Below are 57671 nucleotides of genomic sequence, written 5' to 3' on the forward strand. Positions count from 1 at the left end.
AGAGCTTCCTTTTTTAACTACTCATGCAGGGTCACTGCATGAGCACTTGGTTTTTAACTATGAATTAGTTTGGGCTTATAGTAATCGAAAGATTACTCGTCGTCACCTTTTTTACCGCCAGACTGGAATTTAGAAATGATGCCTTCAGCCACGTTACGTGGAGTTTCAGCATATTTAGCAAATTCCATAGAGTATGTCGCACGACCTTGAGACATAGAACGCATTTGAGTCGCGTAACCAAACATCTCAGCAAGTGGAACTTCAGCACGAATTGCTTTAGTACCGCCAGGTAAGTCATCCATACCCTGAACCATACCACGACGACGGTTTAAGTCACCCATGATATCGCCCATGTAGTCTTCTGGAGTTTCTACTTCAACTTTCATGATCGGTTCAAGCAAGATCGGATCTGCTTTCATGAAACCGTCACGGAATGCGTAAGAACCTGCCATTTTGAACGATAATTCGTCAGAGTCGACATCGTGGTAAGAACCGTCAAATAATGTCGCTTTGATACCCACAACAGGGTAACCAGCCAATACACCATTCTTCATACGTTCTTGAATACCTTTGTCAACTGCACCGAAGAATTCTTTAGGTACAACACCACCAACAACTTCTTCAGCGAATTCGTATTCTTTACCAGCTTCAGGATCAAGCGGCTCTAAACGTACGTATACGTGACCGAATTTACCTTTACCACCAGTTTGACGAACGAATTTACCTTCTTGTTCAACAGACTTTTTGATTGTCTCACGGTAAGCAACCATTGGTTTACCAATGTTCGCTTCAACACCGAATTCACGTTTCATACGGTCAACGATGATGTCAAGGTGAAGCTCACCCATACCCGCAATAATTGTTTGACCAGATTCTTCGTCTGTGCGAACACGGAACGATGGATCTTCTTTCGCCAAACGACCTAAAGCAATTGACATTTTTTCTTGGTCAGCTTTAGTTTTTGGCTCAACTGCAAGTGCAATTACTGGCTCAGGGAATTCCATACGCTCAAGTGTGATGACATTTTTCTCATCACAAAGTGTATCACCTGTAGTTACGTCTTTAAGACCTACACACGCAGCGATATCACCCGCACGGATTTCTTCAACGTCTTGACGATCGTTTGCGTGCATTTGCACGATACGACCAATACGCTCACGTTTAGATTTAACTGGGTTATAAACAGAATCACCTTGTTTAAGAACACCAGAATAAACACGTACGAATGTCAAGTTACCTACGAACTTGTCGTTCATGATTTTGAACGCCAATGCAGAGAATGGAGCTTCGTCAGATGCTTCACGAACAGCTTTAGTTTCAGCTTTATCGTCAAGTACACCTTCAATCGCTTTCACTTCTGTAGGTGATGGCAAGAATTCAATTACAGCATCCAACATACGTTGAACACCTTTGTTTTTGAACGCTGTACCACAAAGCATTGGTTGAATTTGACAAGCTAATGTTTGAACACGTAGACCTTTAACGATGTCTTCTTTGTCAAGATCACCATTTTCAAGGTATTTGTCCATTAACTCTTCAGAAGCTTCAGCAGCAGCTTCAACCATGTTTGTACGCCATTCTTCAGCAGTCGCTTGAAGATCAGCTGGAATATCGCCGTATTCGAACTTCATACCTTGAGAAGCTTCGTCCCAAATGATCGCTTTCATTTCGATCAGGTCGATAACACCTTGGAAGTTTTCTTCAGCACCGATTGGAACAACGATAGGTACAGGATGTGCACCAAGACGTGTTTTCATTTGTTCAACAACACGGAAGAAGTTTGCACCTGTACGGTCCATCTTGTTCACGAATGCTAAACGAGGTACTTGGTATTTGTTCGCTTGACGCCATACAGTTTCAGACTGAGGTTGTACACCACCTACAGCACAGTAAACCATACAAGCACCATCAAGAACACGCATAGAACGTTCAACTTCGATTGTGAAGTCTACGTGTCCCGGTGTATCGATTACGTTGATACGGTGTTCAGGGAACTGTTTACTCATACCTGACCAGAATGTAGTCGTAGCAGCTGAAGTGATTGTAATACCACGTTCTTGCTCTTGTTCCATCCAGTCCATTGTTGCTGCACCATCATGTACTTCACCGATTTTGTGAGATACACCTGTGTAGAACAAAATACGTTCTGTAGTCGTGGTTTTACCAGCATCAATGTGCGCAGAAATACCAATGTTACGATAACGAGAAATTGGGGTTTGACGAGCCATGATTTCTTGCATTCCTAAATTTTGTTGTTTAAAACAGGACGCACCAATGAAGCATTGATGCGTACGGATACTCAATACGTAATGGGCAACTTAAATACCCGCAAATCCCCCACTTTGGTAGAGGGCGATGTTAAATCGAGCTGCAATACGCATGAGTATTCTCCTGATAAGGGACTGTTTTAGCCGCTTAGAAGCGGTAGTGAGAGAAGGCTTTGTTAGCTTCAGCCATACGGTGCACATCTTCACGTTTTTTGATCGCTGCGCCTTTGCCTTCAGCTGCATCAAGCAACTCACCAGCAAGACGTAACGCCATAGTTTTTTCAGAACGCTTAGCAGCAGCATCTACTAACCAACGCATAGCCAAGGCAGTACGACGGGATGGGCGTACTTCCATAGGTACTTGATAAGTAGCACCACCAACACGGCGTGCTTTTACTTCGACCATAGGACGAACTTTTTCAAGAGTAGTCTCAAAAAATTCAACTGGGTCAACTTTGTTTTTTTCTTGAACGCGGTCTAAAGCACCGTAAACGATACTTTCAGCAATAGACTTTTTACCATCTTGCATTACGTGGTTCATGAATTTAGCGATTGTTTGGCTACTGAACTTAGGATCCGGAAGGATTTCACGAGCAGCAACTACGCGACGTCTTGGCATTTTAATCTACCTATAAATATGACACTTCAGGTTTATCCAGCATGAGCACAAAGTGTCATGTGCTATTCGCTGGCCTTACTACACGTCGCTTGAATTTCACAAAATTAATGCAGAAATCAGACAAGCGAGACGATAAAGGATTGCGGTTCTATCTGCTTAAGAAGCTAATCTCGAAAGATTATTTCTTAGGACGTTTAGCACCGTATTTTGAACGAGACTGGTTACGATCTTTAACACCAGCACAGTCCAAAGAACCACGAACGGTATGGTAACGTACACCCGGTAAGTCTTTAACACGACCACCACGGATAAGAACAACACTGTGCTCTTGCAGGTTATGACCTTCACCACCGATATAGCTAGAAACTTCGAAACCTGAAGTTAAGCGAACACGGCAAACTTTACGCATTGCTGAGTTAGGTTTTTTAGGTGTAGTTGTATAAACACGTGTACAAACACCACGACGTTGTGGACAAGCCTTCAACGCAGGAACTTTTGATTTTTCAACCAAAGTTGTACGACCCTTACGGATCAACTGATTTGTTGTTGCCATATGGCAATTCTCCCGTTAATAAAAAGCCTCAAAAAATTACCACTTTTTGAGGGCATGCAATTGTAAGCCAAGATGTAAAAATGGTCAATATTCAACGTACTGTCAAATATTGACCATTTCGAACTTTGCCGATAAAACCCAGCAAACTTAATTCAGCTTATTTTCTGATTTTTTATCAGTAGCTTCTACGTTTTTTTCAGTGCTTTTTACCGTATTTTCAGCACTGACTTTCGATTTCGCAGGTGTACGCTTTTTTGTTACAGTTTTTGCGGCTGTGGTTGTCTTTACCTCAGGCATTGAGGTTGATGTTGCCGGTTTTTTCTGTACATTGCGGCGAGGTTTTGCTTGAATCGATTTTTCATCCGATTGTTCAGATGCGTTCTTTTCAATATGCGTATCAGCTAATTTCTGAATTCCCTGCTCAACTTTTTCGACAGGATTTGAAACAACATCCCTCTCACTGGATTTTTCTTTCACTTCAACTTGAGTAATCGTTTTGTTTTCAATTTGTGCATCTTGTGCATCAGATTTCTGTGGATCAGTCTTTTGCGAGGAGTCCGCTAGAAGCAGTGGATTGGCATGAGACAACAATTGAGCAAACTGCTCATAAGCCTCTAGAGTATCAATTGTTTGATCAGGATGCTGAAGTAAATATTGACGTGCTCCCGAAAAAACAATTTGAGCCTGCTCTGTTGCATCATCTACCAGTTTCCAACTATATACAGCACTGATTCCCATCGTGGCTAAAGGTGTTAAACGCGTCAAAAGATTAAACTGAGGAAGATTATTCATCCAAGATAATTTAAATGAACCATCTTCATTGGCAATCCATTTTTTGAGCAGCTCTGCATCATTTGCTGAACCTAGTAATTGCTGAAGTTGATTGACATTATGAGTTTGCAAAACACCTGCAAATGTTCGAATCGCTGCAATCAATGCCTGCTTTTCAGCGACAGTTCCCAAATCAATCTGTTTAAAAATATATTCGACAACTGTATGATCTTTCGCCTGCAACTCAAAACCATAGGCCCGACCCGTATGATAAACACTGCGTAGTGCCAGAGCCAGGGAAGCAGGAATATCAATAAGCGTACCCACGCCACCAACCGCACCCGTCAATGTACCTTGAATTGCGGCGATAATTTTATTTTGATTGGCTAATGCAGTACTGATCCGTCGTGAACGATCAGTATCTTGACTGAGTTCTGCCAGATTTTTTGCACCAACCTCTTTTAATACAGACTCGACAGAAGTCAACTCAGAGACGAAATCATTGAGTTTGTCAAAAAGAAAGTCGGATAATTTATCGTTCAAGTCCGGTGAGATAAATGAAGCAACATGATTAATTTTTTTTGAATGCTTTCCTAAAAGTTTGCCAGTTACGTTGGGCAAATGCTCACGCATCATTTGCTGAGGGTTTTCATATTTTTTACGCTCAAAAGCGTTTTTTTCTTGTGCTGTACCTTGAACAACTGAGTCTGCTTGAGGGCTATGTGTAAGCTTGCTGACTGTTCCTGGCGCGACATGCTGAAGCACATTTAAACCCGTTTCACTGAGTTTTTTTGCTACACCAAAAGCATTTGAAATAAGTCCGCTTGAATGTTTTTTATTGGAATTTACCATCTGCATCCTCTGTAACTATGTTTATATTAAATACTAAGACATGTATCCTGAGTCTGCTGACGACTCACCTAAGATGAAATCAGCAACAGCCCCATACATTAATGTACCGAATCATTCACCAATACAATCACTATTTCATAAAATTTCAGTACAGATCAGTATACGATACAATTATAAACAATCTGAACGCCACCCAATGGCGATAAAATCAATTTATTTCAGGATAAACCATAAGATTAACAGATAGATGTCACAATTTGTCGCGAACAACAATTGAACGGGTGGTGATCTTGGCTTTTGCCAGTTATGATAGTTTTATTCTTCCAAATATATTTACTCCATGATTATGAAACAGAATTTACAGAATCAAATTAAATACAGTTCAGAACAAAAATATCAAGCAGAACTAGAACGTTTGAAAGAACAGGATCAGCACAGAAAACCAGCAGGCTGGCAACTTTCTGCTTATGCGGTCCGTTCATTTATTTTAGGTGATCACAAACTTGATATTCAGAAGAAGTTTTATGGTGACGATGCGCTTGTTGACCGTGCCCTAGTGACGTTGATGGGAAATCAAGGACTGATGTTGGTCGGTGAACCGGGTACGGCGAAGTCCATGCTTTCAGAACTGTTCAGTGCAGCGATCTCTGGAAACTCTCATCTCACCATACAAGGAACTGCGGGTACAACCGAAGACCACATTAAATACTCATGGAACTATGCCCTGCTGTTGTCAGAAGGTCCTACTGAAAAATCACTGATTCCATCCCCCTTATTCCACGCCATGAAAAATGGTCAAATTGTACGATTTGAAGAAATCACCCGTTGCCCACCTGAAATTCAAGACGTTTTGGTGTCGTTACTTTCAGAAAAACAAATGATGATTCCAGAAATGGGGCAAGATTTTAACCTAGCGGCTACTCAGGGTTTTAATATCATTGCCACAGCCAACTTACGTGACCGTGGTGTGCATGAGATGTCTGCCGCATTGAAACGCCGTTTTAATTTTGAAACAGTCAAAGCGATCCGTGATCGAAAGTTTGAGATTGAATTGGTTGGATTACAATTGAAACAGCAGCTTGCAGAGCTTTACCAAGAGATTCAGATTCGCCCACAAATCATTGAGCTATTGGTCACTATTTTCAATGAATTAAGAACTGGGCAAAGTCTACAAGGGGCAACCTTAAAAACACCTGACGCGGTCATGTCTACAGCCGAAGCAGTAAATATTGCCCATGCTGCTGGACTTCAAGCGATCTATCTGAGTGACGGCATTCTAAAGGCAGAACATATCGCACAACAGTTGGTTGGTGTGGTATTTAAGGATAATCCAGATGATGCCAAACGCCTGCGTTATTATCTAGACACGGTAGTCAAAGAACGTGCACGTAAAGACGATGATTGGAAAAGTTTTTATGAAGCCAGTCGAGAGTTTTAATGATGCAATCACTGGACCTAAACACAGTCATTGATGAAATGCCCTCACGATTAAAACAAGCATTTCACCTAAAACAACAATTAGCACAGCAAAATGTGTTCTTTGCACCTATTCGCCATCATAGTCCAGCCTGCGCTTTTGCTTTGAAACAATACATCAATGAAATTAAACCCACGCATATATTGATTGAAGCACCAGGCAGTTTTGAGTTTTTAATCCAAAGTTTACAAGATCAAGCCACCGAACCACCAATTGCGATCTTTGCGCAAGCACAATTTCACAATATGGTATCCCCATCTCGCTTGAAAGAGGATGAAACAGATCAAGCCAATCAATCTCAGCCTGAGATTTTTTCTGCCTATTTTCCTTTTTGTGAGTATTCACCAGAATGGGTGGCGATTCAAGAGGCGAAACAACAACATGCAGAGGTTAAGTTTATTGACTTGGATTGGGCTGAACAAAGCATTTTAAAAAGTCAGCAAAAGAATGTTGACTGGCAACAAAAAAGTTTGATGTCTGAACGCTATTTTGCACATAGTCAATATATTCAAAAACTTGCTGAAAGCATGCATTGTCGAAACCATGACGAGCTTTGGGATCATTTATTTGAATTACAAAGCGCCAGTCAACTACAACAAGCACAACAGTTTTTTAATGATGTGTTTGTGTGGTGCTCATTGGCACGACTGGATTATGAACGAGAAGTTCTGTTACAAGAAGCCTCTTTACACCGCGAAGACGTCATGTGGAATTGTATCCAAAAGGTGATGAACCCAAAACACAAAGTTTTAGTGGTGACAGGCGGGTTTCATAGTATTGCCTTAATTGAAAATTTGAGTAATAGCGCTCAGGCTGAACGTTTTATTGTTCAAGGTTCAACCCAAAAGTGGCAAGAACAAGCGTGGCTGATTCGCTATAGTTTTGATCGTCTCGATGCGTTAAATGGTTACGCTTCAGGAATGCCCTCACCTGCCTATTATCAGCAATACTGGCAACATTTAAATACGCAGAACACTCCATCACAGACAGACCCACAACAACATTTTTTTCAGTACCTAAATGAGTTGTGCCATTTTTTAAATCAACAGAATGCACTTGATGTCACCCCCTATATCGCACTTAAAAATACTGCGGAAATCGCATGGCAATTGGCGGTACTGCGTGGGCACAATCAACCCAGCCGTTATGATTTACTCGATGCATTACAGTCTGCACTGATCAAAGGTGAAATGGATGACGGACAACAGCATCTATTTACCCATATTTTTCAGTTTTTAGGTGGACAGCGACTTGGCAAAGTTGCGCAGAATCAACATAGCCCAGCTTTACTTCAAAATACCTATCAACAAATTAAGGCTTACCGCTTTAATATCAATGACACCATTTTACGTCATCGAAAACTGGATATTTATCGTAAGCCACTGCATCAAGAAATCAGCCAATATCTGCATTTATTGGCGTTTGTCGACTGTCATTTTGCGCAATGTATTTCAGGACCTGATTTTGTGCAAGGCGCAAGCTTGGATCTTCTATTCGAGGAATGGCGTTATGCTTGGACACCTAGTGTTGAAGCACGCTTGATTGAACTGGCTGAAATGGGCAATCAGCTTGAACAGATTGCATTGATTAAAATGCTCAAGTTGCAGCAAGAAAATGAGCAACAGGGTATGGGGCAATCCGCATTTGAAACTGCCAAATTGCTGGCTCTCGCCTGCCGTTTGGGATTAAAGCAGCATTTGAAACTGTTGAATCAGCAACTCGATGGATATCTTGAAAGCGATCAAAACTTGGCTTCAGTGATTGGTGCAGCACAACAACTCTATTATTTGTGGCATGGTCGCAGTTTGCTCAACCTCCCCGAACAGATGCTATTGAAAAGTTTAAGTTTTGCTGTCTATCAAGCCTGTTTTTTACTTGATCAACTTTATGATACACATGAAGAAAAAATTGAACAAAACCTGAAAAGTCTGAAAACCTTACATCAACTGATTTTAAACATCCGACAACAGAAGATGCAGCTTGAACATCATGCATTTAAGACTCAAACCTTCGATTTATTGAGTTTGATGTATGAACAGATTGATCCAACAAAACTGGATGAATTCCATCTTAACGCGCTGAAAGGTGCGCTGCATACCTTACAATTTTTAGATCATCAGATTGAGCAACAACAGCTGCAGCAGTACTTACAACTGGCTTTTGCTGTAGGCAGTTCTCCAGAAAACTCGGTGCAGTATTTACATGGCATGTTTTTTATTGCACCTGAGATCTTTGTACAATCAAAAGTAGCAATTGATGCATTGCATCAATTGGTCAGTCATTGGACTGAAGAGACCTTTATTCAGATTCTGCCTGATTTACGTTATATCTTTAGTCAGCTCACGCCTAAGCAAAGTACTCAGGTGTCTAGATTTATCGCTCAAACCACAGGGCTTGGCAATGACACCATTCTGGATCAGGTGTTGAGTCATATTAGTGAACAGGATGTTTTACAAGGCGTTCAACTAAACCAACAACTTCAGAAAATATTTACATATGACCATTTAGAGCACTGGGCAACCCACTCAAAACAACACTCGTCTAAACAGCAGGGAGCAAACTCATGAGCCCATTGCCTCCTGAACAAAATCAACATGACAACTCAGACACTCAGCTTACTCTCGATGCAGTGGATCAAGCTCGCCGATGGCGCCTGATGTTGGGTCGATATGCAGATCAAAATTTATCTGCTGCTACGCTGTCTGGTGAGCAATTGAAGCTTGAACGCAATCTCGATTATCTCTATCAAAATGAATATAAACGTCGAGGCATCCAACAGGGGAAAAACCGTCATGGTGGTTTAGAAGCATCCCAATTGAATGCGATTAATTGGCTGAATCAAAGTCGTAAACTTTTTCCAAAATCAACTTTTGAACGCATGCAAAAGCAAGCGATTGAACGTTATGAGCTGACTGAGTTATTTAAGAATCCTGAACATGTACGACAGCTTGAACCTAATCCAGCGGTAGCCAAAGCCTTGCTGAGTATGCGTGGTCGTTTAAGCACAGAGATGAAAGAGGCGATCCGTGAATTAATTCGAAAGGTGGTTGAAGAATTACTTCAAAAAATTCGAGCTCAATTTCTACAAGCCTTACAGGGTCGTCGTAATCGTTTTAAACGTTCACACCTCAAACAAGCACAGAATTTTGACTGGAAACGCACCATTCAGTCCAATCTGAAAAACTATCAACCTGATTTACAGAAACTGATTATTCAAACACCTTATTTTAACGCACGTGTACAGAAGCATTTGCCTTGGGAAATTGTTCTGTGTGTTGACCAAAGTGGCTCGATGATGGACTCCATTATGTATGCAGCCATCTGTGCCAGTATTTTAGCTGCACTGCCTGCGGTAAATATCAGTCTGATTCTGTTTGATACTCAAATCGTTGACCTTAGCCATTTGGCACATGACCCTGTCGAGGTTCTACTCACCATGCAACTTGGTGGCGGAACCAATATTGGCCAGGCCTTACAGTACTGCCAAAAGAAAATTAAACAGTCTCAACGCAGTATTTTAGTTTTGATCAGTGATTTTGAAGAAGGAGCTTCTGTGCAACAGATGCTGAATACCACCAGTCAACTTCACCAACAAGGTTGTAAATTACTGGGACTTGCGGCACTCGATCAGGCTGCCAATCCCGTCTATGACAGCAATATGGCGCAAAAACTTCAAGAACGCGGTATGCAAATTGCCGCAATGACTCCCGAACATTTAGCAACTTGGTTTGCAGAGGTAATGCAATGAGTTGGCAGATATATTCCCAATACGATGAAGACAGCCTGATCATGCACAGTAATGCAGGCTTATTAAGACGAGCACACAAAGCACTCAATGATGTTGAATTACTCCGACAAAGTGCTGATCAACTGTTATTTAAAGTGGAAGAATGCGAAGTTCAGTTGCCTGAGGCAGGCATCACCAAGGCTCAATGTAATTGTTCTGCCCAAGGTTGTTGCAAACATATCTTAACCAGTATTTTATGGGTTCAAGAAAATGTCTCACACTTTTCAACCATTGACAGTTCTCAAGACTGTTCATCAGATTATAAGTTTGAAAATTCGACTGAAAGCCCACCTCAGCAGCATACGCACTCAGCAACTACAGCAGTCGGGCAAAACACTCTATCTGCAAAAGAAAAACTTTTAAACTTTGATCCAAACAAGATTCAAAAGCAGGCAGGCAAAGCCAATATCCGTTTGGCTTATGAATTTATTCAAAACTGGTTGGCACAACCTGAACAGTGTCAGATTGACATTCAGACCAACAAAATTTCTTTTCTTACAGATTTAAGTTCCGATCCCGTTCTCCTCTACCCTGCAACTGGATTTGAAGGCATCTTGTCAGAAATCAATGGTAAACAAAAAATTGCAGCACATTTAGCATGTGTTGCCTACTTCTTTTTACAACATGCACCAGAAAAATGGCAATGGTCGATCGAGTTAAGCGAGCAGCAACACCACTCGAGCCAACACCTTTCTTTAGATGATCGTGAATTCATCGAAGAACTTAAAATAATTTGTCAGCACTTTATTCAACAGGGTTTATCCCATCTTGCAAAAGAAAGCGCCATGTCACTGCATATTTTAAATATGCAGGCACGAGCTCAAAATCTTCCTCGCCTTGGGAGTTTATTACGTGCACTACATGGCACGATGCGACAATTTTTAGAGGACGATGTACAGGTTGATGAGCAACAGATTTATAATCAGTTGGCACATCTATATGCTTATCTGACCGCACTTTCAGAAATTGAGTCTTTAAATCCGGAGTTTCAAACAGAAGCTTTAGCCAAACTGCGTGGTGTTGTAAAACGTGATTATCAAAATGAAACGATTGCACATTTGATTCCACTCGGTTGTGAATGGTGGAGTACCGAAAGTGGTGCACATGGCTTAACCGTCTGCTTTTGGGATGTTTCTGAACAACAGCTCAAAGAAGTCACTCAAGCCAGAGCAAATCATTTAGACCGCACTTTTGATATGCACAGTGCTGCCAATACTGGAATTTGGGGAAGCTCTTTAAGCTTTTTATTACAACATCAGTTGGAGCTGACGCATGCAAAATCAAGTTCAGAGACTCAGCTCAGTGCAAGTACGGATACCCGCTTTTTACAGAAAGGTTCGTTTAATGAGTTGACCATTTCTGATTTGGACCAGATGAATATCGGCATATCTCAATGGGAAACTTTACACAAGATACTTGTCCCCCACTCAAGTCTTGAACAACTCAAATCACGTTATGTCCTGTTGCGTCATCGTCATATCAATGCACCTGAACTTAACGAGCTTGAACAGTATTTTGAATATCGTGTAACCGATCAACAAGACATTGGGTTGAAATTAGTGATCCCGATCGAACCAGAATATCGTGTTCGAATTAAACATCTGACTCATCTTATCCAAAATGAAAAAATTCTTGCGACTTTGGTACGTGTTGAAACAACACAGCAACAGTTGCAATTCATTCCATGTAGCGTGATTTGGCAATCCCCGAAAGGCTTAAAAATTTTTAGTCTCGACTATGACCATCCCATACAAAAGAAAAGTAGTTTGGCTGAACTGATCACAGGACGAATTGAAAAACTTCTGGAACAAAAAAAACAATGGCAAAAACAACAGCATCTGTCTGCTTTAGAGATGTTGGTTTTAGAAACACAGTCATTACTTGAGTTTTATGCCAATACCGGGCGTTCTCAATTTGATCGCGATGACCAGATTAAACTCAATGATCTTGCCCAACAATTTGCAGACTTGGGTTTAAGTTTTATTTACAACACATTACAAATGGATGCCACTGAAGATACTCTTGCAACGCAGCTTTTAAAATGGCGACATGTTTTATTACAACTGCAACGCTTAAATCAAAGGGTCGCTTTAGAAGGACAAGTTACGTCGTGATAAATTAGTCATGATATTTTAAATTGATGATATTCTTCTATAATTTTGCTGAATAACCAAGCGAAGTATTAAAGACTATAGAAAAGCAACTCTCTGTTGCTGAAAAGGAATGTATATGTTGAATCAACTTTTTTCAAAAATAGAGTCTATGTTTTCAAAGCCTGAAGATAAAAGTATTCAAGCGCAACAGGCACCCCCATCTCATGCCGAGGAAATCCAAAAATATAATGAGAACCTCAAAAGTAAAGTAGAAAAGCTTTACCATATTTTTAGTCCTTTGGCTGTTATTGAAGAACAACTTGATCAGCATGTTGTTTTATTTATTTTGGATGGTGAAAACCCTGAAATTCTTATTAAACTACAACAGTACACCGACGAAAAAGCTTTGCTTTTATTGGGCAAGCCAGGTACCTATAGCTGGTATTGGCCTCAAAACAATCAAACCTTAGATAAAAAACAAAATAAGCTTGCTGATGCAGCATTAAAACTGCGCCGTCGCTATTATGGCGAGATTTTTGATGAATTGAACCCTGATCAAATTATCCGTTTTGCCAAAGTGCTTGAAGCCGCTACCAAACAAAAAAATTTCACCAATATTTATGAAAAGGTACCTTCTTGGTTTATCTATCTTACCGTAGATGCGTTTATCACTGCTTTTGATAGTCAGCATTTTAGTGAAACTGATCCAAATAAATTATTAAAGCAAAATTGGACACAACAAAAACTGGTCGATTTACTTGAAAGTGAACAGCAAGGTTTAGGGCAAGAGCTATTAGCTTATTTATTTGAACGTCAAAATATAGACAGTTACCATGCCAACAAATTAGAAAAATTATTACTCTTAAAAGACACCAAAGAATTTATTATTGAACGCCTAGAACAATTAAAAAACATCATTCCCAATCTAAGCATTATCGGACAGGAAAACTTTTTAGATTATATTGTTAAACACCCTTCTCTCATCAAACAAGTACCTGACTTGATTGTAAAACTCGCAATTGGCAAGTCTAAAACAATCCGTACAAAGGCAACCAGTTTGCTGAGCAATCTCAATGCTGAAGATAGTCAAAAATATTTACAGCTCAGTTTACTGGAAGGTTCTGGCCAAGAACGTGGCTTTTCAGCAAATTTATTGGCGCGTTTAGGTGCAGACAATCTTGCTGTTTTAGAACAAGCTTTTGAGCAAGAAAAGCAAAAGTCCGTACAACAAATCCTACAAATGGCAATTCAACGCCTAAGATCTGTTGACAGTGCACAACTTCAAGAAAATATTGAAACCCCTGAATTTAAACCTTTTATCGAACAAAAAATTCCGCAGTGTTTTTCAGAGGTTATTCTAGAAAACTATCAGCAAATTTTAGCAAAAGCTGAACAAAATGCGCTTGATGAGATTGAAGAAAATAAAACTTCCAACTACAAGCGCAATTGGGCACAAGATCATTTGAAACAACTAAAAAAGATCAGCCGAGAGAGTTTATTGGCACTTGTAGATCAATTGAATGGGGATGCACCATTTAAAAATTTTCACAATGCAGAAAATATTATTACCTATAAAAATAAATATAAAAAATACCCAGAATTTTCGATAATCCATGCAGCTCGAATTGTTTCTACACGAAATCGGGACTGGATCTATTGGCCCAATTTATTTGAAATGCTACGTCCAGAGGAATATGCCCAATATGAGTTGCGTCATATTGTCCAAGCCCTAGAAGCCGCTAAGTTTTTCAGCCCGCAACGCAAAGTTGCCAAAGGTATTTTATCGTCTTCATCCTACTATGAAAGTTTACAGGATTATATTTACGAAGCAGATAAAATTTGGCCATTCTTTGCGGAACATCAAGAATACTTAACTGAAGCTTTAGGGCTTTCACCCTCATTGGAAAAAAATGAATATCAAAGTTTTACACCGTCTGACGCTATTTTTGTATTGAAATGCTTTCCATCGCTCCCTACTCAATTTATTCCACGTTTATTGGAATTTGCCTTAGGTGAGAACAAACGACTGCGTTACGAAGCGCAAGAAACCTTACAACACCTTCCTGATATTCATCTTCGCGCAATTGAAGCACTAGACTCAGGGAAACAAGAGATTCGAATTACAGCCATTGAATGGCTCGCACGATTACAGAATCAAGATGCAGTCAAACCCCTCAATACTTTATTGAAGAAAGAGAAAAAAGAAATTGTACGCGCAGCACTATTAACTGCACTGGAAAAATTAGGGCAAGATATTAATGCCTATCTCAAACCAGAAGTATTACTTAAAGAAGCAGAAGACGGACTCAAAGGAAAACTATCAGCGAGCTTTACCTGGTTTGATTTTGAAACACTGCCAAAAGTGAAGTGGAAAAATGGCAAAGTTGTCGATCCCAAGATCATTAAATGGTGGGTGATTTTGGCAGAAAAACTGAAAGAGCCAAAAGCCAATGAATTATTGCAACGTTATACCCATCTATTGGATGAAAAAGATCAAGTTCAACTTGCAAATCATTTACTGCACAGTTTTATCCATCAAGATACTTTACAAACACCGCTTGATGAAGCGACACAATACGCGACCCAAGAAGCACCAAGTCGCTTGAATTCTTATCGCGATGCGTACAAACGCTATGGTGAACAATATCCTGAATATTATGCCAAATACGCAACCATTACTTTAGAAGAAGTGATTGATGAAATTAAGCGTGAACGTTTAGGTCTCTACCTGGGTTCTGCAATCAAGAGCAAGGGCATGCTCTCACTGACCGCCAATGCACAGGGCAGTTTTGCAGTCAAACAACTGCAAAACTATATGAAACAGCACTACCCTCGTCGCTCGCAAATTGAAGCGATGATCAGTGCATTGTCCATCAGCAATGACCCTTTGATTATCCAGCTATTGCTTTCACTTTCTCGCCGTTATCGTACTGCTTCAGTACAGACCCTTGCGAATAATTTAGTGGCTGAAATCGCAGAACGTAATCAATGGACCAGTGATGAGCTCGCTGATCGTACCATTCCAACTGCTGGCTTAGACGAAAATGGTGTATTACAACTGCAATATGGCTCACGTAACTTTACTGCGATTGTAGATGATAAAGACAAATTTATTTTAAAAAATGAAGAAGGAAAAGAAGTCAAAGCCCTACCTGCTGCGCGCCAAAATGATGATGAGAGTTTGATCAAAGAGGCTAAATCACTGTTCAGCACCAGTAAAAAAGAGTTCAAACAAGTGGTGGATATGCAAACCGGGCGTTTGTATGAAGCAATGTGTAGTGAACGTCAGTGGAATGTTGCTGAATGGCAAGAGTACATCTTTGCACATCCAATTATGCGTCGCTTGATTCAACGTCTGACTTGGCTCGAAATTAAAACCACTGGTGAAAAAGTGAGTTTTAGACCAAGTGATGATGGTGCATTATTGAATTTGGACGATGATGAAATTGAACTCAGCCCAGAGAGTAAAATTCAAATTTCACATGCGGTTTTAGTTGGTGAAGATGCAGCACAGGCTTGGATTGCTCACTTTAAAGACTATAAAGTGAAGTTTTTATTTGAACAAATGACACATCATTTACCACTATTTGAAGATGAAAATGCCACAGAGGTCAGTGATCATAAAGGTTGGCTGACTGACACATTTACCTTACGTGGTGTGGTGACCAAGCTGGGATATCAACGTGCCAGCATTGAAGATGGTGGGTCATTTGACCGATATACCAAGCCATATAAACAACTGGGTATTGATGTCGAAATTACATTCAGCGGCAGTTATGTTCCAGAAGAAAATATTCCAGCTGTACTTTATGAATTGGCATTTAGTAAAAAAGGCAGCCGCTCTTGGAACAACAATGAACTTCCAATTAAAGAGATTCCACCTATTTTATTGGCAGAAAGCTATGCTGATTATTTGAAGATTGCCGCTTCAACATCAGGATTTGACCCTGAATGGGAAAAGAAAACACCATGGTAAGGCACATTTCTTTAAAGTTGATTTAAGAAATCATCGCGATAAACCATCTATAATGACTTGTCGTTATGGATGGTTTTGCCTAATTGATGTAAATATCCACGATTCATTAAAATGCTATGGCATGGCATAAAAACCTGGATTTTCAATTAATTAAACAACATTTATTCCTTAAAGTTATCCGTCTAAATGATGCTTAAGAATCAGTATCTTTCGCCATTGAACTGCAAAACTAAACGCGTTTAAATGTGACCATTCATTCTGTATTCTAAAATAAAGGACTTTGCATGAACCGTCGTGTTGTGATCACTGGTATGGGTATTAACTCATGTATCGGTAATACATTGGAAGCTGTTAAGCATTCTTTGGAAAATGGTATTTCAGGAACACGTCATAATTCAACCTACGAAGAACTTAATTTTAAAAGTCATGTCAGTGCTGCTGCTGAACAGGATTTTGATGGTATTGACCGTAAGCTAAAACGCTTTATGGGTGTTTGTGCCATGTATGCATACAATTCAGCGCTTGCAGCTGTTGAACATGCGGGTCTAACAGCAGAGCAAATCGGTGGTAATCCACGTTATGGTATTGCAGGCGGTTCTGGCGGTAACTCAACTGCTTCTGTCGCAGAAATGGTTAAACTTTTAGAAGAAAAAGGCGCGCGTAAAATCGGTCCTTTCTTCGTACCACGTAATATGTCAAACACCATCACTGCCAATGTCGGTGTTGCATTCAAACTGCAAGGTGTTGCTCATTCCATTACCAGCGCTTGTGCAACTTCTGCTGATGCGATTGGTTATGCTTATAACCTGATCCAATTGGGCAAACAAGATTTAATGCTTGCTGGTGGTGGTGAAGAGGATCACTGGTCACAAAGTTTATTGTTTGATGCAATGGGCGCGCTTTGTTCTAAATACAATGAAACACCTGAAACAGCTTCTCGTCCATATTCAGCCGATCGTGATGGCTTTGTCATCGCTGGCGGTGGTGGTTTCGTGGTACTTGAATCACTCGAACATGCCCAAGCGCGTGGCGCAAATATCCTTGCTGAAGTTGTTGCCTATGCGGCGAACTCTGACGGTGCGGATATGGTTGCACCATCAGGTGAAGGGGCAACACGTTGTATCCTTATGGCACTTGAAGAAGCCAAACAACATGGCGTAGACAAAATCGACTATGTGAATACGCATGGTACATCTACCCCTGCTGGTGATGTAACAGAGTTACTGGCTATGGGCCGTGCTTTCGGTGAAGGCAATGTACCTCCGCTCAGCTCAACCAAATCGATGACAGGTCATAGCTTAGGTGCTGCCGGTGTCCAAGAAGCCATTTACTCTGTGTTGATGATGCAAAACGACTTTATCGCACCCAACATCAATGTAACTGAACTTGATGAAGGCGCAAAAGGTTATGACATCGTACTTGAAAAACGTGACGCAAAATTGAATACTGTAATGAGTAACAGTTTCGGTTTTGGCGGTGTAAATGCTTGTCTCATTTTCAAGAAATGGGAAGGCTAATTTAAGCAATTCTGATCATTCATGGTTTATCTATACCATGAATGATCAAGTTTTCGCACACTGCCCTTAAAAGGGTAAATTGATGGATGCTCCTTCTGAAGCTTTCCTTTGGGTTAAAGCTTTACATATCATAGCAGTCGTGTGCTGGTTTGCTGCACTGTTCTATCTCCCCCGCTTATACGTTTATCACGCAATGAGTGAGGATACAGTCAGCCATCAACGTTTCGAAATTATGGAACGTAAGTTGTATCGTGGCATCATGTGGCCATCGATGATTGCAACACTGATTACTGCGCATTTTTTAGTAGATTGGGGTGATGCCACACGTCACTACCATGAAGCATTGTGGTTTTATCTCAAAGTTGGATTGGTGGGTCTGTTGGTGATTTACCACTTTGTTTGTGGTTATTACCGTAAAAAACTGATTGGCAATGCCCATTATAAATCACACAAGTTTTGGCGTTTTTTTAATGAAATGCCGACATTGATTTTATTTGCTGTGATTATATTGGTGGTGGTTAAACCTACTTTTTAGTCTCAAAACTATATTTGCCTCACATTCACTTAACTGATTGGCATGTTTTTATATTTCATGAAGTCAATCTATGAAAGATAATTTTATTGTATAAAAGAATAGCCTCTTCAAATATAAAGGGGCTTTTTTAATTCCAATCTATACGTTTATCTAACCATGCTTAGCTTTTGAACGTTTTACACGATTAATCAATAAATCCATAAAATTTACTTTTTTACCAATCTAATCAACTGGCATAGAAAAATGAAAACGCTTGGTGTATTTCCTCTTTCGATTAATTCCAAACAGCATTCCTCAAATAAACATAAAGTGCTTTATCTAGCTCTCTAAATAAAAACTCAGCATCAACTTTTTCACCTAAAAGCTCAATAATATCATCTTTATAATTAACTCTATGTCCAAAAGGTCTCTTACCATCAGTGTATGGTAAAGGTAAGGGATACCCCTTAAAGAAAAAATCAACAAGACCATCATTGATCTTCATATCGCACCATATAAGTAGTTTAAGCAGTTCTATGTGGTATTCTGTTAAATCAAATACTTCATTTTCCTTATAAACATAGCGATTAGCTAAACACGATGAAGCTGCAAACCATGTTGGAAAAGCACATAAAGCTTCACTCATAATTTTTTTTAGCTCATTAGAATTTTTAGATTTCTTTAAAATCTTAGATATTTCATCAAAACGAGGTAAATATACCGCTAAAGCACCATTTTCAATATTTAACCATGCAACATGTAAATTTTGAATAACAAGTATATGCTCTTGTGTTAAGGGAATATTTTCTTGTTCATAAGCATCTTTAACATTATATTTTCGAGGAATAATAGTTTTTATAAAATCTAAAATAACTTTCATTTTTAATTCCAATCTATTCGCCTATCCAAAAAAGCATATTGACTATTTAACTTAGGCTCGTCTTGTAACTTTGTAAAATATTCAAGCTTTTGGTCATCTTCTATATCAAAACGAGCTAACCAATGATTGGCTAAATAGCCTTTAATCAGTGGAATTTCATCTGTTGAATAATTACCACGATGTAAATCACCTATTTTTTCAACACGTAAAGGTTTTAACACTCTATTTAACAAGACGTAAGGCGCGGGTAAGGGATCACTTTCAACAGAACCCATTGAAGGTAAAGTCCCCGCTTGTATCACAACACCTGTACCATAGTCATAACCAATAAACCAATTCATCGGTAGTTCACTGTTTAATGCTTCTTCTTCCTTGATCGGATTAAACCATTCGTAATTAATTGCAGTCAGCCAACTTACTGTTTTGATACCATCAATTAAGGAACTTGCTTCCAAATAGGGATTACCAACATCCATTGCCCAAGCTTTACGAGCCATAAAAGCCTCGGTCGGTTCATTTTTATCACTTCGGATTTGAGAAATAATACAAGCATACCCAGCGTAGCCATGTTTAGCTTTTAAGCGTTGCGCACACTTAATAAATAGCTCAATAAATGCTTTACTGTTTTCGCCCACCCAGTCGATTGGCATGGAAAAGGTTAAGTTACTTTGATAATTCTTTTTTTGAGCTTGCCATTGACTTAAACCTCCTATATTAAATTCCCAAGCTCCTGTCGCAAATCTTTCTTTACCGCTGGTATATAAAAAAGTAATGGGGTGCATAGGCTTGTAGTTTTTAAAGATACTTCGTATCGGTTTTACTTTTTCAAAAGGGGTACAGTCTTTCTCGCTGGTAGGTGGAGTGCCTTGCCACAACCATTTTAAGTAATCTTTGGCATAAACTTGATAATCATCAAAACATTGTGCAATGGCTTCTCGCATATCATCGCTGAAGCCCTCTTTAAAATAAAGGACAGCACGAATTGCAGGAATCGCCCCAACATAGTCTTCTCCACCTTGCGGGGTGAGTAATCCACCACCAATTGCGCCTTTTTCTTGCGTCGCAACCCATGCTTTGTAGTCTTGTTCTTTTTTAAAGTACATCTTTTTCTCCAAGTTAAAATGCTGGGGCTGGGAATTTTGGCATTTTTGGTAATTTGCCTTTTCGTAACTGCAACAGGGCAGTTAATGTCGCAATTGCTGCGGTTGCCCATTCAGTCACTGTAGACTTTTTACCATCATCGTCGTTACATCCACATTCATCAGGGTCTAGGACTTTAACTTTACTTTTGTCACCCGCAATATCTGCATAAGCTCTTTTTTGATCAGTACCAAAAACATCAGTACCAAACTTAATTTCTACCACATGTTTAATATTGTCTTGGGTTGGAGGTGCATTGGGGTCTTTGACAATAACCACATCAGGACGACGAGTCATTCCCTCCCCCTTTTCATACTCATACCCTTTATCTTTAAGCCAATTTTTTTTAATCCATCCCCAAACATATTTATGCCCTTTGGTGAGTATATTTTTATCCATGATCGGTTCAGGAGGGTCTGTATGCATATCATAAGTGATTTCGGGTTTATATGGACTTTGATTAAACATCATTTCATCCATTTCTTTTAATCGCTCAGAAACACATGATTGATAAAGGTTATTTTGCTTTTTCCCTTTGTTTGGATTGTAGTTACAATAACAAATGGCACTGCAAAGAATTTCTTTGTCTTTGGAATCAAGTGCCGTACTGTCAATTGCAACAACTTTGATTGTTTGAAGTTGAGCTGGTTTAGTTGTTAATATTCCTTGTGGTTTTCCCTGATCAGCCATTGTCTAACTCATCCACTAAATTGAGATGAATTTCTTCCTCAGACGGGGTATAAATCCAATCAGTATAGCCTTGCGTATCACTTGCATAAATGGTACTGGTACCATCTCCCATAGTCACACGGACTCTACGGTTGGCGATCGGTTCACCAGTATTTTGGTCAACAAGCTGAAAACGACCTGAATGGTCTTGTGGTGGCGGTATTGTTTCTTCACCCTCATCGTTTGGATTACCCATCAGTTGGGAACCAAAAGGTGAACTGGCTTCAACAACCACTTGAAATGAACTTGGCAATAATTTCGCACCACATGCGGTTTTCATTCCTGCCAAAGCAACCTGACTATTATCAGGAAGAATAAAATGAGGCGCACCTTCAGCAATTGGAAAAACGCCTTTACATTTAGGACAAGCAACCATATAGCCTTTAGCAGCCATACCGATTCCATTGACTAAGGTCGATGCATTGCTTTGAATCACGACACCACCATGATCGGTTTTACAACCTTGGACAATAACAGCTTGAGTCATAATTATTCTCTTATTTTATTTAGTAAAATTTAATAAATATATTTATATAAAAATAAATAAACCGCTCAAATATACCTTAATTATATGCAAGTAACAAATTTTCAAGCTAGAAACCTAGCCAGTTATTCATTTCAAATGGGAATAAAAAAGTAAAAGCTCATTCTAGATTGGATTAAAAAATAGGAATAAGGCAAAACAAAAAATTATTTTTATAATAAAATTCAATTAATTAATTTCATGAAAATGTATGTAATTATATTTCACAATAGACTTAATCACTACATTTTTAAAATTATAGATTCAGTTTCCCAAAAGCATATAACAGATTATTGATATCATACTATATACTTTATAAATATTTAATAAAATTAATTCGCCTATCTATTGTTAAGTAAAAATTGACGTATTTGTCGATTCAACGGTGCTGAATAATACTTTTCGATTGCCCAACTCAATATAAAAACACCTATAAAATACATGGGCAATAGCATCAATTTTTCAACAGGTAAAGTTTCTTTGGGAAGATAAAAAACTTTAAACATACCTAGAATAATCAGATGAAATAAATACATCTCATAACTACGCTGCCCTATCCACTCCATAGCTTTGGAGAGCATAGAGGATGGTTCAGCCTGCGGATGTTGAGCAAAACAGAAAATTAAAATTGCAGACAATAGCGCAAAAATAGACACTCCCCATGTACTGACCTCTTTGATCGGGGCATAAAGGTACAGAATAATCATCAAAATACAAACCACAGGTACAATGATTTTTGGAATATTAAGCGTTGTCCCTACCTTTTGAACAAGCAATGCAGTCAAACAGCCGATTGCAATGCCATCAAAACTTGAAAAATAGTGATATAAGTACGCTCCACTTTCCTCTGCAAAGTGTAAAGAACGAAAGTAAGGTGCATAACAGATAACAGCCAACAACAATGCAATAAAACCTTTCCCCCGCCCTAAAACTAAACAGAGTATTGGAAAGGCTAAATAAAACACCTCTTCAACCGACAATGACCATAAAACCCCAAGTGCATAATTCACCCAGCCATTTTCAATGATCAATATATTCATCCAAAAGGTAAAAGCAGAAAATACAGTAAGTCCATAAGAAACTTCGATATCATTTGGAGCCTGATTCATAAAGGGTTTAAGTCCCATTGCTCCGAATATCGTGACCATGGCAACAAGTAGAACCAAGCAAGGCATAATTCGCGCAATACGGCGAACATAAAAGTCTTTAACTCTGATATGCCCTAACGAACCACTTCTTTGTAAGGCGTGCTGGGTAATCAAAAAACCTGAAATAACGAAAAACATCGTCACTCCGTAATTGCCATTACGCGCAATCAAATTGTTCAGGCTTTCACCAAAAATTTCTACACCTAAAAATGTGTCGTGTAATTTATAAGGAATATTAAAATGATGAATCAGCACCAATAAAATTGAGATGCCACGTAATACATCAATCTTGTAATTGCGCATAGATATTATTGTTTACCCAAATTGGTGCTATTAAACGTGTTTTTTATTTTTATTTCAGTATTTTATTTTGAACAATTTGTTAATGCATTGATGATCTAAAAACACTTCAATCAAGATTCGATTAACTATATAAAATGTCTAAGAAATGAAGCCAATCAGAAAATATACAGGAGATGACCGAAAACCATCTCCTGATCAGTTGAAGATATCCAACATCAGCCTTGTTGATGACTACGCTTTTTCATACGCGGTTTATACATGAACTGATAAGTGACTGCTAAAATGATCACCCATAACGGACTGATGATGAGCGCTTTTAAAGTATCAGGCTCCAAGCTGAGAATCACCAATGTAAATGCAAGAAAAATCAATACAATATATGACATCCATACGCCACCTGGCATTTTAAAGTTCGATTTTGCATGAAGCTCTGGGCGTAACTTACGATAGCGTATATAACATACCATGATGATGCTCCAGATGCTGATGAACAAAATCACACACAAAGAGCTTGCGAGTGTAAATGCTTCGACAGTATTCGGTACAAAATACTGTAAGGCTGCACCCGCCATAATGAAACCACAAGAAAACAATAGTCCTTTTGCAGGCACAGCACGCTTTGACAGCTCAGCTAACTTTTCAGGTGCTTGACCTTCTTTGGCTAAACCAAAGAGCATGCGACTGGTTGAAAACACACCACTGTTCATTGATGACATCACAGAAGATAACACCACCAGATTCATAATGATGGCTGCTCCGCCAATACCTGCATGCATAAATAGCGATACGAAAGGACTCTGGTCTGCGGGAATTTCTGTCCACGGTGTTACAGACATCACAATAAACAATGCCAAGACATAGAACAAAATAATCCGTGTAGGAATGGCATTGACCGCTTTAGGTAAGTTCTTTTCTGGATCTTTGGTTTCAGCTGCCATCGTACCAATCAGCTCAACCCCCACAAAAGCAAATAACGCGATTTGGAAGCCTGCTAAAAAGCCACTGCCACCTTTCGGGAACATCCCCCCATATGACCAAACATTGCTAAAACTTGCAACTGAACCACTTGGTGCTTGAAAATGGCTGAATACCATATAACCACCAATGAGAATCAAGCCAAGAATGGCCAGAATTTTGATCAATGCAAACCAAAATTCAATTTCACCAAACAATTTTACCGTGAGCAGGTTAATTCCAAGCACCAAAAGCACACAACCTGCACTAATCAGGGCTTGTCCCATGGGCGTAAAGGCAACCCCATCGGGTAACCAAAAATTCAAATAATTAATAATTGCAGCTAAATCAGCAATGCCGACCAAAATCCAACCCAGCCAATAAGACCAGCCGATGTAATACCCAGCGCCAGGACCAATTAAGTCATGAGCCATGTCGATAAATGATTTGTAATGCAGATTGGAAAGTAGAATTTCGCCCAATGCACGCATCAAGAAGAAAAACATGGCACCAATAATCATATAGATGATTAAAATCGAGGGACCTGCTAGAGAAATTGTTTTCCCTGATCCCATAAATAAACCTGTACCAATCGCACCGCCAATGGCAATTAATTGCAAATGACGATTTGATAATTTCCGTTGCAGCTCATGTGGCGACGATGGTGCGTCATCTGTATGGCTTGAAGTTGTCATAAAAATATCCTTTTTGACAATTTTTTGGAGATAAAACTTGCTTGTGGCAACAGAACATTCCCGTTCTGTTTTGTTTTACCCAACTTGAGCCAAAGCACATGGTTTACATGTGCTTTGGTTTTGTTTCCAAATAAGTACGATTTAATTCATGCAGTGATCAATGCATAGACATTAAAAAGCTTATTTCTGTGCAGCCGTGACCGCAATTTCAATCAACCAATCTGGATTTACCATATCTGCTTGAATTGTGGCACGAGAAGGTGCAACACAGCCTTTTAACCAATCTACCCAAATAGCATTGAATGTTGGAAAGTCAGATAAATTCTTAATGTAGACATTTGCTGACAGTAGACGTGATTTATCCGTATTGGCTTCAAGTAACAGTTGATCGATGGTTGCCAGAATATCTTTGGTTTGACCTGTAATATCAAGTTGCGTATTTTTAGGCACTTGACCAGATAAATAAACCACTTTATTAAAAATTGTGACTGCACTCATCACGTCATTGCTGTTCAGTTTCTGGATATCTGCATGTTGAAGATTATTTGACATCTGTATTTCCTTATTTCGAAATTTTGAAATTTACCCGTGCAGTGACACCGCACATGAGTTCATAACCGACTGTGCCAGAACTTGCGGCAACATCATCGATTGCAAGTACAGTACCATCGGAAGATTGTCCCCATAGCACCACTTCACTGCCAATATCAGCATCAGCAATATGAGTTAAATCAACTGCAAGCATGTCCATACTGACTCGACCAATGGTTTTTGTAAGTACAGAATTGACCAATACAGGTGCATCCATAGAGATACGCTGATAACCATCGGCATAACCACATGCAACAATACCGATTTTCATGGCATGGGGTGCTGTGAATTTTGAACCATAACCTACTGTTTCATTTGCCTGTAAATCTTGAACTGCGATAATTTCACTGCGCAAACTCATGCTTGGTTTAAGATTCCAATCCCGGATTGAATGGCTAGGATAGTCAGGTGAGCTACCATACAGCATAATCCCGCTACGAATATAATCTGAATGTAAGTCTTGTGAATGTCTCAGGATGGCTGCGCTATTTGAGACAGAGCGGTCACCTGCTAAATCGTGAATGGTATCTTCAAAAACACGTTGTTGATATTCAATTCCTGATTTTCCTAAACGCTCACCATCAGCATCAGAAAAATGCATCATATGGGTAATGGACTTAACAGCTGGACACTGTTGCAATCTTTGCCACATCGTACGATAAGCATCTGGCTTAAATCCCAGACGATTCATACCCGTATTCATTTTTAAAAATACATCGAATTTAGCCTGCGATTGGTCTGATTGAGCCTGAAACTGTTCCAACCAATTGATTTGTTCAATATGATGCAGACTAAAACTTAATTGATATTCTTTACAGTCCAACAAATCTTGCGCTGAAAAAATACCTTCTAAAAGTAAAATTGGACCTGTCCAGCCTAATTTTCTTAGTCTTTTTGCTTCATCAATATCCAATAAAGCAAAACCATCTGCGGATTTAAATGCTTCATAGACACGTTCAATTCCATGCCCATATGCATTGGCTTTGACCACTGCAAAAACTTTACTTTGAGGCATAAATTGACGAGCAACATTTAAATTATGCTGCAAGGCATCATGATGAATGACAGCAGTAATTGGTCTAGGCATGTTATTCGTCCCTGAATACGAATGTACAATTAAAGCGTTTATCTCTAAACGCTTTAATGCAATGTGAATGATAAAAATGAATACAGTTTTTAAGCTGCGTGAGGATAACGCTGAATAGATAGACCTTCTGTACTAATGTCAGTTTGATGATTCAATACAAGATCACTGATCAATTTTCCTGAACCACATGCCATAGTCCAACCTAATGTACCATGACCTGTATTTAAGAATAAGTTTTTAAAACGTGTTGCGCCAATAATTGGCGTACTGTCTGGCGTCATTGGGCGTAGACCTGTCCAGAACGATGCTTGTGCCAAATCGCCGCCTGGGAATAAGTCTTGAGTGACCATTTCTAGTGTGCCGCGACGGTCAGCATTTAAACCATGGTTAAAACCACTCAACTCAGCCATTCCACCCACACGGATACGTTGGTCAAAACGTGTGATTGCAATTTTATAGGTCTCATCCAAAACCGTAGACTGCGGTGCAAATGCAGGATCAACAATTGGAATAGTTAATGAATAGCCTTTTACAGGATAAACAGGTAAATTCAATTCAAGTGGTTTTAAGAAATCACGTGAATAACTACCGAATGCCAATACATAACGATCAGCTGTCAGCACTTGACCATTGACAAGCACACCTTTGATTTCATCCCCTTCAACCACAAGTTTTTCAACATTTTGATTAAATTTAAAATCCACACCCAGATCTTTGGCTAAGTTGGCTAAGGCATTGGTAAATAGATAGCAATCACCAGTTTCATCATTTGGCAAATGCAAACCACCCACTAATTTATCTTTCGCATGTTCAAGCGCAGGTTCAACTTTAGCGAGATCATCTTTAAGCAACAACTCATGCGGAACGCCACACTCTTTCAGTACAGTAATATCGCGTTGAACCATCTCTAATTGTGCTTCATTACGGAAGACTTGCAGAGTACCTTTTGAACGGTTTTCGTATTGAATACCTGTATCTTTACGAAGTTCTCTTAAACAGTCACGGCTGTATTCTGCAACACGCGTCATACGTTCTTTGTTGATGGCATAGCTTTCTGAATTACAGTTTTTAAGCATTTGCGCCATCCACTGTAATTGCCACATACTGCCATCGATATTGATTGCGAGTGGAGCATGATGTTGAAACATCCACTTCACTGCTTTAAATGGAATACCCGGTGCAGCCCAAGGTGTAGAGTATCCAGGAGAAATTTGACCTGCATTGCCGAAACTGGTTTCTTCAGCTGGACCCGCTTGGCGATCTAAAACTGTAACTTGTGCTCCTTGCTGCGCGAGGTAATATGCACTTGCTACACCAATCACACCACTACCTAATACGATTACACGCATTTCTTATCCTTTACGCATTTACTAGTTTATTTCACTAGTATATTTTTGGTTCAATAGTTTATTTCACTATTTTTGATGTTAAAATTTAGGTGTTTTAATTTTTTGTCGTGAAAATTGACTAAAAAAAGGAAATTATTGATGCGTAAATTAGACCGTATAGATCGAATGATTTTAGAAATTCTTCAGAATGAAGGTCGCATTGCCATCAGTGAATTGGCTTCGCGCGTCAGTTTATCAACAACACCTTGTTCTGAGCGAGTGAAGCGGTTGGAACGTGATGGCATCATCATGGGCTATCATGCACGCCTCAACCCCAAACATCTTGACCGTAACCTATTGGTTTTTCTTGAAATTAGTCTCTCTGCAAAATCAGGTGATGTTTTTGAACAAGTGGCGAAAGATCTAATGGAAATACCAGAAGTACAAGAGTGCCACCTCATTTCTGGGGACTTTGATTACCTGGTCAAAGCCCGACTAAAAGAAATGAGTGCTTATCGCCGTCTACTGGGTGACTTACTTAAAAAACTGCCATCTTCCGCATCATCACATAGTTATATCGTGATGGAGGAAATCAAAGAATCACTGTACCTCGATGTCAAATAAATAAATTAACCTGAGTGCGATAAAAATTCTTGATGAAAGACAATATTCGGAAACATCATCCGCAACTGTTTGAGGCAGGACTACGTCTATAAGGTATTGTTTCTGCGACTGATTAAATATGTTGCTGATGGTCGACGAGTTTTGCGGTGAGCAGCGATATCGCTGCGCAAGATGGTTAGCCTTGCGGAGCTTCGCTCCGCATTCCGAAAGAAAAGTAGGGCGAGCCGCAGGCTGATCCTGAAATTGGGTGAAACTCAGCAAGACTCTGCAAATACTTATTTTTTCAATGAATTGAAGATATGATTGCATCGAAATCACGCTAAATTATTTTAACAACTTACAAGGATTCACTTAATTTAGCTCATCAACATGGACCGCATCAAACAAAATCGAGCAGTTCAGCAAAACTTTGGATCCGAGCCTTTGGCTGCGCGAGATCTAACTCCTGCTGACTTCCATAGCCATATTCAACAGCAATCGTTTCAATACCGTTTTTGCGAGCACCCAAAATGTCATGCTCTCGATCTCCGACCATTAAGCATTGTTCTGGATTGAGCTGTTCTTTATCTAAAATATACGCAATCAATTCAGCTTTATTGGTTCGTTCACCATTGAGCTCACTTCCATAAGGATAATCAAAATAGTTCAATAAATCGAAGTGATCTAAAATTTGACGCGCATAGACTTCAGGTTTAGCTGTCGCTAAAAACAATCGATAACCTTTATTTTTCAATGCAGCTAAGGTCTGTGCAACATCTTCAAAAACATGGTTTTCAAATAGTCCAGTAACAGCAAAACGCTCTCTATACCCCAGTAAAGCTTGCTCAGCCAATACATTATTTACATCAATATTCAACAATTTTGCTAAAGATGCTTTTAGCGGTGGACCAATAATCCAATCAATGTTTTCAGATTCAGGAATAGGATGCCCAACTTTTGCAAGGCCATATCGTGCAGATGTAGTGATCCCCACCTTTGGGTCAGTGAGTGTTCCATCCAAATCAATTAAAATATTCTTTATCATGGTCCAATCCTTTAAATCTGCGTTTCAAACAATTATCAAATTACTATCGAGTGTTCTCTCAAAGTTGCCTATACTAACGCAAATTTGAGAATTAAGGACATCATCGTGCGCCCTACTGTACTTTGTTTTTCAGGTCTAGACCCTTCAGGTGGAGCTGGCTTACAAGCTGATATTGAGGCAATTGGTCAAAGTGGTGCGCATGCGGCAATTGCTTGTACAGCATTAACCATTCAAAACTCTCAACAAGTCTTTGGTTTTGAAGCAACCTCAAAACAACTCTTACTTGCTCAGGCAAATGCTGTTGTTGGCGACTTACCGATTAAAGCGGTAAAGTCTGGGATGCTGGGGACTACAGATAATATTGCAGCTTTGGCTGAATTTTTACGAGCACATCCAGACTATCTCTATGTACTTGATCCTGTTTTAGTGGCGAATAGTGGCGGTTCTTTAGGCAACCAAGAAACTTTAGTTAAAGCCTTTGTTGAACTGATTCCTTTGGCAACAGTCATTACCCCAAACACAGTTGAATTACGCGCCTTAACGGGTGAAGATGATTTAGAACATGCAACCCAGAAACTCTTTGAAATGGGGGCAAAAGCCGTTTTAGTCAAAGGTGGACATGAAGATACCCCTGACTATATTCGCAATGCTCTATTTGTAAATGGTGAAATGATCACTGAATCGAAATGTCCGCGTTTAGCAGGTGAATATCATGGCTCAGGTTGCTCACTTGCGAGCTTTATCGCTGGGCGCTTGGCACTGGGTGATCAACTCAAAATTGCGGTACAACACGCTGAAACATGGTTATTTGGTGTATTGAAAAATGCAGAAACACCCATCGAAGGTGGGCAAAAAATTCCAAAGCGTTTTTAAACCTAAATAGCATGTCCAAAATTTTATCCATTCATTTATAGGTAAGGTTTTGGGCATGTATAGAAAATAAAGAGAATAACAATGATTAAAAAATACTGGATCATCTTGGCGGGTAGCACATTATTCAGCCCGTATACGTTTGCCTTTCCCCAACAACAAACTGTTACAGGCAATTTAAACTACACTGTAAATGGACAAAAAACTCAATTTTTATTTAAAAATGGTGATGAAGAATCAGGGCAACTCACCATTAAAACTGCATCAAAACAGCAAACTTTTCCGCTTCAAGAATTGCCTTATCAACGTTCCTATCAAATCTATTTTAATGATTATAATTTTGATGGATATATGGATCTTGCTGTGTCTGCTCCAGATATGGGTATGGGAGTTTATGCTGTCTTTGATATTTTTCTTTACCGACCAAAAAGCAAAGATTATCAAGTATTAGATCAAAGCAAAATTGATTTTAGTCATGCCCAATGTTCTATATTGGCAGATCTCAAGTTGATTCCTCAGAAAAAACAAATGACCAGTTCATGTCGAGGTGGCGCAAGATGGTGGGTTGATACCTTTGAATTTAAACATGGGCAATGGAAATGGTTAAAATCCAAGGCAGAGGACGAATGATTCAACAATTTCATGATCAACGCATCTTAAAAAATCAGCACAATAAATAGCAAGGCACCAAACAACTTTACCCACCCAATATAAAAGCGTAAATTAATAACTTGAAATGGTGATCATGCTTTTTCAATGAAATTAATCATTATAACAAAATGAGAAGATAACGATTGTCCAAACGTATTCATCAAATCACCCCATTAAGCCTTCCTATTGCTGGCACAGAAGCAATATCGTTGTTGACGGAGCACTCTTTTCCTCGGCATTCACATGATTACTTTGGTATAGGTGTTATTACACGGGGAGCACAACGTTCTTGGAGTTTAATTGGTCAAGTGGAAGCAGCATCTGGTGATGTCATTATCGTAAATCCCGGTGAAATTCATGATGGTATTCCTATTGATGGACCACGTTGTTGGCAAATGATTTATTTTCAACCAGAACTATTGCAACAAGAATTGCTTGCTGAAGGACGCTGTGCAGATGCCATATTGCATCCACTCATACATGATCAGTTATTGAGTCAGCATTTATCTCAACTTTTTAAACATATGTCTCAACCTGACATTGAAAGTGTTGTATTAGAAGAAATGCTTTTGTTTAGTTTAATGCATACAAGTCGTCATCACATACTCTCGAAAAAACATCGACCCACGCAACACTTTTCTGTAAAGCGTGCTAAAGAATATCTTGATGAGATGTCTGGATATACAGTTACTCTGAGTGAGCTCGCTGATTTATGCGATATCAGTCGATTTCAGCTACTCAGAAGTTTTTCGCATGAATTTGGCATTACACCACATGCTTACTTAATGCAACGACGTGTTTGCCAAGCGAGAAACTACCTATTACAAGGAAAAACTTTAGTTGAAGCTGCTTTATTTGCAGGCTTTGCCGATCAGAGTCATATGACAAGAGCTTTTGCACGTCAATTTGCAATGACGCCAAGTCGCTATCAAAAATATTATTTGTGTTAAAAGTACCCTGCAATTTTATTCAAGACTTTAATTTTATATCTTTAAGATAATCAAGCTTCATTTATATTTGGAGCAGGCTCATGTACATGAGTTTCGAATTTTTAATTACATCACTTATTGTTGTTATTTCACCGGGTACAGGTGCCATTTATACCATAGCTACAGGGATATCACGTGGTACAAAAGCCAGTTTGATTGCTGCAATTGCATGTACATTAGGGATTATTCCCCATATATTCATAGCAATCCTCGGACTGGCGTTTGTGTTTACCATGAGTAGCTCAGTATTTATGATTTTAAAGTTTCTAGGTGTGACTTATTTACTATATATGGCTTGGTCAGCACTCCAAGAGAAAGGCTCCTTTCAATTTGAACAAAATGAGACTAAGCACTCCTCTCTTAAAATCATCAAACACGCAATATTTATTAATTTATTCAATCCAAAACTTCCATTGTTTTTTTTAGCTTTTTTACCTCAGTTTATTTCTAGCCATACCGCTCAACCTATATTGGACATGCTCGGCTTAAGTCTAATATTTATGCTACTTACATTAGTTGTTTTTATTTTCTATGGGTGTTTCGCTGCAATAATGCGCCGATATGTGTTAGGAAAACCGAGTGTACTAAAATGGCTTAGGCGCATATTTTCTATGAGTTTTGTCGGTTTAAGTATGAAACTTTTATTTAGTTCAAATCATGAAAGTTTTACTCTCTTTCTAAGTGTCTAAATCATATATACGATTTGATCAAAGTGAAGAATTGAAAAGCTATTTATAGCATTGCTCAAATTTAATTTCGTTTTGACGGAGATTAAGTCAAAAAATTAATTCAAATTTGAGCTAAATTTTCTCCAACTTTAATAACACATCCTTATTTTCCAAACCTCCGGCAAAACCAACCAATTTACCATTTGCACCCACCACACGATGACATGGTGCAATAATAGAAATTGGATTTTTACCATTCGCAGCGCCGACTGCCCGAACGGCTTTTACGTTACCAATCTGTTCAGCAATTTGCTTATAACTTCGCGTTTCACCAAATGGAATCGTAAGTAAAGCTTGCCAAACCTTTTGTTGAAACTCTGTTCCAGCAAAATCTAGGACTAAATCAAATTGGGTTCGCTGTCCTTGAAAATATTCGTTCAATTGCTTCTGTGTTTCCAACAAAACGGGATGATTTTTATTTTCAATCAATTGTGCTAAACGGACACGTTTAGGATTTTCATTTTCCCAAAGTACAGCAACCAACGCTTGATCATGCGCAACGAGTTTTAATATTCCCACTGGCGAATTCATTTCCATAAATGAAAGCTGCATCAATTGACTCACTGTTGCTGATATATGTTTTCCAGATTAACTTAGCTTGAAGATAATTTCATCAAGATTAAACCAGAAATAATCAGTACAGCTGCCAGCATGCGCATGGCAGAGGCGGGTTCACCTAAAAAGAAAATACCGACAGCAAATGAACCCACAGCGCCAATTCCTGTCCAAACCGTATACGCTGTACCAAGCGGTAAACTTTTCATTGCATAGGATAATAAGGCAAAACTTGCGATCATAAAGACAAGGGTTAAAGCACTAGGCATCAGTTTGCTAAAACCATCTGAAACCTTCATGAAATATGCCCAAACGACTTCAAATAAACCAGCAATTGCCAATAAAACCCATGCCATTCTTAATTCACCATTTTCTATCTGTTATTTCTCAATAAGATCACACAAAAAAGTGCCATCCCTGATCAGGATGACACTTCGATATTTCAATTAACTGGATGAAAGCTTCATCAGCACTAGACCAGAAATAATCAGTACAGCCGCCAACATTCGCATTGCTGTTGCAGGTTCACCCAGAATAAAAATTCCCACTAGGAATGAACCAATCGCACCAATTCCTGTCCAGATGGTATAAGCTGTTCCCAACGGCAAGGTACGCATAGCATATGCCAGTAAACCGAAACTTAAAATCATGAAAAATAAGGTAATAATGCTCGGTGTCAGCTTTGTAAATCCTTCAGACATTTTCATGGTATATGCCCAAACGATTTCAAAGATACCTGCAAAGACGAGAACAATCCAAGCCATGACCAGCTCCAAATTTAAATTAGAATCAGGTCGTCCTGACGATTTTTCTCAGATTGAGGGAGGTCGTTCCTCCTAAAGAATCATAATTATATCAACTCGTCTGACTAAATTTATTAAAATTTACAAAATTTGACCTTATTTACATTTGAATGGTACTTTTTCGTCAAGCTTACTTTATGATCATTCACAGTCATTATAAAAGCGGAGTAAATACGCTATGAAACATGATTATTGGGGTGAAATCCATCCAAGTTGGGCAGGATTTAGTTCAGAAACTTTTTTTTCACATGCTTTTTTCAACCAACATGCAGATCGAGAAATATTTTTGGGAGAAGAGTTTGATGAAGAAGGCAATGAAATAGAACAAGAACCTGATCAAGAACAACTCAATGCATTCGCCCAAACTTACCAAAAATTCCTGCAAAATTTTGATCAACACCTCAAAACAATACAACAATATGCTTTTGAACGTTATCAAAAACTTTATGCACACCACTATGAAAATCCTGAAAAATCAGGAGAATCTGCTTTAAATATTCATGATGTGGGGACGCATAATGCTTATATTCAAACCATGTTAAATTTACGAGTCAGCTCTCCAGGCACATTAAGGCTATGCATTCACTATGATTTGGATACTGAGCACGGAATGGAGTTTAAGTTCGTCAATGACCAGCTTGAAACCGTGGCAGGTATCGCTGAAACATAAAAGGTCACCTCTTCAAAAGTGACCTTTTATTTAGTTTAAAAATAAACGATTAGAACCTTAAGCGCAGCCCTGCGCCATATAACCAACCGTTTTCTGAAGCAGTTGCGGTTTGCCATTGCGTTTCTTTATTGCCTTTAGAGTAGGCATAGGCAACACTGACATAGGGCATGACTTTTTTGGTGATTTCATAGCGTGTTTCTAAACCTGTTGTCATACTGCTTAGACCTGATTTTTTGGCATAGCGAGAGTCATCACTAAACACAACATTCAGATCCAGATAAGGTTTTAAAATCAGCTTTTGAGTTAACAGTAAATCACGTTCGGATTCCAAACTAAATGCCACTCTGCTGTCTTGACCGACATAAAGATAAGCATCCGTTTCAAAGAAATACTGCGCCAAACCATGCAGACCGAATGCAGCATCCACACGTTCTTGATCGGTTTCTCGTTCAGGATTATCACTATAACGCACACCCGCTTGGACATCCCAAAATGCTGCGATATTCCGACTGTACAATGCACTCAGATCATACTCAGCTTTGCTTGATTCGGCTTTACTCGAACTTCCTTTAACAAACAGTTTATTTTCATCAGTTCCCACTCTGAGTTCGAATGAAGAATCCAGAGTACCTTTACCCCCCTCATCCAACATCCAGGCATTGTCGATGGTGATCCGTTGATAAACTTGTCCGCCATGCTCCTTTCGATGGTCATGTGTATCATGGGATGAACGAGTATTTGCTGATGCATTGCTCTGATCTGCATCCATTTGATGTTGAGAATGATCAACTGTCTGGTCAGCATTTTCCACTACGTTCATTTTGGAGTGATCCATGGAGGAATTGCGCATCGTCATGCTTGATTCAGTGGCTGCATTCGTTACACTATGCAATTGATGACCTTCATGAGCGATTGCTAAACCACTGACTGACAACAATGAAATATTTAAAACTGATTTTGAAAAAAGATTAATGATTCGCATGTTCGCCTCCTTTCATTTCAGTTTTTTGATTTGCTTTTGTTACTTGAATAGGTTGTGTTGACACTTTGCCATCACTGACATTTGCCACAATCAACTTATTCATCATTCCAGCACTCATGTGATACAACAGATGACAATGGATTGCCCATTCACCTAATTCATCAGCAGTGAGCAATGCCGTGACTGTTTTACCTGGCGGTACAACAACAGTATGTTTATTTGGCATATCTACTGGAGGTTGACCATTTTCAAGCTGCATAAACATGCCATGCAAATGCATTGGATGCGCCATCATGCTGTCATTAATAAATTTAATACGAATGCGCTCACCGTATTTCACTTTAAGCGGTTCAGCCTCGCTAAATTTTTTGCCGTTAATGGTCCAAACATAACGCTCCATGGTTCCGCCTAAACGGACCACCAGTTCGCTGGTCGCCTCACGTGTATCTGGTTGTGGTGTAAGTGACTTTAAGTCACTGTATTGAAGCGCTTTATCTCCTTGAGGGGTCGAGGCATTTGCCCATCCATAAACCACTTGGTCATTCTTAGACTTTATGGATTGGTCATGCTGAGAATGATCCATGCCCTGCATACTGTCAGCATTCATCTTCGAATGGTCCATGCCCTGCATACTGTCAGCACTCATCTTAGAATGGTCCATGCCCTGCATGCTGTCAGCACTCATCTTAGAATGGTCCATGCCCTGCATACTCCCTCCTCCCATACTGGAGTGGTCCATTCCCATATCTTCCATGGTCAACAGTGAACGTGGGCGAGCATTAGGCATATGAATACCTGAGGTTTTAGGTGTTAATTCATTATGCAGTGTCCCGATTGCAAATCCTGAACGATCAATCGACTCAGCCTCAATTTGATAATGATTACCCTTTGGTTCAACAATCACATCATAGGTTTCAGCCGTTCCAATGCGGAACTCATCAACAGCAACAGGTTTTACTGGTTGCCCATCTGCACTGACAACCGTCATTTTTAAATGAGGAATTCGAACATCAAAAAATGACATTGCTGATGCATTCACAAAGCGCAAACGTACTTTTTCGTTTGGCTTAAACATACCTGTCCAATTCTGCTCAGGGGTTTTGCCATTAACCAAAAAAGTGTAGCCCGTCACATCAGACAGATCTGTTTTTAACATACGCATCTGATTCCACATTTTTCGATCAGACCATGTGGTTTTCAAACCATCTCGTTGCACTTGCTTCCATACATCAGAAAGCGTTTCTCGTCGGTTTTGGTAGTATTCCGCTGATACTTTTAAATTGTTTTGAATTTGATCACTGGTTTGTTTATGAAAGTCCGATAACATGACCACGTAATCACGTTCTGTTTGTTCATGCGCTGCCAGAGGTTTTCTATCTTTGGGATAAATGACTAAAGAACCATATAAACCATCTTGTTCCTGTCCTTTTGAATGCGCGTGATACCAATAGGTTCCACTTTGACGAACCTTGAATTTATATACATATTCTTCGTTGGGTTTAATTCCATTAAAACCATTAAAACCTGGAACTCCATCCATAATTCCAGGAAGTAACAGACCATGCCAATGAACGGAGGAATCCTGATTTTTGAGTTTATTGGTGACACGAATAACAGCATCATCACCCTCTTCAAACTCTAAAAGTGGTGCTGGAAACTGACCATTCACAGTAATACGTTTTAAAGGCTTGCCAATAACATTGACCATTCCTTCATCAATCGTTAATCGATACTCTCTCACTGCCGCCATTCCCCATGTTGAGGAAAACAAACACAATGAGACAAGCAGGCTTTTCGCCAAACGTTTTTGAACTAAATAAATAGACATAACTTAACCTAAATTTTAAAAATAAACTTTACGAATAAAAAGTTTCTAAAATCAGGCTAAGCTTTGGGTGGACGTAAGATTTCTTGCCAAAAACCAGCAAGATGTTGTGCTCTGTAGGTCGCTTGATAAGAAGCACTATTTTGAAAATGATCAGGTATGATCAATTTAGGGATATCACTGTTAAACCAAATCACTGAAGATTGACATGAGAATAATGCACAATCTTGACATTCAGTTGATGAAATGTGCTTGGATTGACTGCTCTGTATATGACAACTTTTCAAATTATTATTTTGTTGCTCGTGATCAGTAGTCTGGTTTTGCTGATGTTTATTTTGCTTAACATCACAGTGACTTTCAAGCTTTTGCAAAGATGCACTTTCCATCATGGCTTGATGTTGACTTACAGACATTGAAGACATCATCTGTTCGTGTTGCATATTCATTGGCATGACTTTCATAGAAGCGATAGACACACCACTCCACCCTATGGCAAAAACCATAAGACAAACAAACCACAGCTGTTTGCGGAGTTGTATAAACAAAACTTGAACCTTGTTAAGCCCATCATGAGCCTAAAGCATAGCCAATAATCTCGATTTTGGCAAATATCGCACATTTCAATGCATAAGTACGGATTGGATAAATCTTCAGCACATTATTTTTTATACAATGCTGAATCATTGAGCAGGTCAATAAACAACACATTTCATAAAAAAAGAGCGCATATGAACTCTTTTTAAACGATTCTAGATGAACAACTAAACAATTGACAACAAACTGTTTAATCTATACCCAGCTTATCCATATGCTTATCAACATAGTTATCCATATAGTTAATCACAATGTTATCCACAGGGTATTTTCAATTTTTGTGGAAAACTTTTAAACTGTGACCTGCCAGACTTTGGCTAATTCAGCTCGCATTTCATTGATTACCGCTTGATAGTCAGGTTTTCCAAAAATCGCTGAACCTGCCACAAACATATCTGCACCCGCTTCCGCAATTTCACGAATATTGGCAGGTCCAACGCCCCCATCAATTTCTAAACGAATGTCACGACCTGAAGCATCGATAATTTTACGTGCCTCACGGAGTTTTTCTAAAGTCTTTGGAATAAATTTTTGACCGCCAAAACCAGGGTTAACACTCATCAATAAGACTTGATCTACTTTATCCAACACATAATCTAAATAATGTAATGGTGTTGCTGGATTAAATACTAGACCTGCTTTTGCACCACCATCCTTAATCAGTTGCAAAGAACGATCAATATGGTGTGTTGCCTCAGGATGGAAGGTAATAATATCCGCACCTGCGTCAAGAAAATCACCAATCATACGATCAACAGGAGAAACCATGAGATGCACGTCAATTGGTGCTTTGATGCCATATTTTTTTAATGCCTTGCACACCCCAGCGCCAAAAGTTAAGTTCGGAACATAATGGTTATCCATCACATCAAAATGGACAACATCTGCGCCTGCAGCCAATACATTTTCAACTTCTTCACCTAAACGGGCAAAATCAGCAGACAAAATTGAAGGGGCAATTAGAAATGGCTTGGACATGAAACAACCTAGCAGATATAAAAATTTTTCCTATTATAACAAACTTACCTTACAAGGTTGATTTAAAAGTAGACAGCTTTAATCTTCATCAGTATTTATAAAATAATTCTAATGCAGACCATCGATGAATCCTGTGTAAATTGTTTGCAGCTACAATAAATGATACTGTAAACTTAAAATATATTCTTTTAGGTGTTTTGGATAACCAAAAAAATCAAGGGCTTTAACAAGCCCTTGATCAAATCAGTCGTTATCTAAAGATAGAAGATCATTTGGACTGCTGATGCTTCTCTTGCTGTTTTTTCTCAAAATCGCGAACCATTTGAATGCGTTCTTCAGTTGCAGGATGCGAAGATAATGCATCCAGAATTGCTAAAGACTGATTTTTATCCGACTCTTTTTGCGATGAGGGTGAACTAGCGGATGCCTTTTTATCAGCATTAGCAGTTTGACTCGCATTGTCTGCTTTTTCTGAATCTTCTGTTTCATCACTTAAACGTTGTAAGAAATTGGCAAAATGTGAGACTTCAATGCCCTTTCGATCCATCAACTGTAAAGCATATAGATCAGCTTCAGATTCAAATTTACGTGAATAATTTGCACCAATCATTGCAGCAGGTAATGAAGTAAATAAGTCTGAACTATCTCCCGTCATGGCAATATACAAAACGCTAAGCCCTAAACTGGTTAAGCCTTGTTGTAGGCTATGGCGCTGAATTAAGTGACCTTGCTCGTGCGCCAAGACGCCTAAAATTTCCTGATCACTATGTGCCATTTCGATCAATTCATCCGTGATAATGATGGTATTGTTGGGCAATGCCACCGCATTGGCACCCAAGCGCCCTCCTTCACGAAAAACCAATTTGGCAGGTTTGCCTTCAGCCACTGTATTTAAATATTGCTTGGAAATTAAATCCCTCTGACCTTGAGCCAATTGACTGGGCGCTGTCCAATTATTTAAAACATAGGTTTCGGCTTCATCCCCTAATTTTTTCAAACTATTTTCAGGCAATTGAAAAGCCACATAATGTGAAGCAGCTGGAACGCCCCATTTGACTAAGGCAAACACAAAAGCAACCACAAAAATCACGCTAAAAATGATCAGGCTTGGTGAACGTTCAAGTTTCCAGATTGAATGCTGAACTTTTTTAGTTCCATAATTAAACCATTCAGGTAATGCTCCATAAAACTCGATACGCGCATCGTCTTTTAATTCAATCACAGGATGTAATTGCCCAAGCGCACCAATCAATGCCATATCTGAATATTGATAGCGACGATGCTGCTCTAAACGATCACCATAGCGAATCAGAACTTCAGACTCAGATTGAGCTGAAATCTGTGCGTGGTGCGGTTTAGACACCACACCATCATAGAAAATAATATCTACTGGTTGTGACATAGATTAATCAACTCATATCATTATAAAGAAATATCAATGTCAAAAATGTCACTGATTTCTTCAGCTAAAGCACTTTGTTCTTGCTGCGCCTGATTCATCATTTGATCTGGATCATCATGCAAAATTAAGCTCATCGACTCAATCTGATATTTGTGAATACGAATTGCTGCCCAAGCTGACATCAATCCTATGCTTAAAATTTTGACAATCCAGTTTGAGGCAATAATCCATGCGTAACGCCACTGATTACAATCTGTTTTAAACTGACTATTACCCACTGTTGTATTGTTCCATGTGGTAATAAAAAGACGTGCAGCGATTAATGGATAAATAAATAATCCAACCACTGCATACATGATAAATATCCCAGTAATAAAAAAGCTTGGTGAGAATCCTGCAACAGTGCCAATGATGCCGAAATAAACCACAGAAAATGCAATAATTACACCAATCGACATAAAAATCGGCACATATACAGCAGCCATGTATGCAGACCAATCCGCATTTAATTTAAAGTTTAACTGCCCTGCATATAAATGATTCAGATAATATTTTTTATATAGCCATATCGCTACAGGCGAAAAGATACCCAAAGTAAAAATATATACCAATATGCTCAAGAAAAAGACTTTATAAGATTCTTTCGTGGTTCCTGAAAAATAAAATCGGCTGTTTCCAAATTTACTGTTTCGTGCAGTAAAACGCATGGTTGCACGAATCAACCACGGAACCGCTGCATATAACACAACCAACCCAACCACAGTCGCAATCATTGAATACCGTGATGAAATGGAAAATGCAGCATAAATACCTAATGCGATCAAACGCCCAATTAAAATTTTGGTTGGAATACCGGTAAAATCAAAACGGCGCTTAAAAAATTCCGTGTTCCCATAAAAATAACGTAAGCGACGAACCTTTGCCCAAGGTGCATACAAGCTTAAAGTTACAATGGTCAATAGGATATTGACAATCCAGATTCCAAAATACTCCATTGCATCACCATGAAACTTAAAGCGATGAACTTTAGGGTATTGTGAATCTGTAGATTGCGGAATACTCGGTGGTGTAATGTGCTGATCCACACTCAAATGATCAGGGAATGGGGGTGGAATTTGATCTTGCATATTATTCTCTTTATTCAAATTATGATGGTGAACTCAAAGTTTTCATAATAAAAAAATTTCAGTGTCAGTGTATATTTTTTCTAAACTGAATGAAATAGAGTAAAAGCAAACAACTATTTACTTTTACTCAGCATCAATTTTTTTTAATATTTTGGGATAAATCGGATTCTATTTTTGCAATTGTAAAGCATGGAATTGCAAATGATCATCCATAAAACTTTGGATAAAATAATATCCATGATCATAGCCTTCGTGAAATCTCAGGCTGATCTTTTGCCCAACAGCATTACACGCCTGCTGAAATTTTTCGGGATTCAATTGACTGTAAAATTGATCTTTTAAGCCTTGGTCGATCAAAACCTCATCAAAAAGTGCCCCCTTGCTAAGCAATAGTTGCGTGGCATCATGTTGGCGCCATACTGATGGGTCATCCCCTAAATAATGGGAAAAAGCTTTTTCGCCCCAAGGACATTCACTTGGTGCGCAAATTGGCGCAAAGGCAGACACAGATTTAAAATAATGTGGATATTTCCATGCCAATGTTAAAGCGCCATGTCCTCCCATACTGTGCCCAAAAATACCGATCGCATTTGATTGGATTGGGAATGTTTCAAGCGCCCAAGAATAAAGTTCATCGACGATATAACTTTCCATTTGAAAATGTTCAGACCACGGTGCCTGAGTTGCATTGATATAGAATCCAGCACCTTGTCCCAAATCCCATGAATCGCCTTGAGCAACGTATTGACCACGTGGCGAAGTATCTGGCGCAATCAATATTAAACCGAGTTGTGACGCCAAGCGCTGGGCATGCGCCTTAATAATGAATGTTTCCTCAGTACAGGTTAGCCCCGCCAGATAAAACAATGCTGCACACTTTTGCCCTTTTAAAGCTTGAGGTGGCATATAAACAGCAACTTTGCTAGCACCTTTTAAATAATTCGACTGAATCTGATAAATTCGTTGTTCACCATCAAAACAAATCGTGTTACTTAAAAGTTCCATTGCCATCTCTCTCTAAATTTGGATTTATAAATTGTTTAAGGTTAACACTCCACCATCAACCTTATTGATATTGATGAAGAAAATACACTTTTCCTCCTCAATGAATCACCGACCTATGTCTAAGTGACAGCAATCATCAAGGCTTAGTTGGATCCAACTTTTCATTCTGACTTTGTGCAGAAGCAATCACACCTTGTTGTGGAAATAAATGCTGCTCCAATTGAGGCAACATCAATTCCATATTTTTTCCAATCACCCACTGGGGTTCAGATGGATCAAAGCCTTGTGCATTTTCCCATTTTGCAACAGTTTCGGATGCTTCTTTAAACGCAGCTTTTAATGAGCCTTGTTCACGCATTGCCTGATCAAAGAAGGCTCGACCGAAATAAGTATAATCCGCTTCATTTGAACAGCCAAATGAGGCACGATCAGCTGCAGAAGCAGTGATAATTAAGGTATCAGGGGATTGCAGTGCTGAAACAAAACTACCTGAATAGCAGGCTGATATAACAATCACTTTCCAACGAATGCCCGATTTATCTAAACTTTCTCTCAGCCATTTTGGATCAACATCACTTAAATCAATCGGTTCATTTTCCAATTCAAAACGATTGGGTAAACCGTGTGAAGTCATATACAGAAACAACACATCACTTTCACGGTTCATTTGCTGCCCAATACGGCGTAAGGCAAGGTCTATACTGGTTTTTGAAGCGATTGGCGTCTCGTTCATACTTGCAGGATTATTCACCAATTCAATAGAGCGCCCGAATGTCCCAAAACGTGTATCGAACTGTTCTTTAATTCGATCAATCTCAAATTTAAATACATCCTGATAACTGGCCCCTGCCACACCTAAAAAGTACCAGTGTGTTTTGGCAAACTCACCAAACTGAATCTGTTCCAATGCTTTATTGAGTAAACGGCTTTGGGCATAGAACGCATTTTCACTGATACTCGGTGGAACCTCTTCCACTTTCCAAATCGGCTGCTCTTTAATAGACACTTGCCAAGTAAACAGCGTCGCAACCGTAGCAAACATGATCAATGCACGTTCCCACCACGGCCATTTTAACTCTCTCGAAAACACCCAGACGACTGCAAGACTCTGCCAAATAAATAAAGCAAAGAACAACAGCGGAATCACATCATAAGTAAAATACGGTAAGAGATCATGATTGCCCAGATACTGTAAAAGACACTGAAACAACATGATATGGGTATCAAGCACCAACCATAGTAGTGCAGGCACTAACATTAAGCGTGGATTGTTGGTTCGTTGGGAGAGGAAAATCCCGACAATCAAAGCAATAAACGGCCATAAAGCATAACTGACTAGGCCTTGACGATTAAATACCCCACCATCACCTGCCACCAGCCAACTAAATAATGTATTGGCACAAGCCCCCAACAGCCCCCAAAAAATAAGCTGTAAAATCGACGGCCGAACGATTTGTAAAGATTTTCGCGAACCCAAAAATAACCAAATCCCTGCACGTTGGTTACTTTTCAAATCATGCCAAAAGTTAATTGAGGGTTTAAGGTCTATCATATAGATTCTGTTAAGGCAGTCGCTTCAATCAGCCTATCTAGTTTAGGCTTGGCTAAAAAATTATCAATGTTTGATTTAACTATATATCAATAATTCGACTATTATTGAAACAGTTACCAAACTACTCAATAAGATTGCTGTTAAAATAAGCATCAAATCGGCAGGCATCGCCTTGCCACTGATAATCGGTGGGTTGATCATTTAAAAATACAGCCAGTCGAGGACGTTTTACCACAACCCGTTTAGCAATATGTTGGGCTAAGACTAAAAGATGATCTCCTAAATCCATCTCACCATCTTCAGGAAGGAGCATGTGTAATAACTGCATTTGCTTTTTCACTTGCGCTTGTTTTTTTACGGCCTGCTGATGTTGATCACGTTGTGGAAACATGGGATCTAAATAAACCACATCGACTACTTTTTTATCCTGAATCAACTGCTCTAAATAGACAGCGGAGTCTGAAAAAATTAAATCAATTCGAGCAACGACTTTTGCAAGAAAAGGATCATTTTCAGCTTGGGATTTTGCATCCTCAAGCAAAGTAAATAAAATGGGGTGGCGCTCCACCAAGCAGATATTGGCGCCAAGATATGCCATTAATAAGCTGTCATGCCCCAAACCGGCGGTAGCATCGACCAAGCTTGGTTTTTCTGAAAGATGGCACGCACGAGCGATCATTTCTGATTTTAAACTGGCGCGTTTTAGACGTGGTATTTCAGCTTTCCAGTCAGGCTGCATTTTCATGCCATTGGCACATAGACTCAAACCTTGCTCATCTACACACAGTGCAAGCTCGGGGTTTAACCTTAAAAAGCGCGAATTGAGTTTTTCAATCACTTCTATGTTGACCACAACTCCACGTAAAGAAAGCACAGTTTGATAGGACTGTGCTTTCTCTAAAAAAGTGGATGTTGTGAATAAGCGAATCTCGCTTACCATAATTTCCAACCTGTTAAAGCAAATAATAAAATGACTAAACCGGATGCAATACGATACCAAGCAAAGACCATAAAATCACGTTTGGAAACATAAGCCACCAGAACACGAATCAGAATTAATGCTGAAACAAAAGAAACAATCAAACCTACAAAAAATACCGTCCAATCTTGGGTAGTTTCATAGATATGGTAGTTTTTAAAAAGATCCAATAACCCTGCGCCTACAATAACAGGGATACCTAAAAAGAAGGAAAACTCTGTTGCCGCCTTACGTGATACTCCAAGCATCATCCCCCCAATAATCGTCGCGCCTGAGCGTGAAGTACCAGGAATAAGCGCTAATACTTGAATCAAACCAATATAAATCGCTTCTTTGATCGAGATATTGTCTACTTCAACCGCATTGACTTTGGGTGGATTTTTCTCAACCCACCATATAATTAAACCACCAACAATTAAGCCAATCGCTACGGAAATATCATTAAACAAAAGTTCTTTTACGAGATCACCACAAGTCAAACCAACAATCATGATTGGAATAGAAGCCGCAATAATGCTCACCCCAAGATGTCGACCTTTAGGTTCACCCGAGAACAGACCAATAGCAGCTCCCCAAAGCTTGCCCCAATATTCATAAATGACGGCTGCGATCGCCCCCATTTGAATCGCAACAACAAATAAGTCGCTCTTCTCTTTGGTCCAGAAATTCATTAATTCAGATGCAAGAATTAAATGACCTGTACTTGAAATAGGTAAGAATTCGGTAATACCTTCAACGATACCCATAATGGCTGCTTTGAGTAGCAGTAAAAGATCCATGTTACATCCTAAAAATTAAAGCGAAAAACGATTATGACTTGCCTTGTTCTGGAATTTTTTTCCATGCATTATCACGTAAATATACCGGTAATGCCTGTTCAGCACTGAGCCATTGCTGTTTCAATGCATGTTGTCTTGCAATTGTCGCAATATCGTTGGCATTTGCCGTAAGCTGCTGAAATTTAGTCGCCTCACCGTCAACCAATGTTGCTCCAGAACCAATCAAAGTATATTTTCGATATGCTGCAGCCTGTTGATAGTCTAATAATTGTTCTTCATCTACAAGTTGCATAATGTTATTTTGGTCAAGCTTGAAACTCGCCATATAAACTTCATTCATACGTGCATCTAAAACGGCTGTCAATTCTGTCAATTGAGCATGTTGGTATGCTGACTGGGCCAAAGCTTGTAATGTTGACACAGGAATAACCGGAATATCATGCGCCCATGCTAATGCTTGGGTCACTGCCGCATTGATCCGTACACCACTGAATGAACCAGGTCCACGGCTAAACGCGATTGCAGTCAGCTCTTGATTGCTGATTTGATTTTGCTGAAAGCCTTGCTCAATCATCGGCAGAATAGTTTGAGTCTGTGCTTTTGCTCGCGTATCAAGTTGAAAATAGAGTGTTTGAGTTTCATCAACAATCGAAACGGAACACTGCTCATTGGCAGTTTCCAATGCCAGCAATTTCATGCACAACCTTACTGTATTAAAAATGCTGACTATGATACTCCACTCATTTCATTAGCGCGAGGACTAAGCGCTAAAGCCGGTCAGATAAAATTGAATGCTCTAAGTCATCTATAAAAATATCAAGAGAATGAATTTCTTTCCTGAAAAAAACAAAGCCCTCATTTCAAAGGGCAGTATTCATTTTTAAATCATGTGCTTCACTTTGAAACAACTGTGCTAATCAAACTTGAATTCTTCTAAATCGATAAAATCTTTGTAGTGTGAAGCATAATGCAATGCACTCATTTTTAATAAGTTGGCTGCATTTTCATCTAAAGTTCGGACTACTTTTCCTGGAGAACCCACCACCAAGGAATTATCGGGAATCACTTTACCTTCAGGAATCAAGCTATTGGCCCCAATAATACAGTTTTTACCGATGACAGCATGATTTAAAACCACTGCATTGATACCAATCAAACTATTCTCACCGATGGTACAACCATGCAGCATTGCTTGATGTCCAATGGTCACATAATCACCAATGTTTAGTTCAATACCTGCATCGGTGTGTAACACCGCATTCTCTTGAACATTGCTAAAATTCCCCACATGGATCTTCGCATTATCCGCGCGAATAACAGCCCCAAACCAAACACTGACTTGTTGTCCCAATTCAACTTGACCTATCAGCGTCGCATTATCAGCGACCCACCCATCAAAAGGTTCATGTAATGCTTTGGGTGCTTGTCCTTTAAATTTATACATCATGGTGTGATATTCCTTTCAATTTTTCCCTATAAGCATACTTTCAAATATAAAATTATTTTCGATTCAAGATTTGAGATTTAAATGATGGAGAATTCAATAAAAATGGCCAGTTTTTCTGATAGTCCAATCCATATTTAAATAATGACATTAAAATTCTGGCTGTTAAACCCCAAATAATTTCATTTTCAATTCGTAGACTTGGAAAATAAACTGACTGATGCGCCAAACGCACTTCGTAAGGAATGGGCTGTGATTCCATCATTTTTTTTATGGGTGCATAAAAGATACGATCAATTTCAGTAGGCTGTGGAATCAATTGAATATCAGGCGGAATCAAACCCACCACGGGTTTTACTGTAATTCCACTTTTTGCCCGCTCCATCGGCAAATCACCAATCAGCTTAACATCAAAAGGATTTAATGCTGTTTCTTCCCAAGCTTCACGCAGCGCCACAACAATATTACTGGTGTCATTTGGGTCACGTTTCCCCCCCGGAAACGAAACCTCACCGGCATGATTAGATAGATATGCAGAACGTCGGGTCAATAAAATTTTAGGATCAGCCTCCTGAGTAATTGCAATCAGAACCGCAGCATTGGCAGGAAATGTTCTTCTGCCAAAACGTAATCTGTTTTGCAATATTTGTGTTAACTCATGATCCTGCATTTATCTCACTCAATATTTTTGTTCTCTTTCTATCATATATGAAATTTTATGGATAAGGCTATAAATGATGCGAAAGTAGAATTTTTCAGTTATGCTGAGTTATCTCACATTTTCAATGAAGCTTATGAGTTTTTGCAGTGTTTGTGGTCATTCGACAATCGAAAAAATTCCTTTAGGTGATCAAAAAATCCGTAAAGTTTGTACGCACTGTGGCACCATTCATTATGTTAATCCTAAAGTCATTTGCGGCGCACTTGCCCTCTGGGAAGGTAAAGTTTTACTTTGCCGCCGTGCAATAGAGCCCCGTTATGGACTTTGGACATTACCGGCTGGATATATGGAACTGTTCGAAACCATGGAGCAAGGTGCAGCGCGTGAAACGCGTGAAGAATCAGAAGCAGAAGTAGACATCGAACAATTGTACTGTATGTATAATATTCCCCGTATTGGACAGATTTATGTGTTGTTTAAAACACAAATTAAAGATGGTTTTTTTGGTGCTGGGGAAGAAACACTCGAAAGCCGGTTATTTGAAGAACATGAAATCCCGTGGAATGATTTGGCATTTCCAAGCGTTGAACGTACATTACGCCATTATTTTGAAGATCGAAAAAATAATGTCTTTCCGATGCACCTCGAAACATTAGGAACACGTCTAGACCAAACAGGTTGATTATCAAAGTATTTTATTTAGATTTACCTTTACAGACAGCATAAAAAAATCCCCCAATCTCAATTGGGGGATTTTTTTAGCGCAATAAGATTATTTGGTTTTCACTGTATAACACTGTGGCAAACTTACCGATAAAGTTCCTTGTTGACGCTTCGCCAACTCTTTTTGTTCAGGCGTGAGTTTATCTTTATTCGCATCTGTATTGTTATAGATTGCCTGATAAACTGCCTGTAAATTGACCCAAGTTGCCGTAATGGTTTTGTCTCCATCCCAACTGGTAATATTGACACCACTAGAAGTATTCTGCTCATTGATCAATCGTTGAAGGTTTAAACGGATACCGCCAGATGACACTGAAGCTTTATTTAAATCATCGGTTGTGGTGCCGCTTGTTGGAGTAACGACCAATCTCTCATTTAATCCCACCAAAGCACCATCAAGACTTCCAAAAACAGGATTCGCCAGAATCATACGCAGTGTAATTGATTTTTCAATATCACCATTGATATAAGCCGTACCTGTCGTTCCCAGTCGATATTGTTGAACACCTGTTTCTTTATCAATGTACGTATTCGGATCAACATCCGAACAGGTATTTGAATTTAAAGCACCATTTCGACCCAGGTTAGTACGGATATCCCCATTTTCATCAATTACAATCCCTAATGTTTGGGTATTTGGGTTGACTTCTGGATTGGTAAAGTTAAATGTAATATTGGCATAGAGCGGGAAGTAATATTTTTCACCAGTTTTTACTGTATTTTTAGTCAGGAAAACTCTTCGGTCCAAGTAGTTCGCAGGATTGGTTTTATAAATATCAATGCCACCTGAAAGCTGATCTCCGGCGAATGTCTGGCGCCACTTGCCATAAACCGTCGTATCTGTCGGTGCAGTGGTTGCACCAGTCGCACGCTTATACATATATTCGGTACCCGCCACATTGGTATTGTTCAGCAATGTACCTTGATAAATGCTCAGTTGATCTGTTGTTGTTTGATCTTTTTTGAATATCAATGGATTGCTGATTTTTCGAGTTAATGGGCTGATCCAACCTTGCTGTGGATTGACATCTAATTTTTGTGGAACCACTTGATTGAGTAACAGGAACTTTAACAATGAATCAGCAATGGTGCTACCTTCAACTTTTTGCGGAACACCTATCCATTGCATCGCATAACCTGTCGTATAGCCTTGGCGGTCCGTCACGAGATACATATTGGCTATCGATTCGTTCTTGGTATTTAAGTCACTCTTCCCTGTAAAGCCTTGGATATCAACATTTGCTCCACTAAAAATCAGGAAGTTTGTAGAATAAATATTAACCAGCGACTGTTGAATCAAACGCTGTGCTGTTAACTGTGCCGAAGCATTATCGACAGTTTCAAGATTGAGCCATGGTTTTAATTTCTCGATGTAACTGCCATCAAGAAAATCGGCAACACCAATATCCGCAGGTAAATCTTTAAGGTTATTTTTTAAATTATCTGATAATTCGATAGGTTGAATATCCCCAACTTGGTGAGTATTTTGCTCTACACCAATCGCTTGGAAAACGCGAACCAAGCCAACCATGACTTTAAAGGTGTCATCGTTCATATCCATATTGGCTGGTGCTTTACCAGTCATGGCAGTTGCAATATCAATCAAACCAATTGCAGCAGGTTGTCCATTCACTTTTAGGGGGCGAATTTTGTTTAAATCTACATCCCCCAAAACAATTTTACGTTGTGATTCAGAACCCTGAATATAAAACTTTGCCTTGTCTCCAATTAAGCAGCCTCCAGAAGCCAAACCACCTTCTAATTTGGTGGTGAAATGATTTCGGGTATCTGTACTACAATCAAAATTTAATCCAGTCACTGGATAATCAACATAAAAACCTAAACATTTTTCATAAGATGCATCACAGCCATTGGTATAAGTTACAATACCTTTGTATGGGTCTTCATTGACTGTTGAACTTTCACCACCACAACCAGTAAGTGCTAAACCTAAACTCGTTAAAACGAAAGGGGCTAATAATCTTTTTTTCATAATCTCGTCCTTACTGAATAACACTCAGCTTAATTTGTCCATGATTTGTTAACTGTTTATTTTCAACATCTATAGCTGAGGATAACGGTGTTAAAAATAGATAAGTCGCTTTTTCGGGTTTTCTCAACACACCTTCCATTGCGGCATATTGTAAATTGTTGTCATGAGATTCTTCATTTTTAAAGCCACTCACACCTTCGATTACACAGCCCTGTTCATCTAGAAATACAACTAAAGGCCAATAGTAGCTCTGTGTCTTGGAAGAGGATGCATAGGAAGTTAAAAGGATATTTTGTACCTGAGCATCTAATTTCACTACTTCATATGCAAAATGCGCTTTAATTGGTGCAACTGGCCATAAACCAATCTCTTGATTTTTAAGTGATAGCGCTTTTGCTTTAAGTATTTTTTTACCTGAGAAACAGGCTTGTTCTAAATTATGAACCACTTCGTCTTTAGGCAAACGGAAATAAGTTGAAGAGAGTACGACTGGTTTTTTTTCATTAGCTTCTGGATTGCCTCGAATACGATTTAAGAGACTTGTGCTGAGCCCCTTTTGGCGTTCAATGGTTTCATAACGTCCATGTACTGCACCAATCTCTGGGGTCATATAAAATCGCTTTTTCCCCTCTAGGTTAAATTCACGATCTTCCAGATATTCATTGTTTACATACTTTTCGCCATCAATGATGGTAAAGTTTTTGTCTTCAGTTTCTTGAATATTCTGCGTTTTAAGCACAGCTTTGGAAACTGGTGAGTTCTGAGGCGTTAAACTCTTTTGTTGTCTTTCGACTTGTTTAGCTTCATGTTGTGATTTAGCTATTTCAGCAGTTTTGGTTTCTGGAACAACTACAGCCATTTTTTCTTGTTCATGTTTCTTTACTAAGGACGGAACAATCTGTTGTGGTTGTGGTTGTGGTTGTGGTTGTGGTTGTGGTTGTGGTTGTGGTTGTGGTTGTGGTTGTGGTTGTGGTGAATCCTTAACCGTTTTTTGTTGCTTTGATTGAATTTCCGATGAATGTTCAGTGAGGGATACGACTGATTTTTTTTGCTCTGGGGCACTTGTAGAAAGACGCTCAGGTTGAGTCATCTTTTCATTTTGTGTTGTATTGGATTGAGGTTGAATAGCCTCAACAGACTTTATCGTTTTGCTTTCATTCTTATGATTATTTTTTTGCTTAGTTTCAGGTTGCGTTGGTGATTCAGGTTTTTGAATAATCATCGGATGCCCATCAGGTCCGATAATGGTATAGAAACTGGATGCATAACAAGCTGATGTGGCTAGGCTAACAGTCAATACTAGCCACAAAGAATTCAAAACTATTTTTTTTTCAGCTTTTAAACGCATTACCATCTCGTTCTGTAATTGAGCCCTAGAATTGTGACTTTGGTATTTGTTTTTACATTCAATCCAGCATATGGGTTGAGTAGTAAGTTATCTACCCCTGTCTTATTCGATAAACTACTGGTATTTGCAGGAATATTATCGCGGCTGCGTAGAAAGCCCACAGATAAATCAATATCGGTATCTTCATCAAAACGGTAACCCAAACCTAAACCGAATAACTGAGCATTATTGATCGGCACCATGGTATTTCTTTTATCATCAGGAATCGCACTTGCGCGAGGTTCATAACCTGCTCGAAGTTTTAAACGATCATTTGCTGAATATTCCACGCCAATTCCCCAACTCCATGGTGACTTAAAGCCAAGCGGGAAAGCCAATGAGGTATCTGTAACTTGATTGGATAAAAGCTTAGCAATTTTTAATGCTGAAATTTGGCGATCAAATTCAAATTGGAATTTTTCCCACGCTTTAAAGTCCGTCCATCCAACATCAAAATTCACTTGTAAATCGGGTAAAACCTTATATTTTATCCCCGCTTGAAAATGTGCTGGATATTCCAAATCCATTGCGATCAAACCGGATTCTGTTGGCGGTATATAACCAGGGAATCCAAGAATCGCAGCAAGAATCTGACCTGTTGCAGAGGAGTTTAAACCTTTAATCAGTTCTCTTGGTGCGTTGGCATTGTCAATGAAATATTTACCTTTCATACGCATTTTTGCCGAGCTTTGATAGACCATACCAAAACCGAAATTCTCAGTTGGCTCCCACATTAGACCCAGGTTGTAGCTTGGGCTCAAACTTTGCTCCAAAGACACCTGCATCTTTCCGAACTGCCCAAATGGATTCATTCCCTCATTGGCATTACAGATACCAAATAGCAGTAGATCGGTGATCATATTGGAGTTATTTCGGAATGGACCACAAACAGACTCATCTACCATTCGCAATACACCGATCATTTCATTTGGGAAGCGTAAATCAGTCTTCAATGCCATGGCATTATATGACATCCCAATAGAAGCCCCCAAAGAGAGTTGATCATTGACTTGATATGCGACAGAAGGTGATAGATATGTAATACGTTCAATGGCAACCTGTTGACCCATAAAGTTGCCGGGATTTTTATCTTCTGAACCAAATCCCGCCACCATAGGTGCATAAGCTGCCGTTGCATACGTTAATTTTGAACCTGGTGGATTATAGGAAACCCCACCTGTAGGCGCCAATACCGGCCAACCTGGTCCCAAATCTACAACTTTCTTTAAAATAGGAATATATAAACTTGCATATTCAACGTCACCACGTACAGAGTCTTTATAGTCCGTACATAAACTGGAAGGATTATCGGGGGCATCATTACAGATCAACGGATCATCAGAATAACCAAATACGTTGTAGCCCGATGGAGCAGAAAACTCCCGTTGAACATCAAAGTTAGCAATGATGCCCTGTACGTCTGTCTGTAGACCTTTGAGTTTAGTCAGTCCAGCTGGGTTAAAATGAATTGCACTAATTCCTGGTGGATCTGCGGTAACGGCATTTCCCATCGTCAATGAACGTATGTCTACAGATAGGTTAAGCCCTAAATGCGCAAATACTTGAGTTGAACACCCTGTTAATAAAATTGCTGTTACTAATGGGCGCAAACGTATGTTTTTCATACCTTACACTCCTTAGCGAGCTTTTTTCTTACCAAAGCCAATAATATCTAATGGGAAAGACAACCCAAGTGAAATATCCGGCGAATCTTCAGTTAAACCAATTCCCAATGTACCATTTACGATGGTTTCAGGATTTACACGCACACCCAGAGCAATCGAGAACATACCGCTTGATTGATCCGCTGCTTTATATGAGTCTGCAAGTCCAGCTTGTGATTGATATTTAAAAGATGTATTCATATTAAATGATTGTTGATATGACATGGTCATAGAGACATCATAGTTAAATGAATATGCGAAACCGAAAGAGAAACCACCTGTTATTCCTGGATCAAATTCTTCCAAAACTCTTTGATAAGATTGATCTCCACCCTGACCATTGGCATTACCACCGCCACGTACTTGATTTAAACCGGTTTCTTTAAATCCATAGTTGGCTGAAACTGAAGCAAATAATACAACAGGGTCAATATATTTTCGGGTACTTGCGCCAACACCCACAGAATAATAGCCCTTACCTGTGGAAAGGTCTGTATTCGGATTAATCTCGTATGGGCTATCACCTGTTTTTGTCGATAAACTACCAAATAAAATCAGTGGTAAACGACCGGCTTTAAGCGGAAAAGGTTCCCAGCGCGCGCCTAGGTTGATATCTCCCAGACCTGCTGCCGTTGCATCTTTTAAGCTGTCTGATTTGGCAATAAAGGGCACAGAAGCTGTAAACGTTAAATTGTCTCTAACGCCATATTGCACTGTAAAGGTATTGGTAATGGTATGACTTGCATCTTCATCTACACGAAGCTGGTAAGCAGTACCTTCATTAATACCCAAATTCAGTTGTGAATCGCGATAGTATGAATAATCCAAATCATAGAAGGTTGATATTTCACCTTTTTTAATTAAGGAATACTGACGTTCATTGGATGTAAAAACTTCTTGTAAATTGGTTTCTTGAGAAGCATCCCCTTCTTTCTTTTGTAATGCTTCTGCTGCTTGAGAGCCTGACTTTGGTGCTAAAGATTTTGTTTCATCCTTATTAATCTGTACTTCTTCTTTAGCTGGAACAGCTTGATCTACTGCTGTATCAGCACTTGCATCAACCTCAGTATTTGTTTCAGCCGCATATAAACTTCCGATTGCAAACTGAATACTCACTGCAAGTAAAGTTCTTTTCATCCATTGATTATTCATATTATTCCTATCCCAAAAAATCCAATTCAGTTATCTAATTTTTAGTCCATCTTTTACTTACGTTTATAATAGAGTCTTAGGTAAGTTGTAATTGGCTGATTATAGGTTGCTGACTTGGTATCTAGGTCAATTACTTTACGCATGGTTGATGCTTTATCTGCCAATCTATTGACGTAATCTGTTGAATATTGAGCTTCTACCAAGGCGTAACGATTAATTGTTGCATCATCAACATGACGCATATCCGCCTCTTGTAAAGCCAACATATTACGTTGTTGCGCCTTAGGCGCATTAATCATAAATAAAGTATTATTTTCCCAAACTTGCTTAAAGCGCTCTTGGTCAAAACTAATATTTCCTAATGCAGGGTCAGCCACATAGACTCGACCATCTTTATACGCTTTAAATACGACAAAATGTTTAAATCCTGCATAAGAAATCGGCACAATCACAGGTTGATTTTGATTAATTAAGTCTGTGAATTCCCCTCTAAAGCCTCCGCTCTCATAACCAATTGCTGCAACAAAACGTTTCATGTCCAACAGAGAAAAACTTCGACGTTCGATAATACGGTTGTATTCCCCAAAACGTAATAAACCTTCCATGGTTTGCTGTTCTGTCAAATTTGTTCCAACATATCCATTCAGCAAGGTTGTGAGCGCAGCAGAGCCACAACTATAGTCATATGCCTGACGCACGATGCCGCGGAATTGATTTTCTAAGGCAGGTTTAATATGAACCATCTCACGATGATTTCGTGAAAATGATGGGTCCCGAGAATCCGCAAGCTCAGTGTAATAGACAGCATCCTTTGGCTTGGGTTTTACATCTAGTGCGTGGTTGGCAAAATAGTACATTAATGCCGAACCTAAAGTAATTTCTAACATAATTTTAACTATCAAGTATCGGCAGTATTTTGCCTAAAGTGCTGATTTTATTTTTAGAGTGAACACTCTACATCCCTGAAACTAGAAGATACCGTTTTTTGAAAAAAAAAACAGTCTTTTTTTGAACTTTTGTCGCTTTTAGGAAGTTTTTTTGTAAAAAAAAACGCATGCTTTGCATGCGTTTCTTTTTATATCTCTAGCGTTAACTTAGTGACCAGCAATTGTTAGTTTCACACCATTAGCTGTTGCTGAACCACCGTTATAAAACTTCATACCCGTAATTGCGACATCACCAATTGAGCCTGATCCTACGCCAGTACCTGCTGTCCCAGGCGTGCCTGGTACATATCCTGTACCACCACCTAATACCACTTTAGTTAAGTAAATATCTGTACCTGTCGCACTTTTCATTGCAGTTACAGCCAAACCTTTTGTCGTAACAGCAACATCTGCATCTAAAGCTAAGTTCGCTGAACCACTATCTGTAACTTTAATGCCACCCAATACGATATAACCACCACCAGCGCTAGATGCATCTTTAAGTGCCAAATTACTGATTGATAAACCTCCAATCATTGATCCATTCAATTTAATCATTGCACCTTGTGGTGTATTACCCAATTGGATATTTGCTGTCGTTGCGCCCACATTTACAGTTAAGCCACTTAAAATTTCAGCTGATGCAGTGTCTGGCTTATAAGCACCAGCAGTACCAGTTACATTATTAACTTCAATTTTACCTAAATCAATTCTGAGCGCATTGATTGCTGCTGCAACATTCAAAAATGGTTTACCTGCATTACCAGCATCAGCACTACCATCAGTATCAATCACTAAATCAGCAAGGTTACCTGTACCTGTTTTAGTCACTACTACATTATTTAACGTAATCGCACCTGCTTTAGTAGAACCACCAGAACCAGCATCAACTCCTGCTGTTCCTGCAGCAGCTAAACCGTCGCCATCAAAAACATGTAGTTTTGCAATTTCAATTTTATCTGCGTCAATCCCGATGGAAATACCATCCTGACCAGTCGTTGCACTCAGTGCTGCATCATCCATTGCTTGCAGAGCCATTGCATTTGAGCTAACAGCAACAGCAGAAACTAAAGCGAGTTTAGTAAATAATTTCATAATCCGTACTCTCCCAAGAGCATTTTTTTTCATTTTTAACCACTCTCCGTAGTTCCCTGTTGTTTTTAGTTGTTTTACAACTTAGAACACCAATCCTTGAGTAGTCCGTTTTGCCCTTTTAAGTTAACTGTATGTTACTTTTTGTTCAACTGCTGTTTATCAAAAAGGTGATGAAACCGATAAACGGTAAACAGTTTTTTCACCTGAGTTTTCAGGTAGAATATACCTGATCCATGTCTTTTTCTTTTTGAGTTCAATCTCCCTATGTTTCGGAAGTTATTACATTTTCCATCAAACAATATTGCTACAGTGTTACATCGACTTCACTCGCTTTTTGGTTGTGTCTATTTAAAGAATTCAGGACAAGATATCATCGCTTTCTTACCTGAAAAGTATTGTATTTCGACTTTACAACAATATGAGACTTATACACGAAGCGGCTTTACGAATTATCAAAAAGATCACAATACAAATAAGCTTAATAATTTTTTTTACTTCAATCCACTCGCTTCAGCAAATAGCGCTGAAAAGTTTCAAGGTGGCTATATTGGATTTATAGACTACAATTATGCCAGCACTCAACATATTGATTCCGCACCTAAAGCCCAACCAAATTTTTATATCGGTGTATATCAAACTTTTATTCACATCGAAAATCAACAATTGGTTTTCTATAGTTCGG

Annotated in this window: 51 protein-coding genes (1 of these 51 running past the window's edge); 15 read left to right on the plus strand and 36 right to left on the minus strand. The window is 39.1% G+C overall.

Going from position 1 to position 57671, the window contains the following annotated elements:
- Nucleotides 1-92: 92 nt before the first annotated feature.
- From fusA to OSH00_RS16960, 4 genes are all read right to left on the minus strand, one after another.
- The gene (fusA, locus tag OSH00_RS16945; protein WP_196076293.1) at nt 93-2228 is read right to left on the minus strand and encodes an elongation factor G; all 2136 of its coding nucleotides are present in this window, start codon (nt 2226-2228) and stop codon (nt 93-95) included.
- 187 nt (nt 2229-2415) lie between these two features.
- Nucleotides 2416-2886 carry a 30S ribosomal protein S7 gene (gene rpsG / locus OSH00_RS16950; protein ID WP_004655203.1) on the minus strand — a complete coding sequence of 157 codons (471 nt, stop codon included), beginning with the start codon at nt 2884-2886 and terminating at the stop codon, nt 2416-2418.
- A gap of 178 nt (nt 2887-3064) precedes the next feature.
- On the minus strand, nt 3065-3439 hold the full coding sequence (gene rpsL, locus OSH00_RS16955; protein WP_000246374.1) for a 30S ribosomal protein S12: 375 nt from the start codon (nt 3437-3439) through the stop codon (nt 3065-3067).
- Between the two features lie 147 nt (nt 3440-3586).
- A complete protein-coding gene (locus OSH00_RS16960) occupies nt 3587-5062 on the minus strand; it encodes an EcsC family protein (RefSeq protein WP_266131408.1) in 1476 nt (491 codons plus the stop codon).
- 346 nt (nt 5063-5408) lie between these two features.
- Between OSH00_RS16960 and OSH00_RS16965 the strand changes: the two genes are divergently transcribed.
- The 7 genes from OSH00_RS16965 to OSH00_RS16995 all read left to right on the plus strand — a co-directional run bounded on the left by OSH00_RS16965 (nt 5409) and on the right by OSH00_RS16995 (nt 18447).
- Nucleotides 5409-6500 carry an ATP-binding protein gene (locus OSH00_RS16965; RefSeq protein ID WP_266131409.1) on the plus strand — a complete coding sequence of 364 codons (1092 nt, stop codon included), beginning with the start codon at nt 5409-5411 and terminating at the stop codon, nt 6498-6500.
- A complete protein-coding gene (locus OSH00_RS16970) occupies nt 6500-9106 on the plus strand; it encodes a DUF5682 family protein (protein ID WP_266131410.1) in 2607 nt (868 codons plus the stop codon). Before OSH00_RS16965 ends, OSH00_RS16970 begins: the two co-directional genes overlap by 1 nt.
- Nucleotides 9103-10287 (plus strand): VWA domain-containing protein, encoded by a 1185-nt coding sequence (locus OSH00_RS16975; RefSeq protein ID WP_266131411.1) that lies wholly within the window; start codon nt 9103-9105, stop codon nt 10285-10287. The genes OSH00_RS16970 and OSH00_RS16975 overlap by 4 nt, the downstream gene beginning before the upstream one ends.
- The gene (locus OSH00_RS16980) at nt 10284-12440 is read left to right on the plus strand and encodes a hypothetical protein (RefSeq protein WP_266131412.1); all 2157 of its coding nucleotides are present in this window, start codon (nt 10284-10286) and stop codon (nt 12438-12440) included. Before OSH00_RS16975 ends, OSH00_RS16980 begins: the two co-directional genes overlap by 4 nt.
- Before the next feature lie 115 nt (nt 12441-12555).
- Nucleotides 12556-16395: a DUF4132 domain-containing protein gene (locus OSH00_RS16985; protein ID WP_266131413.1), complete on the plus strand. Its 3840-nt coding sequence runs from the start codon at nt 12556-12558 to the stop codon at nt 16393-16395.
- A gap of 284 nt (nt 16396-16679) precedes the next feature.
- A complete protein-coding gene (locus OSH00_RS16990; RefSeq protein WP_196076299.1) occupies nt 16680-17912 on the plus strand; it encodes a beta-ketoacyl synthase N-terminal-like domain-containing protein in 1233 nt (410 codons plus the stop codon).
- Between the two features lie 82 nt (nt 17913-17994).
- Complete coding sequence (locus tag OSH00_RS16995; RefSeq protein ID WP_004830008.1) at nt 17995-18447, plus strand: CopD family protein; 453 nt, start codon at nt 17995-17997, stop codon at nt 18445-18447.
- Nucleotides 18448-18721: 274 nt separating this feature from the next.
- On the opposite strand, the gene OSH00_RS17000 is transcribed toward OSH00_RS16995, so the two are convergent.
- The 9 genes from OSH00_RS17000 to OSH00_RS17040 all read right to left on the minus strand — a co-directional run bounded on the left by OSH00_RS17000 (nt 18722) and on the right by OSH00_RS17040 (nt 27825).
- Nucleotides 18722-19306, minus strand: a complete 585-nt coding sequence (locus OSH00_RS17000; protein WP_266131414.1) for a hypothetical protein — start codon at nt 19304-19306, stop codon at nt 18722-18724.
- A 2-nt stretch (nt 19307-19308) separates the two neighbouring features.
- Nucleotides 19309-20409: a type VI immunity family protein gene (locus OSH00_RS17005; RefSeq protein ID WP_266131415.1), complete on the minus strand. Its 1101-nt coding sequence runs from the start codon at nt 20407-20409 to the stop codon at nt 19309-19311.
- Nucleotides 20410-20422: 13 nt separating this feature from the next.
- Nucleotides 20423-21136, minus strand: a complete 714-nt coding sequence (locus tag OSH00_RS17010) for a VRR-NUC domain-containing protein (protein ID WP_266131416.1) — start codon at nt 21134-21136, stop codon at nt 20423-20425.
- Nucleotides 21129-21662: a PAAR domain-containing protein gene (locus OSH00_RS17015; RefSeq protein ID WP_266131417.1), complete on the minus strand. Its 534-nt coding sequence runs from the start codon at nt 21660-21662 to the stop codon at nt 21129-21131. Before OSH00_RS17015 ends, OSH00_RS17010 begins: the two co-directional genes overlap by 8 nt.
- Nucleotides 21663-22039: 377 nt before the next feature.
- Nucleotides 22040-23149 (minus strand): acyltransferase family protein, encoded by a 1110-nt coding sequence (locus OSH00_RS17020; RefSeq protein WP_266131418.1) that lies wholly within the window; start codon nt 23147-23149, stop codon nt 22040-22042.
- 215 nt (nt 23150-23364) lie between these two features.
- On the minus strand, nt 23365-24798 hold the full coding sequence (locus OSH00_RS17025) for an amino acid permease (RefSeq protein ID WP_266131419.1): 1434 nt from the start codon (nt 24796-24798) through the stop codon (nt 23365-23367).
- A 180-nt stretch (nt 24799-24978) separates the two neighbouring features.
- Nucleotides 24979-25350 carry a RidA family protein gene (locus tag OSH00_RS17030; RefSeq protein ID WP_196076018.1) on the minus strand — a complete coding sequence of 124 codons (372 nt, stop codon included), beginning with the start codon at nt 25348-25350 and terminating at the stop codon, nt 24979-24981.
- A 10-nt stretch (nt 25351-25360) separates the two neighbouring features.
- Nucleotides 25361-26476 carry an alanine racemase gene (gene alr / locus OSH00_RS17035; RefSeq protein ID WP_266131420.1) on the minus strand — a complete coding sequence of 372 codons (1116 nt, stop codon included), beginning with the start codon at nt 26474-26476 and terminating at the stop codon, nt 25361-25363.
- Nucleotides 26477-26565: 89 nt separating this feature from the next.
- On the minus strand, nt 26566-27825 hold the full coding sequence (locus OSH00_RS17040) for a D-amino acid dehydrogenase (RefSeq protein ID WP_266131421.1): 1260 nt from the start codon (nt 27823-27825) through the stop codon (nt 26566-26568).
- Nucleotides 27826-27963: 138 nt separating this feature from the next.
- Here OSH00_RS17040 and OSH00_RS17045 point away from each other — a divergent pair, with 138 nt between their 5' ends.
- A complete protein-coding gene (locus OSH00_RS17045) occupies nt 27964-28428 on the plus strand; it encodes an Lrp/AsnC ligand binding domain-containing protein (RefSeq protein WP_004830027.1) in 465 nt (154 codons plus the stop codon).
- Nucleotides 28429-28807: 379 nt separating this feature from the next.
- Here the strand turns inward: OSH00_RS17045 and OSH00_RS17050 are convergent, their stop codons facing one another.
- Nucleotides 28808-29452 (minus strand): HAD-IA family hydrolase, encoded by a 645-nt coding sequence (locus OSH00_RS17050; protein ID WP_266131422.1) that lies wholly within the window; start codon nt 29450-29452, stop codon nt 28808-28810.
- A 105-nt stretch (nt 29453-29557) separates the two neighbouring features.
- On the opposite strand from OSH00_RS17050, the gene OSH00_RS17055 reads away from it, so the two are divergent.
- From OSH00_RS17055 to OSH00_RS17070, 4 genes are all read left to right on the plus strand, one after another.
- The gene (locus OSH00_RS17055; protein ID WP_266131423.1) at nt 29558-30325 is read left to right on the plus strand and encodes a hydroxymethylpyrimidine/phosphomethylpyrimidine kinase; all 768 of its coding nucleotides are present in this window, start codon (nt 29558-29560) and stop codon (nt 30323-30325) included.
- An 81-nt stretch (nt 30326-30406) separates the two neighbouring features.
- Nucleotides 30407-30952, plus strand: coding sequence for an XAC2610-related protein (locus tag OSH00_RS17060; protein ID WP_266131424.1), 546 nt, complete (start codon nt 30407-30409; stop codon nt 30950-30952).
- Between the two features lie 164 nt (nt 30953-31116).
- Entirely contained in the window at nt 31117-31923 is an 807-nt protein-coding gene (locus tag OSH00_RS17065; RefSeq protein WP_266131425.1) for a helix-turn-helix transcriptional regulator, read from the plus strand.
- A gap of 86 nt (nt 31924-32009) precedes the next feature.
- A complete protein-coding gene (locus tag OSH00_RS17070; RefSeq protein WP_266131426.1) occupies nt 32010-32651 on the plus strand; it encodes a LysE family translocator in 642 nt (213 codons plus the stop codon).
- A 111-nt stretch (nt 32652-32762) separates the two neighbouring features.
- Here the strand turns inward: OSH00_RS17070 and OSH00_RS17075 are convergent, their stop codons facing one another.
- The 3 genes from OSH00_RS17075 to sugE (OSH00_RS17085) all read right to left on the minus strand — a co-directional run bounded on the left by OSH00_RS17075 (nt 32763) and on the right by sugE (OSH00_RS17085) (nt 34009).
- Nucleotides 32763-33242, minus strand: coding sequence for a methylated-DNA--[protein]-cysteine S-methyltransferase (locus tag OSH00_RS17075; protein ID WP_266131427.1), 480 nt, complete (start codon nt 33240-33242; stop codon nt 32763-32765).
- Nucleotides 33243-33283: 41 nt separating this feature from the next.
- Nucleotides 33284-33601 carry a quaternary ammonium compound efflux SMR transporter SugE gene (gene sugE, locus OSH00_RS17080; protein WP_266131428.1) on the minus strand — a complete coding sequence of 106 codons (318 nt, stop codon included), beginning with the start codon at nt 33599-33601 and terminating at the stop codon, nt 33284-33286.
- A 90-nt stretch (nt 33602-33691) separates the two neighbouring features.
- On the minus strand, nt 33692-34009 hold the full coding sequence (sugE, locus tag OSH00_RS17085; RefSeq protein ID WP_004830041.1) for a quaternary ammonium compound efflux SMR transporter SugE: 318 nt from the start codon (nt 34007-34009) through the stop codon (nt 33692-33694).
- Between the two features lie 217 nt (nt 34010-34226).
- On the opposite strand from sugE (OSH00_RS17085), the gene OSH00_RS17090 reads away from it, so the two are divergent.
- Nucleotides 34227-34718 carry a DUF6985 domain-containing protein gene (locus OSH00_RS17090; RefSeq protein WP_266131429.1) on the plus strand — a complete coding sequence of 164 codons (492 nt, stop codon included), beginning with the start codon at nt 34227-34229 and terminating at the stop codon, nt 34716-34718.
- A 49-nt stretch (nt 34719-34767) separates the two neighbouring features.
- Here OSH00_RS17090 and OSH00_RS17095 read toward each other — a convergent pair whose 3' ends face one another.
- The 13 genes from OSH00_RS17095 to OSH00_RS17155 form a co-directional block, all read right to left on the minus strand.
- Complete coding sequence (locus tag OSH00_RS17095; protein ID WP_266131430.1) at nt 34768-35700, minus strand: copper resistance protein B; 933 nt, start codon at nt 35698-35700, stop codon at nt 34768-34770.
- A complete protein-coding gene (locus tag OSH00_RS17100; RefSeq protein ID WP_266131431.1) occupies nt 35687-37528 on the minus strand; it encodes a copper resistance system multicopper oxidase in 1842 nt (613 codons plus the stop codon). The genes OSH00_RS17095 and OSH00_RS17100 overlap by 14 nt, the downstream gene beginning before the upstream one ends.
- A 56-nt stretch (nt 37529-37584) precedes the next feature.
- The gene (locus OSH00_RS17105; protein ID WP_266131432.1) at nt 37585-38004 is read right to left on the minus strand and encodes a hypothetical protein; all 420 of its coding nucleotides are present in this window, start codon (nt 38002-38004) and stop codon (nt 37585-37587) included.
- Between the two features lie 409 nt (nt 38005-38413).
- Nucleotides 38414-39100 carry a ribulose-phosphate 3-epimerase gene (rpe, locus tag OSH00_RS17110; protein WP_266131433.1) on the minus strand — a complete coding sequence of 229 codons (687 nt, stop codon included), beginning with the start codon at nt 39098-39100 and terminating at the stop codon, nt 38414-38416.
- A gap of 268 nt (nt 39101-39368) precedes the next feature.
- Nucleotides 39369-40502, minus strand: a complete 1134-nt coding sequence (locus OSH00_RS17115; protein ID WP_266131434.1) for a M48 family metallopeptidase — start codon at nt 40500-40502, stop codon at nt 39369-39371.
- 20 nt (nt 40503-40522) lie between these two features.
- Entirely contained in the window at nt 40523-41629 is a 1107-nt protein-coding gene (locus OSH00_RS17120) for a YjgN family protein (RefSeq protein WP_266131435.1), read from the minus strand.
- A 168-nt stretch (nt 41630-41797) separates the two neighbouring features.
- Nucleotides 41798-42634, minus strand: a complete 837-nt coding sequence (fghA, locus tag OSH00_RS17125) for an S-formylglutathione hydrolase (protein ID WP_266131436.1) — start codon at nt 42632-42634, stop codon at nt 41798-41800.
- 136 nt (nt 42635-42770) lie between these two features.
- Entirely contained in the window at nt 42771-44186 is a 1416-nt protein-coding gene (locus OSH00_RS17130) for a C13 family peptidase (RefSeq protein WP_266131437.1), read from the minus strand.
- 121 nt (nt 44187-44307) lie between these two features.
- The gene (locus OSH00_RS17135; protein ID WP_266131438.1) at nt 44308-45126 is read right to left on the minus strand and encodes a class I SAM-dependent methyltransferase; all 819 of its coding nucleotides are present in this window, start codon (nt 45124-45126) and stop codon (nt 44308-44310) included.
- Entirely contained in the window at nt 45120-45944 is an 825-nt protein-coding gene (locus OSH00_RS17140; RefSeq protein ID WP_196076037.1) for an undecaprenyl-diphosphate phosphatase, read from the minus strand. Before OSH00_RS17140 ends, OSH00_RS17135 begins: the two co-directional genes overlap by 7 nt.
- A gap of 31 nt (nt 45945-45975) precedes the next feature.
- Nucleotides 45976-46641: a tRNA (adenosine(37)-N6)-threonylcarbamoyltransferase complex dimerization subunit type 1 TsaB gene (tsaB, locus tag OSH00_RS17145; protein WP_266131439.1), complete on the minus strand. Its 666-nt coding sequence runs from the start codon at nt 46639-46641 to the stop codon at nt 45976-45978.
- A gap of 216 nt (nt 46642-46857) precedes the next feature.
- Nucleotides 46858-47391 carry a gamma carbonic anhydrase family protein gene (locus OSH00_RS17150; RefSeq protein WP_196076039.1) on the minus strand — a complete coding sequence of 178 codons (534 nt, stop codon included), beginning with the start codon at nt 47389-47391 and terminating at the stop codon, nt 46858-46860.
- A gap of 52 nt (nt 47392-47443) precedes the next feature.
- Nucleotides 47444-48058 (minus strand): CoA pyrophosphatase, encoded by a 615-nt coding sequence (locus OSH00_RS17155; protein WP_266131440.1) that lies wholly within the window; start codon nt 48056-48058, stop codon nt 47444-47446.
- 124 nt (nt 48059-48182) lie between these two features.
- Between OSH00_RS17155 and OSH00_RS17160 the strand changes: the two genes are divergently transcribed.
- A complete protein-coding gene (locus OSH00_RS17160; protein WP_196076041.1) occupies nt 48183-48731 on the plus strand; it encodes an NUDIX hydrolase in 549 nt (182 codons plus the stop codon).
- 90 nt (nt 48732-48821) lie between these two features.
- Here the strand turns inward: OSH00_RS17160 and filF are convergent, their stop codons facing one another.
- The 6 genes from filF to filA all read right to left on the minus strand — a co-directional run bounded on the left by filF (nt 48822) and on the right by filA (nt 56989).
- Nucleotides 48822-50765 (minus strand): putative pilus system protein FilF, encoded by a 1944-nt coding sequence (gene filF / locus OSH00_RS17165; protein ID WP_266131441.1) that lies wholly within the window; start codon nt 50763-50765, stop codon nt 48822-48824.
- Between the two features lie 10 nt (nt 50766-50775).
- Complete coding sequence (gene filE / locus OSH00_RS17170; RefSeq protein ID WP_266131442.1) at nt 50776-52113, minus strand: putative pilus assembly protein FilE; 1338 nt, start codon at nt 52111-52113, stop codon at nt 50776-50778.
- Complete coding sequence (gene filD, locus OSH00_RS17175) at nt 52113-53777, minus strand: putative pilus system OmpP1/FadL family transporter FilD (protein ID WP_266131443.1); 1665 nt, start codon at nt 53775-53777, stop codon at nt 52113-52115. The genes filE and filD overlap by 1 nt, the downstream gene beginning before the upstream one ends.
- A 12-nt stretch (nt 53778-53789) precedes the next feature.
- Entirely contained in the window at nt 53790-54968 is a 1179-nt protein-coding gene (filC, locus tag OSH00_RS17180) for a putative pilus system protein FilC (protein WP_266131444.1), read from the minus strand.
- A 53-nt stretch (nt 54969-55021) separates the two neighbouring features.
- A complete protein-coding gene (gene filB, locus OSH00_RS17185) occupies nt 55022-55855 on the minus strand; it encodes a putative pilus system C39 family peptidase FilB (RefSeq protein ID WP_266131445.1) in 834 nt (277 codons plus the stop codon).
- A 207-nt stretch (nt 55856-56062) separates the two neighbouring features.
- Nucleotides 56063-56989: a putative pilus system protein FilA gene (filA, locus tag OSH00_RS17190; RefSeq protein WP_266131446.1), complete on the minus strand. Its 927-nt coding sequence runs from the start codon at nt 56987-56989 to the stop codon at nt 56063-56065.
- A 264-nt stretch (nt 56990-57253) separates the two neighbouring features.
- Here filA and OSH00_RS17195 point away from each other — a divergent pair, with 264 nt between their 5' ends.
- Nucleotides 57254-57671, plus strand: partial view of an anthranilate synthase component I family protein gene (locus OSH00_RS17195; RefSeq protein ID WP_266131447.1) — the beginning only. The gene runs 929 nt beyond the window's last position; only the first 418 of its 1347 coding nucleotides appear in the window; it begins with the start codon at nt 57254-57256; the stop codon falls past the right edge of the window.

This window comes from Acinetobacter nematophilus (assembly GCF_026344175.1).
Lineage (GTDB): Bacteria > Pseudomonadota > Gammaproteobacteria > Pseudomonadales > Moraxellaceae > Acinetobacter > Acinetobacter nematophilus.

Excerpts from the sequence above, each read along its gene's own strand:
- fusA (WP_196076293.1), bottom strand. The coding sequence starts at position 2,228 with ATGGCTCGTCAAACCCCAATTTCTCGTTATCGTAACATTGGTATTTCT.
- rpsG (WP_004655203.1), bottom strand. The coding sequence starts at position 2,886 with ATGCCAAGACGTCGCGTAGTTGCTGCTCGTGAAATCCTTCCGGATCCT.
- rpsL (WP_000246374.1), bottom strand. The coding sequence starts at position 3,439 with ATGGCAACAACAAATCAGTTGATCCGTAAGGGTCGTACAACTTTGGTT.
- OSH00_RS16960 (WP_266131408.1), bottom strand. The coding sequence starts at position 5,062 with ATGGTAAATTCCAATAAAAAACATTCAAGCGGACTTATTTCAAATGCT.
- OSH00_RS16965 (WP_266131409.1), top strand. The coding sequence starts at position 5,409 with ATGAAACAGAATTTACAGAATCAAATTAAATACAGTTCAGAACAAAAA.
- OSH00_RS16970 (WP_266131410.1), top strand. The coding sequence starts at position 6,500 with ATGATGCAATCACTGGACCTAAACACAGTCATTGATGAAATGCCCTCA.
- OSH00_RS16975 (WP_266131411.1), top strand. The coding sequence starts at position 9,103 with ATGAGCCCATTGCCTCCTGAACAAAATCAACATGACAACTCAGACACT.
- OSH00_RS16980 (WP_266131412.1), top strand. The coding sequence starts at position 10,284 with ATGAGTTGGCAGATATATTCCCAATACGATGAAGACAGCCTGATCATG.
- OSH00_RS16985 (WP_266131413.1), top strand. The coding sequence starts at position 12,556 with ATGTTGAATCAACTTTTTTCAAAAATAGAGTCTATGTTTTCAAAGCCT.
- OSH00_RS16990 (WP_196076299.1), top strand. The coding sequence starts at position 16,680 with ATGAACCGTCGTGTTGTGATCACTGGTATGGGTATTAACTCATGTATC.
- OSH00_RS16995 (WP_004830008.1), top strand. The coding sequence starts at position 17,995 with ATGGATGCTCCTTCTGAAGCTTTCCTTTGGGTTAAAGCTTTACATATC.
- OSH00_RS17000 (WP_266131414.1), bottom strand. The coding sequence starts at position 19,306 with ATGAAAGTTATTTTAGATTTTATAAAAACTATTATTCCTCGAAAATAT.
- OSH00_RS17005 (WP_266131415.1), bottom strand. The coding sequence starts at position 20,409 with ATGTACTTTAAAAAAGAACAAGACTACAAAGCATGGGTTGCGACGCAA.
- OSH00_RS17010 (WP_266131416.1), bottom strand. The coding sequence starts at position 21,136 with ATGGCTGATCAGGGAAAACCACAAGGAATATTAACAACTAAACCAGCT.
- OSH00_RS17015 (WP_266131417.1), bottom strand. The coding sequence starts at position 21,662 with ATGACTCAAGCTGTTATTGTCCAAGGTTGTAAAACCGATCATGGTGGT.
- OSH00_RS17020 (WP_266131418.1), bottom strand. The coding sequence starts at position 23,149 with ATGCGCAATTACAAGATTGATGTATTACGTGGCATCTCAATTTTATTG.
- OSH00_RS17025 (WP_266131419.1), bottom strand. The coding sequence starts at position 24,798 with ATGACAACTTCAAGCCATACAGATGACGCACCATCGTCGCCACATGAG.
- OSH00_RS17030 (WP_196076018.1), bottom strand. The coding sequence starts at position 25,350 with ATGTCAAATAATCTTCAACATGCAGATATCCAGAAACTGAACAGCAAT.
- alr (WP_266131420.1), bottom strand. The coding sequence starts at position 26,476 with ATGCCTAGACCAATTACTGCTGTCATTCATCATGATGCCTTGCAGCAT.
- OSH00_RS17040 (WP_266131421.1), bottom strand. The coding sequence starts at position 27,825 with ATGCGTGTAATCGTATTAGGTAGTGGTGTGATTGGTGTAGCAAGTGCA.
- OSH00_RS17045 (WP_004830027.1), top strand. The coding sequence starts at position 27,964 with ATGCGTAAATTAGACCGTATAGATCGAATGATTTTAGAAATTCTTCAG.
- OSH00_RS17050 (WP_266131422.1), bottom strand. The coding sequence starts at position 29,452 with ATGATAAAGAATATTTTAATTGATTTGGATGGAACACTCACTGACCCA.
- OSH00_RS17060 (WP_266131424.1), top strand. The coding sequence starts at position 30,407 with ATGATTAAAAAATACTGGATCATCTTGGCGGGTAGCACATTATTCAGC.
- OSH00_RS17070 (WP_266131426.1), top strand. The coding sequence starts at position 32,010 with ATGAGTTTCGAATTTTTAATTACATCACTTATTGTTGTTATTTCACCG.
- OSH00_RS17075 (WP_266131427.1), bottom strand. The coding sequence starts at position 33,242 with ATGCAGCTTTCATTTATGGAAATGAATTCGCCAGTGGGAATATTAAAA.
- sugE (WP_266131428.1), bottom strand. The coding sequence starts at position 33,601 with ATGGCATGGGTTTTATTGGCAATTGCTGGTTTATTTGAAGTCGTTTGG.
- sugE (WP_004830041.1), bottom strand. The coding sequence starts at position 34,009 with ATGGCTTGGATTGTTCTCGTCTTTGCAGGTATCTTTGAAATCGTTTGG.
- OSH00_RS17090 (WP_266131429.1), top strand. The coding sequence starts at position 34,227 with ATGAAACATGATTATTGGGGTGAAATCCATCCAAGTTGGGCAGGATTT.
- OSH00_RS17095 (WP_266131430.1), bottom strand. The coding sequence starts at position 35,700 with ATGCGAATCATTAATCTTTTTTCAAAATCAGTTTTAAATATTTCATTG.
- OSH00_RS17100 (WP_266131431.1), bottom strand. The coding sequence starts at position 37,528 with ATGTCTATTTATTTAGTTCAAAAACGTTTGGCGAAAAGCCTGCTTGTC.
- rpe (WP_266131433.1), bottom strand. The coding sequence starts at position 39,100 with ATGTCCAAGCCATTTCTAATTGCCCCTTCAATTTTGTCTGCTGATTTT.
- OSH00_RS17115 (WP_266131434.1), bottom strand. The coding sequence starts at position 40,502 with ATGTCACAACCAGTAGATATTATTTTCTATGATGGTGTGGTGTCTAAA.
- OSH00_RS17120 (WP_266131435.1), bottom strand. The coding sequence starts at position 41,629 with ATGCAAGATCAAATTCCACCCCCATTCCCTGATCATTTGAGTGTGGAT.
- fghA (WP_266131436.1), bottom strand. The coding sequence starts at position 42,634 with ATGGAACTTTTAAGTAACACGATTTGTTTTGATGGTGAACAACGAATT.
- OSH00_RS17130 (WP_266131437.1), bottom strand. The coding sequence starts at position 44,186 with ATGATAGACCTTAAACCCTCAATTAACTTTTGGCATGATTTGAAAAGT.
- OSH00_RS17135 (WP_266131438.1), bottom strand. The coding sequence starts at position 45,126 with ATGGTAAGCGAGATTCGCTTATTCACAACATCCACTTTTTTAGAGAAA.
- OSH00_RS17140 (WP_196076037.1), bottom strand. The coding sequence starts at position 45,944 with ATGGATCTTTTACTGCTACTCAAAGCAGCCATTATGGGTATCGTTGAA.
- tsaB (WP_266131439.1), bottom strand. The coding sequence starts at position 46,641 with ATGAAATTGCTGGCATTGGAAACTGCCAATGAGCAGTGTTCCGTTTCG.
- OSH00_RS17150 (WP_196076039.1), bottom strand. The coding sequence starts at position 47,391 with ATGATGTATAAATTTAAAGGACAAGCACCCAAAGCATTACATGAACCT.
- OSH00_RS17155 (WP_266131440.1), bottom strand. The coding sequence starts at position 48,058 with ATGCAGGATCATGAGTTAACACAAATATTGCAAAACAGATTACGTTTT.
- OSH00_RS17160 (WP_196076041.1), top strand. The coding sequence starts at position 48,183 with ATGAGTTTTTGCAGTGTTTGTGGTCATTCGACAATCGAAAAAATTCCT.
- filF (WP_266131441.1), bottom strand. The coding sequence starts at position 50,765 with ATGAAAAAAAGATTATTAGCCCCTTTCGTTTTAACGAGTTTAGGTTTA.
- filE (WP_266131442.1), bottom strand. The coding sequence starts at position 52,113 with ATGCGTTTAAAAGCTGAAAAAAAAATAGTTTTGAATTCTTTGTGGCTA.
- filD (WP_266131443.1), bottom strand. The coding sequence starts at position 53,777 with ATGAAAAACATACGTTTGCGCCCATTAGTAACAGCAATTTTATTAACA.
- filC (WP_266131444.1), bottom strand. The coding sequence starts at position 54,968 with ATGAATAATCAATGGATGAAAAGAACTTTACTTGCAGTGAGTATTCAG.
- filB (WP_266131445.1), bottom strand. The coding sequence starts at position 55,855 with ATGTTAGAAATTACTTTAGGTTCGGCATTAATGTACTATTTTGCCAAC.
- filA (WP_266131446.1), bottom strand. The coding sequence starts at position 56,989 with ATGAAATTATTTACTAAACTCGCTTTAGTTTCTGCTGTTGCTGTTAGC.